Genomic DNA, 47,591 nt, shown 5'->3' with positions numbered 1-47,591 from the left:
CCTGTCAAAGCGCGATGATCCTAAAAAAGCCTGTAACCACCGATGTAAATCTGGCCATGCCTGCGCATCAAACCATTCAATATCAGCAATACGAAATTGCCTCAAAAAGGGCAGACTTGCAAAATCAAGCAATCCCATTTTGGCACCCGACAAAGCAGGTTGCCTAGACAAAATCTTATCAAGCTCGGTAATAAACACAATGCCCGCATCACGATGCGTCAGGGCCGCATCAACGTCATAACGGCTGGCATATTTGTAGCGGTCAAGATCGGTCTTGAACGAGCCATCCAGCCGATCAAAAAATTGTAAAACATAAGCAGGGTTTTCATGCCAGACATTCAACCAGCCATCAGGATCATTACGCCCTAATGCCCAAAACATGATCTCACGGCTTTCTTCCAGGACCTTGCCATCATCACATTGCAAAACAGGCACTGTCGCCTTTGGTGAGACCGAAATAAACACATCTGGCTTATCACGTAACAGAATTTCACGAAGCTCGACTTGTTGTTGGCTAGAAACGATGGCCAACCGTGCACGCATAGCATAGGGGCAACGCCTAAAACTCCAAAGAATAGGCATCATCATTTCCTTTGCTCTATTCCAATTATGCACTGCGCAAGTGCGAAACAATTTCAAAATTTGCCCCTTGCACTTCAAAGGCTTTGGCAAACCCTAACACAAGAACACCCGAAAATGGCTCAAGTCTTAGCATATGAAAATCGGCAAAGTCACGGATCAAGCCCATAGTCGAACCAAAAGCAGCTTCAAACTTATCGCAAAGCAAAGGAAAACTGGCATCATCGCGCGCAATTTCAACAATATGCGCCGTAAATTTCAATCGGTGCCTTGCCCATATATTTTGGGCGTCAGACTCGTCTTGACATAACATGAACTGCGCTTTTTTTGTTTCAAGCAATACACGAGTATGTTTTGATAAATGACTAGAATATATATATAAATAATTATAATGCCTGATAAAAGGTGCTGTGCCAATTTCAGGTATCTTATCCGCCAGAGAGGTTGTTACAATCAGACTCTTACAGTTCAACAAACGATCTCGATCACGCTTGATTCCAGCATGATCTAATGCGGGCATTTCATTTTTGTCCATTATCACCTCATTCGCATTGCAAAAATTTTACCTTGCCGCAAAAGACAGACGCACCTTACCATCTCCCTAGCTGGATTTCCACGTGCACTTATATAATTGAGGGCAACCTTTGAGGCATTATCAATGACTGAAATGACCAACATGTCCACCATGTCCAACAAGACCGTCCATGTTGATGTGGAAATATACGCAGACATTGTCTGTCCTTGGTGTTTTATTGGCAAACGTCGCCTTGATGCTGCCTTTGCAAGACGACCTCATATTACCCCACACTATATTTGGCGTTGTTTTTTACTTAATCCAAACATGCCTACCGACGGTATGAACCGTCAGGCCTATTTACATGCCAAATTTGGGGACTCAGCGCAGGCGGTCTATGGTCGCATCGCCGAAGCTGGACTTGATACAGGCATCAATTTTAATTTTGATGTCATTAGCAAAACCCCCAACAGCCGAAATGCGCATAAATTACTGCTGGCAGCTGGGTCAAATAGCCAAGCTCTCAGTGAAAGACTATATTCTGCCTATTTCATTGAGGGGCTGGATATTGGCGATAGTGATGTTCTAGATCGAATCGCCATTGATACAGGGATGACCGACCTGATTAAAACACGGCATGACGTTAGCTATGACCAACAGCTTGAAAATGATCTTTCAAAGGCTCGTCGGCTAAATATGGATGGCGTTCCTTATTTTATTTTTGGCGGCGCATATGCCATTGCTGGCGCACATGAAGCCGATCACTTACTGCCTGCCATTGACGCAACCGCCAGCTAATGATGCTTGTTAATCATTTATAGAAGGGCAACCAACTCCTGCACAATCCCTTTGCATACTGGTGCACGTCCAGAAGCTTGCGGCAAGGTCTGTTTGATAATCAATTTATGATTCCCGCGAAGCTGCACTCTTCCCTGCTGGGCTGCGATCCAGCCAACAAGCTGTTCAGGATTGGCAAATATGTTATCCCGAAATCCAATAGAAAGCCCTTTTGGCCCTGCATCAATTTTTTCGACATTCGACAATTTACATAATTGTTTGAGTTCGATCACTGCAAATAGATTACGTACAGAATCTGGCATGGCGCCAAACCGATCGACAAGTTCCGCCAGAATCGCATCAATATCTGACATATCGTTCAGTCCGGCAATTCGCCTATATAGCGATAATCGCACAGTCAAATCAGGCACATAGGCCTCGGGTATTCGCACTTCCAGACCAAGGTTAATCTGCGGCGTCCATTCGATCACCGTATTTTCACCCTCTTGGTCATCACCTGCTTTGGCCGCATCGACCGCTTGGCGCAACATTTCCTGATATAATTCCACACCGACTTCGCGCACATGCCCTGATTGCTCGTCACCTAGCAGATTGCCTGCACCGCGAATATCCATATCATAAGATGCCAGCGTAAATCCGGCACCTAGGGTATCAAGTGTCTGCATAACTTCCAGCCGACGCCGCGCTTGTGGCGTCAGAATACGGTTTGGATCCGAAGTCAAATAAGCATAGGCACGTTGCCGCCCTCGCCCAACGCGTCCACGTAGCTGGTAAAGCTGTGAAAGACCAAACATATCAGCACGATGAATAATCATTGTATTTGCCGATGGAATGTCGATGCCAGACTCAACGATATTGGTCGATAGCAGAATATCAGCTTCACCATCAGCGAATTTTGTCATCACATCATCTAACTCAGCCGCTGGCATTCGGCCATGCGCCGACAAAATGCGCGCATCAGGCACTAGTTTGCGAACGCGGTCATAAACCCGTTGCAGATCATCAATTCGCGGACATACGACAAATATTTGACCGCCTCGGAATGTTTCACGAAGAATCGCCTCACGCAGAACAACACCGTCCCATGGTCCGACAAAGGTTCGCACAGCCAACCTATCGACTGGCGGTGTTGCGATTAACGACATTTCACGAACGCCAGAAAGTGCCATCTGCAAGGTACGCGGGATAGGCGTTGCTGATAAAGTCAGCACATGAATGTCACCTCGCATTTCCTTGAGACGCTCTTTCTGGCCAACACCAAAATGCTGTTCTTCATCAACAATCAGCAATCCAAGATTGTTGAATGACAATGATTTAGCCAGCAAAGCATGTGTACCGATAACAACCTGCACATCGCCAGACGCAAGATCCTCTTTAATCTGCTTGGCATCACTTGGGGACGTCATGCGTGATAACACGCCAAGCTTAAGCGGGAATCCGGCAAATCGTTCGGCAAATTGTTTACCATGCTGACGCGCCAACAAGGTTGTTGGTGCCACCAACGCAACTTGATACCCTGCCATTGCCACAATAAATGCCGCCCGTAATGCAACTTCTGTTTTACCAAAACCAACATCACCACAGATCAGCCGATCACTCGCCTTGCCTGATGCAAGATCATCAACCACATCTTGAATGGCATTAAGCTGGTCATCCGTTTCGACAAAGCTAAAACGGTCACAAAATTCGGCAAATAGCCCGTCAGTCGCAACCAGTGGTTCCGCATTAGCAGTATGACGTTGCGCTGCAATCTTAATCAACTGCTCTGCCATAATTCGCACGCGTCCCTTGATACGTGCAACGCGCGCCTGCCATGCAACACCACCAAGCTTGTCTAGCTGTGAGTCACCGCCCCCACTGCCATAACGTGAAAGTAATTCAATATTCTCAACCGGAAGATAAAGCTTATCTCCACCATTATAAACAAGATGCAGGCAATCATGATCGCCGCCAGCACTATTGATGGTAACTAAGCCGTCATAGCGGCCTATGCCATGTTCGGCATGCACAACCAGATCACCTGTTTCAAGCGCACTGACCTCACGCAAGAAGTCATCCCCCTTGCCACGCTTTGATTGTGGCCGTGACAAACGTTGGCCAAATATATCTGCCTCAGCGATAACCAGAATATTGTCACTTTGAAAACCAGCATCAAGAGACCAGATGATAATATGAATACCACCTACCTTTGCACTGTCTAACCTGTTAATTCGTGCAACGCACCCTGCCCCCATCTGCTCGCTAATCAATTCATCTAGACGGACAGCCGCGCCTTCACTGGCCGCAGCTATAACAATCGGACGTCGCTGACCAGCCTGCTCAGCACGCATGGCTTCTACGGCCTCTACCACTGCGCTCTGGCCGCTGGCCAGTGCTGAGGGGAAGGTTAACCCTGGACGCCCACCAGCATCCACATGCTTGCCGCCGCCATCAGGCGCAGCAAAGCGTTGCAAACTACATACACGCTGTTCTGCTGAAAGACGTTCCAATTCATCCGCACCCAGATAAAGAGCCTTATTATCAAGCGGCCGATAGGGACTGCTTCCGTCATCGCCATTATCAGCACGCGCCTCATAAAAATCTGCAATCTGCTCAAAACGTGCCGCGCTTGCTGCTTGTGCTTCATGATCAAGAATGATCGGCCAGTCTGGGCAATAATCGGTCAGCCGAGACATTTCCGGATGGAACAAAGGCAACCAATGTTCGATACCCGGATGCATGCGTTCTGCCGAGACTGACTCATACAATGCATCGCGGCTTGCCGTGGCACCAAATTGAGCCAGATAGCTGGTACGAAACCGCTCAACAGTTTGACTGTCCAGTCGAAATTCAGCCACAGGATGTAAAGTCAAACTTTCTACTTTATCAATGCTACGCTGGCTCGACGCATCAAAGCTTCGCATTGTCTCAATCTCATCACCAAAGAAATCAAGGCGAATGGGATTAGAATGGCCTGGTGGAAACACATCAACAATACCACCACGAACGGCAAACTCGCCTGTTTCCCGCACCGTGTCAGTCCGGAGATACGCATTATTGACCAGAAACGTCGCCAGCACCGAAGGCTCAATTGTTTGTCCAACAGTTATGTGAAGCGAACTTTCTGCAAAATAGCTTTGCGGTGGCACCCTTTGAAGAAAGGCATTTACCGTTGTCAGCACAATGGTATTTTCGGTTAATTCTGCCTGTGAAGACGCCAACCTTGCCAAAGCTTCAATCCGTTGCCCTACCAGCGCGCCTTGGGGGGATAACCGGTCATAGGGAAGACAATCCCACGCCGGAAACACCAAAATATTTAATGATGGTGCCAAACGAACCAAGGCATCGCGCATCAAAGCCAGTCTTGCATCATCACGTGCCACATATAAAATGCGGCCATTGGCTTCGGCAAGCGTGGCCACTGCCAACATATGCGCACCGTCAGGACAGCCCCATAAAGAGCTATCTAAATCTATCTTATTTAGAAAATTCATTTACTTACTATGCTTTTTTAAACTTTTTAATAAGCTGGAAAACGCGCGTATCATATTGTGGTGGGACAGGTTCCTTTCCCATCACCCATGCGTAGATAATTGGATCCCCGACATCAAGCAAAGCTTCAAAATCATCAAGTTCATCATCGTTTAAATCTGGCAAATACGCCTTGGCAAAATGCCCCAGCAACAGATCTGTCTCTTTCATACCAGTATAGCTGGCCTGATAAATCAGACGACGAGCGCGATTGGAAAGCATTTCTGATGACATCTTAAACTCACTCACTTGTTCCGGACGGAATCATTTAGTACACGCACATGCCATAGCATGAAACACGCATGCACTGCAAAGCCTTGCACAGTTTTTCGAGATGGCGTCAGGCCCACATTTATAGATGTATATATGGATGGCATATCTTTTGAAACAAGGCGACGAATGCGCTAAGCTAATGTCACCGGACAAAGAAAACGTTCCGGACTAGCAAGGAAAATAATGGTGCATCCAAAGCGACCACAAGAACTGTTTCAGCTTTTCGCAGCAACCACGTCTTTGCCAGGCGTTGGCGCCAAACTTGCCTCAATTCTGGAAAAGCGGATCGGTAGCTATGTGATCGATGTCTTGCGGCATCTGCCTATTGGCGTTATCGACCGTCGCCAGAAACCACCTCTTGACGCTGTTATTGATGGCGCAATAGCCACCTTTGATATTGTCGTCGTCAAGCATGACAAGCCCCCACGTGGCGTTCGTCGGCCATGGCGCGTTTTTTGCCAGAATGACAGCGGATCAATAGAACTGGTTTTTTTTCATGCGCGTGATGATTACGTCCAGCGGCTTTTACCAGTTGGCGAGCGTCGTATTATCAGCGGGCGCACCGAAATTTTCAATAACCGTGTACAAATGGCACACCCTGATTACGTGGTAAAACCAGATGATGTGGCAAGTATGCCCGAGATTGAGCCTGTCTATCCCCTCACTGCTGGCCTGACACCCAAAGTTCTACGCCGTGCCATAACTGCGGCACTGGCAACCTTGCCGGCTCTGCCTGAATGGATCCCATCTTCAATCATGGCCAGTCAGAACTGGCCCGATTTTGTCACCGCCATGCGCAGTGTTCATGCACCGCAAAGCGAGGCTGATCTTCTACCAACCAGCCCAGCCCGTTCACGACTGGCATTTGACGAGTTGTTGGCCAATCAAATCGCACTCACCATGGTTCGTCAACAAGCTGCTGATACGGTGCCGGGACGTATATTCACGGGAACAGGTAAGCTATCCACGGCACTTATCGATAGCTTGCCCTTTAGCATGACCAATGCCCAGATTAATGCGATTACCGAAATCAAATCTGATCAGGAAACCGATAAACGCATGTTACGGATGCTACAAGGCGATGTTGGCTCTGGTAAAACACTCGTTGCGTTGGCGGCAATGTTGCATGTCGTTGAAAGTGGTGCACAAGCGGCCTTGCTGGTACCTACCGAAGTGTTGGCACGCCAGCATCATCAAAGCCTGAACAAGATGCTTGAGCCCATTGGCAAAAGCGCTAGCCTATTGCTGGGACAGGGGCGAGCCGGAACCGGACGCAAAGATACGCTTACTGGCCTTGCTGATGGCACAATTGATATTGTTGTTGGTACACATGCGCTTTTGTCCGAAAATGTTGCTTTTGCCGATCTTGGTCTTGCTGTTGTTGATGAACAGCATCGCTTTGGTGTTCGCCAGCGCCTTATTCTGGGGCAAAAGGGGCATGGTGTAGATGTGCTTGTCATGACAGCCACCCCGATACCACGTAGCCTGGCCATGACCGCCTATGGTGATCTTGAACAATCTAGGCTTGATGAAAAGCCAGCTGGCCGACTGCCAATTGACACGCGGGTTGTGCCAAATGACCGACTTGGTCAGGTCATTGACGGTATCCAGCGCGCCCTTGATGCTGGCAAACGCGCTTATTGGATATGCCCACTTGTCGAAGAATCTGACAAGCTTGACATCGCCGCCGCCGAAGAACGCTTTGCCAGTCTCGTTCGCGCTTTACCCACACATCAGGTCGCGCTTGCACATGGTAAAATGAAAGCTCCTGAACGTGACAAATCCATGCAGGCATTTCGTGATGGAAACGCCCAGCTTTTGGTCGCGACAACTGTTGTCGAAGTCGGTGTTGATGTTCCCGAAGCTAGTATAATGATTATTGAGCATGCCGAACGTTTTGGCCTTGCCCAATTACACCAGTTACGTGGCCGTGTTGGACGGGGTACTGACAAATCAAGCTGTATTTTGCTCTATGCCTCCCCTATCAGCGACACGTCCCGAACAAGACTAACGGTCATGCGCGACACAGAAGATGGGTTCGTCATTGCTGAAGAGGATTTAAAATTGCGCGGTCCTGGGGAATTTCTGGGGCAACGCCAATCTGGTGTGCCCGAATTCATTCTTGCGGATCTAGGCGCGCATGGCGACCTGCTTTCCCTTGCCCGCGCCGAAGCACGGCGAATGGCCCCGGATAGCACAGCTTTTGCTCACAGCGATATGTTACTAAGCCTGTTTGAACGCGATAGCGCTGTGCGCTATCTTGCTGCGGGCTAAAACCAAAAGACTAAACCCAAGGCAAAACCTAGCCATTATTAAACACAGTGTTTTTGGCTAGTTTTTAACGTTTTTTGCTAGCCACCTTTTGAGCAGATGCCTTTTTGGTGACTGTTTTCTTCTTCGCAACTGCCTTTGTTGACGCAGTTTTCGTCACGCGTGCTTTTTTGGGTGCAGCTTTTTTGGAGATTTTCTTGCCACCACTGCGATCAGGCGGCGTCACAATACCACCAGACACGACCATCTTGACCGCTTCTTCGACTTCCATTTCAAGGAATTCAATTTCCTTTTTCGGGCAAAACAACAAAAATCCAGATGTTGGGTTAGGCGTTGTCGGGATAAAGACATTAACCATATCATGGTCAATCAGCCTATCGACCTCACCCTTTGTATTGCCCGTGACAAAACCAATGACCCATAACCCCTTGCGCGGATATTCAACCAGCACAACTTCGCGAAAGGCATCTGATTGTGCTGACACCACGGTTTCCAGAATTTGCTTTATCGCCCCATAGATTGAACGCACAACCGGCATACGATTCAGCAATGACTCACCAAAATTAATAAGCCAACGCCCTATAAATCCAGCGGCAAGCGCACCAATGATTGTGATTAGCGCGAAACCAATCAGTAATCCAATGCCCGGAATTTCACTATAAGCAGTCTCAGCAAAATGCGGCAGTAAATTAGCCACTTGGCCATCAATGATCTCAATCGCCGACCAAGTTATGTAAATTGTTAACAAAACCGGCGCTGTAACAACCAGCCCGGTGAAAAACCATGATCTAATGCGTCCCATTTTAATCTCCTACATGATCCATATAAACAGTTACAACGCTTGCTCACACAGTAATATACTTAATAAACATCTACCTATTTGTGCATCATCGTATTACATAAAAGTAATAGCTAGACATAGAAATATTATAAATTTCTGACAATAGGTTATTCAGCTTGGTCTGACTGATAACGACTGTTACGATGCCATCATGTCTAAAGCAAGTACCGAATTTGATCATCTCGTCGAAATCATGGCACGTCTGCGCAATCCTCAAAACGGTTGTCCTTGGGATGTGAAACAGACTTTCGAAACTATCGCACCTTATACAATCGAAGAAGCCTATGAAGTAGCAGATGCAATTCATAACGGCACGCGTGAGGATATTCGCGACGAATTGGGCGATTTATTACTGCAAGTTGTTTTTCACGCCCGCATAGCCGAAGAAGAAGGCAGTTTTAATGTTGCTGATGTTGCCCGCGGTGTCAGCAACAAAATGATTAACCGTCACCCGCATGTCTTTGCTGATGACGCACATTCTGATGCCTCTTCACAACAACCTCTAGACGCCGACGGACAGAAAATTAACTGGGAGGATATCAAGGCTGAGGAGCGCGCCCAAAAAGGAAAAATAGGCGTGCTTGACGATGTAGCTGTCGGGCTTCCACCTATGTTGCGTGCGCTCAAACTGCAAAAGCGCGCCGCCCGTGTCGGTTATGACTGGGAACATATCAATGATGTATTCGCCAAAATGGATGAAGAAACCGCTGAATTAAAAGCAGAGTTGGCCGCCGAAGCACCCGATATAGACGCGATCAAAGATGAGATTGGCGATATTCTATTTGTTGCAGTAAATTTAGCACGCAAAGCAGGCATTGATCCCGAGACGGCTTTGATGGGATGCAACCAAAAGTTTGAGCGTCGGTTTAGATATATCGAACAAAAAGTTGAAAATACTAATAAAAATATAAATGATGTATCTTTGGATGAAATGGAGTCTTTCTGGCAGGATGCCAAAAAACTGGAGAGTGGTTAAAGATGACAATCACACATCTTATTGCCTTTAATATTACTCTTTTAGCTGCGTTGGCCAGTCCTGGGCCAGCTTTTCTTGTTGCCGTTCGCACCGCATTGAACACAAATATGTTTACTGGTATTGCGCTTGGGATGGGGCTTGGACTTGCGGCATCCATGTGGACATTACTGGCGTTACTGGGGCTGGAAAGTATTTTCTTTTTAGTACCTTGGGGATATACCGTGGCGAAAATATGGGGTGCTTTGTATCTGTTCTTCATCGCGTGGGTAACGTGGAAAAACGCTTCAATGCCTATCAAAGACATGTCCAAAGCACATATCAACGCCTTTCGTCATGGGGTTCTAATCAATCTATCAAATCCGAAATCAGTTCTATTTGCTGCTGCTATTCTGGTTGTGATTTTTCCACCTGACATGACCACCAAAGAGATAGCACTGGTAATTACAAATCATTTCGCTGTTGAGGTCATATTCTACGCAGCCCTCGCCTATATAATGAGTTCCACTGCCGCTCGTAAAATATATTTACAAGCAAAAACATACCTGGATAGAAGTGTCAGCGTGATACTTGTATCACTTGGCCTCAGCTTGATATTTCAGAAAGACGACTAGTCGAGTGATGACATGTTAGCGGCAATGTCTAAGCATCTATTCACCACGCCATATTTCACGATTAAGCTGATCCCAAACAGCTTTAGACGAGGCCACCATAAAAGCTTCGTTATAGGCAGCGTTAAAGGGACGCCCATCAACTGACATACCTGCAAACGCACCTGCTTCACGGCACAAAAGATCAACTGGTGCATGATCCCAAGGTGTACAGTTCCCATGCATGATAAAATGTATTTCACCTGTGGCGAGCTTCATCGCCAATACCCCCGCACAGCGCAAATTAATTCGGTTCTCTATACGTTTGACACGCTCAATAAATTCACCCCGAAATGGCGGTTTGAGAAATTTAGTACTACCTTCACCCACCAGTTGCTCAAGTTGTGGCGATGTATTACAGACAAAAATCTGGGTTAAATTATCACCCTTGATCTGAAAGGCGCCAGCCCCAGCCTTGGCGTAGTAAAGCGTCTCTTCCAATGGATGCCAAAGCCATGCGCGCTTGGGAACACCATCTTCCAGCAACGCCACCATCATGCAGAAATGATTTTTGCCATGAACAAAATTATGCGTGCCGTCAACTGGGTCAACTGTCCAGGCTAGTCCGGTTCCTGCTTGATCACGCAGACTAGGGTTTTTGGCAACGGCTTCTTCGCCAACACAGGCACCCTTTTGTAAAGCAAGCAAACGTGGGGTAAGCCATTCTTCGGCCTCACGGTCTGCAACAGTAACCAGATCATCCGGACCAGACTTGGTATCAATCTGTCCATCCACCAAATTACGGTAACGTGGAAGCACAAGTTCGACGGTAGCCTGATGCATAAGTATGGCAACCTGCTGGGCAAAAGTATCAAAAGCGGTCATTAAAAATGCTCTTTACGGGTTGGTAATTACCAAAGATTTGGTTCAGTCTTGATCGGCAACATCGTCATCAATATCGTCAAATCCATGAAGCTGGATAGGCATAGACGGCATGATCGTTGAAATGGCATGCTTATAAACCAACTGAACATGTTGATCACGTTTGAGCAGAATTGAAAAATTATCAAACCATGTGATTATACCCTGCAATTTAACACCGCTAACCAGAAAAACGGTTACCGGGGAATGTGATTTGCGGATACTGTTGAGAAATACTTCCTGAAGATTTCGGCTCTTATCTGCGGCCATTTTTATCCTCCCTCTTTTTCTCCAACCTACCCTCTTAAACATGACTTCACAATGCCAAGCTTAACGATAACTGACAATTATGTATAATTTTTGGATGTGTTTATTGACCTAGAAGAAATCGAGTCGCACCGAAAGCATCTTTTCGACTTGCACGATTTTGCCTCGCTCGGCAAAAATAACAACCGTATCACCAGCCTCGATCACACTATCGCCACGGGCAGAAATGACTTTGTCATTCCTTACGATACCCCCAATCGAAATTCCTTTGGGTATCTTGGCTGTGCGCAAGGGTTTGCCAACCAACAGAGATGACGGCAACGCTTCTGCTTCAAGGACTTCGCCAAGGTCTTCAATAATCGGATGTACATCACGTATCCGGCCACGCCGGACATGCTCAAGAATCGACGAAACAGTGATTTGTGATGGATTGATTACCGCATCAACACCCAAAGTGCCAACCAACGGAATAAAGCCGGGCATATTCACCAATGCAACCGCATGTTTGGCGCCCGTACGCTTTGCAAGTAACGCTGACAGAATATTCACTTCATCGTCCTCGGTCACCGAAACAAAGGTCTCGGTTGTGTGGACACCAGCTTCCTTTAGGATTGATTCATCAAGCGCATCTCCATGAATGATGCCAGTGCCTTGGAGTTCTTCGGCAAGCTCACGCGCCCGATTATTATCCATTTCGATCAGTTGTACCTGAGTATTCGAAAAATTGTTTTCAATCTCGCGCGCCAACATAAGGCCAATATTACCGCCACCAGCAATCACAACAGACCGCGCTTCGGGTTCTTCATGACCAAAGGCAGCCATAGCACGATCAAGATGAGTGCTGTCACAAACGAAATATATCCGATCCCCAGCATGCATTTGCTCGACGCCGCGACGAGGCAGGATAACGGCATTATCACGAATAATGCACAGAACTGTCATGGCTAGGTCAGGAAACAGATTAGTCAGATGCCGCAAGGGCGTGTCACGCACAGGGCTATCATCGGTACATAGGACCCCAACCAGATTCATCTTGCCATCACAAAGGTTTTTGATGTCAAACGCACCAGGTACACGCAGCTGGTTACTTACTGACGCAGACACCTCTGCCTCAGGTGAAATAATATGATCAATCGGCAAATGAGCTGGACTATACAGATCAGCATAATTTTCATCGAGGTAAGAGCTACCCCTTATACGAGCGATTTTTACAGGCGTATCGAAGATAGTGTGTGCCACCTGACACGCAACCATATTCACTTCATCAGACTCAGTCACCGCAATCAACAATTCGGCATCGCGCATACCAGCTTCATTCAACCTATCCGGATGCGACGCTACACCAATCACACCAGTCACATCATGTTGGTCAGTGATACGTTGGATATTTTCGGCTGAAGCATCAATAACAGTAACATCATTCTGCTCTTCAGACAGATGCCCCGCAATCGCGCTTCCAACAAGCCCTGCACCACAAATCACAATTTTCATGAAGGTGCTCCCTTTTCACTATCTTTGGCGCGCGATGTGACTGCTGTTTCGGCCGCATCCATATTATCTATGTTCAGCGCTTTCAACTTTCGATGCAACGCAGACCGCTCCATACCAACAAAATTCGCCATACGCGATATATTACCATCAAACCGGCGCAATTGCGTAGCCAGATAAACCCGTTCGAAATCTTCCCGCGCATTTCGCAAAGGCAGTGAAAACATTTCATCAAGGCCCGATCTCGAACTGCCACGGGGTATATTCTGAATATCCGCAGGAAGCAAGCTTAGCCCTACTGGGTCACGACGGTCAGGCGGCGCTAAAATCAGCATACTTTCGATAGTGTTATGAATTTGCCGGACATTACCTGGCCATTCATAACCTTGCATAGCTGCTAAAACTTCATCAGACAATTTGATCGGGGGTACACCAAGCCGATCAGCTATTTTTTTGACAAAATGCTTGGCCATAAGGGGAATATCCTCACGCCGTTCTGCCAGCGGCGCTACATTTAACGATACAACGCCCAGCCGATAATAAAGGTCTTCGCGCAAACGTCCTGCTTGAATTTCCGCTACCAGATCACGGCTAGATGCCGAAATAACCCTTACATCGACGACGACCTCGGCATTACCGCCTATGCGCCGGAACCTTTGTTCGGTGACGGCACGAACAATTTTACCTTGTGTTTCCAACGGCAAATCGCAGATTTCATCGAAATAGAGCGTTCCTTCATGTGCTTGCTCGAACAGCCCGACTATGCGCCGGCTTGTTTGCATGCTTTCCGAACCAAACAATTCGGCATCAACCCGTTCAGGGGCCAATCGTGCGCAATTTGCGACAACAAATCGACCTTCACGGCGTTGCGATTGATCATGTATGACGCGAGCGGCAAGTTCCTTACCACTGCCCCCGGGGCCATTAATTATGACACGGCTTGCTGTAGGTGCAATTTTGCTGATTGCCTGACGTGTTACGCGCATCGCCTGTGAATTACCTATAAGTTCAGGCGCCATATCTTCACTGATACGGGTACGTAATTCGGCGTTTTCCTGTGTCAAGCGGGTGGTTTCAAGCGCGCGTTCAACCATCAGAACAAGGCGGTTTTCCTTAAATGGTTTTTCGATAAAGTCATAGGCACCTTGGCGGATCGCCTGCACCGCCGTTTCAATCGTGCCATGCCCTGAAATCATCAATACGGGCAAGTCGGGATAAACTCCCTTTGTCCATTCCAATAATTGGAGACCGTCCATATCCGAATCACGCATCCAGATATCAAGAATTGCTAACACCGGTGGCCGACTTAGCAAAATATTACGCGCTTCATCTGCATTCGCAGCTGTTTTCGTCTGATACCCTTCATCTTCCAGCGTCATACTCACAAGCGAGCGGATGTCGCGTTCATCATCAACGATTAGAATTTCACCAGCCATCTCTAACGTCCCAGATTTTTGCCGCTACTTTGGGCGTCGTTATCACTTGGAAAGGTCAGCACAACAATAGCACCGCCCTGAATATCATTTTTCAATGTCAGCGATCCGTTATGATCTTGAACAATTTTTGAAACAATCGCGAGTCCAAGTCCGGTGCCTTTTTCACGCGTTGTCACATAAGGCTCCAGCAAATCGTCCAAATTCATATCGGGAAAGCCAGGTCCGTTATCTTTGATCATAACATTGATCTCGCCATCACTATAAGCCAGCGATATATGTATCTCTGGTGTGGCAACATTATGTTCGTTCAGGCTGTCTTTGGCATTTTGCAACAAATTCGTGATTGCCTGTCTCAATAATCCAGCATCACCCAAAATTGTGAATGATACCGTCTCATCACGTTCATAATTATACGAAACCTCATCGCTGGCAAAAAGGTCTATCTGCCCTTCCACCAATTCGTCCAGCTTAACCGTTTCCATAGTTGGTTGTGGCATACGGGCAAATGATGAAAATTCGTCAACCATGCGGCCTATATCATCAACTTGGCGTGAAATGATTGTCACATATTCCTCAAAACGATCAGCTTCGACAGCATCCTTGGGTTTGAATTTTCGAAGCAATCTGTCAGATGCAAGCTGAATAGGCGTTAATGGATTCTTGATTTCATGCGCAATACGCCGGGCAATATCAGCCCAAGCGGCTTTTCGCTGAGCTGTTAATAGATCAGTTACATCGTCAAAGGTCACAACATAACCAATAATACGATCATCAACCCGTTCACTTGCGATCCTAGTGCGCAAGGTCAAACGGCTTTTTGCACGTTCTAGAACCACCTGCTCTTCTATGAAACGGCGTCTTTTTTGTCCAACAATCGATAAAAGGTGCGTAAATTCAGGCACCAAACTTTCCAGCTTTTTACCTATCATTTCGACATCGGTCAGTCCAAGAAGCTTGCGCGCCGCAGCATTAGGCAGGTTAATGCGCCCATCTTTATCAAGGCCGATCACACCTGATGATACGCCGCCCAGAACAGCTTCGGTAAATTCACGTCGGCGGTCAATTTGCATATTGGCCTGAACAAGTTGCTGTCGGCTTCGTGCCAACTCGTCCAGCATATTGTTAAAAGACAGACCAAGTCGTGAAATTTCATCAATTCCGGCTCCACTTGGAACACGCTCGCGCAAATCCCCGCCTCGAACCTTATCAGCAACATTGATTACCGCCGAAAGCGGCCCAATGATTGCGGTTGCCAGGTTTAATCCAACCCACAGCGCTGAAATCAACAGCAACAACACCACGACACCAAACAAAACCGCAAAACTAAGTTGCAAATCAAATTGCTGAATGCCTAGCCGCTGATAATCTGATGCTGCCAGTCTTGTTCGGTCAACGGCCGCCAGAACATTCTGGTCAATGAAACGTCCAACCAGCAAATACGCATCAATATAACTATTCAACTTGACCACAGCGCGGATTTTATTTGTATCGTCAGCGCGCAGGACGACAACTTCACCATCGCGGGCTTTCTCAACCCAATCATCATCAAGATTTGTGAACGTAACCGCAAAGGCAAAGCGTGATTTTGCTATGACCTCACCAGTACCATCAATAATGATAGCTTCCGACAAATTGCGCAACGCTGTCTGATTACTCAGATATTGACCCATAATGTCTCTATTACCGCCAAGCTTGAGCGCTTCACGATTAACATCATTCGCCATCGTCAGCACATCACCAGTCACCGATTGGGCATGCTCTTGAAAATAAGAGTCCGCAACCTTGACCGACTCGTTGATGGCAACGGAAATCCTGTCAGCAAACCATCCACGTAATGAATAATCGACAACAAACAGCGAGAACAATGCAATAATCAGAACTGGCAATGTCGTGATGCCGCCAAATAGCACCGCAAGACGCCAATGCAACTGATGCCCTGCCACCTGTTGGCGGCGTTCGGCCCATAGTTGCATAACATGACGAACGACAAAATAACCAAGCACCAGCAAAGCAACAACATCAATGGCTAGCAGCAACTTCAGCGCGCGTGGCCCCTCAGAAAGATAATCAACACGCGAGAGCGTAAAGGCTGTTGCCGCGCCCATGCATACGGTGAACAGAATTGATATATAGGCAAGACGGTCCTCACTGAACAGTCGCCGACTTATCTGTGATTGTTTATCAGCACTCATCACGTGATCCTGCAACACAGCACTTGGATAAACGTCCATTTGGATATTTGAAAATAGCCTAGCACGTCATCGTCCCGCCGTAATACCAAGTTCTTTGATTTTTTTGCGAAGCGTATTTCGGTTCATACCCAGAATGTCAGCCGCCTTGACCTGATTGCCCCGTGTAATTTCTAACGTTGCCGTAATAAGAGGCAATTCAACTTCGCGCATAATGCGTCCATGCAACCCGGGAGCAGGTAATCCCCCTTTCAAAGCATCAAAATAGCGCCTTATATGCGCATCAACTGACTGCGATATATTATCGCTTTCATTTTGGTCTTCTTCAGCTTTATCCTGTTGCGATAATTCCGTGGCCACGGCGTCAACATCAATGACATCCTCATTGTGAAGCACAAGAAGCCTGTGCACCATATTTTCTAATTCGCGCACATTTCCAGGCCAGTACCATGTTTTTAGCAATCTCTTCGCATCCGTTGAAAACACCTTGCTCGGCAACCCATTTTCCGCAGACTTGGCCAAGAAATGATTAACAAGCGGCGTTATATCTTCTAGGCGGTCACGTAAAGGCGGTAACCGCAAAGGCACAACATTCAAACGGTAGAAAAGATCCTCACGGAACAACCCTTGATCCATTAGATGCTGCAAATTCTTATTGGTCGCTGCAATAATCCGCACGTTTGATTTTACCGGTATCGTCGATCCAGACGGCACATAGGTGCCATCTTGCAAAACCCGCAACAGGCGCGTTTGTGTCTCTAGCGGCATATCACCCACTTCATCAAGAAACAAAGTACCACCATCAGCCTGTTCAAAACGACCTGGGTTGATCATGCTGACAATGGCCGATTTGTTTTCAACACCGAACAATTCGGCATCAACCTTATCATGTGGGATTGTGGCCAGATTCACAGTGACAAAAGGATGTTGGCGCCGATCACCAAGGTCATGAACAGCTTTGGCGACAAGCTCCTTACCAGTGCCACTCTCTCCGGTAATCAGAACTGTCAGATCCGTGCTGACAACACGCGCAACCGCCTTGAAAATATCCTGCATCGACCGTGAACGACCAACAAGCGGGCCTCCGTCTTCAAGCTGCGGTAACATGTCTCTTGTTGGGGCATCCGAAGACCCAGAAATAACCAAAAATGCCCGTGCGACAACATCAACTAGATTTCGTAACTCAAAGGGTTTTGGCAAATATTCAAAAACACCAATCTGCTGAGCTTTAACCGCCGTAAGCAAAGTTGACCGCGCGCTCATGACAATCACTGGTAAATCTGGCCGTTTTTCTTTTATGCGAGGCAACAAATCCAATGCATCGCCATCTGGCAAAGCAACATCGGTTATCAGAATGTCTCCTTTGCCAGCTTCAATTAATTTCCATAGTCCAGACGCATTGCCACTGGAATGCACCGTATAGCCTTGACGTGCCAGTGCTTGCTGAACAACTAGCCGAACTGACTTATCATCCTCAGCTACCAGAATATGTTTCTGCTTCGCATCCATTATAAGGCCGTTTCTTCATTCTTGGGTGCACGCTTAGTCTGTTGCGCCGTGGTTGCAGGGAAATTCAGACGGAACACAGTTTCTCCGGTTACGGTTTCAACTTCCATCAATCCTCCATGATCCGCAATAACGCTTGCCACCATCGCCAGACCAAGGCCGCTTCCCCCTACGCGCCCCGAAACAAAAGGATCAAATAAATGATCACGAATATCTTCGGGTATGCCTCTACCATTATCAATCACCTCGACTTGTATCGGCACATGCAATTGTTCCGCTATCGACGTTATCGAAAGACGACGCCCAGGCGCATATGATGTTTTGATAATTAATTCACCATTTTTATCAGTGGCTTCAGATGCATTCTTAATTATATTAATAAATGCTTGAATCAATAAATCGCGATGCCCTTCAACAAAGGGCAAAGATGGATCATAAGCCCGTTTAATGCTAAGATGCGCACCATATGAAGCGGCCGCCAGTTCCAGACAATGATCAAGCACTTCATGAATATTAACCGTCGTCATGACCACACTTGCCCCGCCAGCAAACCCTTCCATTCGATCCAGCAAGGCTGTAACGCGATCGGTTTCCTCGACAATCATTCGTGTCAGGTTAGTTTCATTGGCTTCGAGATCGGCTTCCAGTAACTGTGCTGCCCCTTTGATACCGGCCAAGGGATTTTTGACTTCATGCGCTAGCATCGCCGCCATTGACGTCACTGATCGGGCAGCGCCACGAAACAATGATTGACCGCGTAACCGTTCAGCTAACGCACGTTCCTGCATTGTAACCAGCAAAGACCCTTTTCCATCAAAAGGCGTGATTTGAACATTGACCAACTTATAGCCTACCCTTGGCCCTGCCAGTTCAAGCCCTTGGTCGGCAACTGAACGGTTCTGATTTCGGGCTCGTATTAACATGGAAAACAGAGGGGAGTCAGCGGCAATAAAGCTCTGCAATGCTTGGGCAAACACTATTGACTGGCTGGACTGAAAAAACATTTCAGCCGCATGGTTTAAAAACTGAAACTGATTTTCACTATCTAGAACAAACACCGGATTGGGCAAACTTGCCAGAATTTGGCTTGCCGCTAAGTTATCCGGCAAATGCCTAAAAATATTTTTGATCCCGACATCATCATCGCTTTTCAGATTACTGACCTTATCTGACATATGTTTAAGCCGCCTCTTGTTCGATAAGAGCGCCAAAAAATTCATCAACCGCAGCAAAAACCACTGCGCTATCAGTCGTGTTGTTGGCTATATCACGTAATTCTGCTGATCCAGGTAATCCATGCGCATACCAAGCTATATGTTTACGGGCAAGGCGCATCGCGGCTGAACCATAATGCGAAATCATGTCGTCAAGATGCGCCAACATGAACTGGTGCCGTTTGGCTATGCTGGGATCTGGACGAATATTTTTCTTGTTCAATAAATCACCTGCCTGCGCTAAAAACCACGGCCTACCTTGCGCGCCTCGTCCAATCATTACGCCTGCGGCATTGCTGTGATGCATTGCCATACGCACATCACCAAGCGTGCGAATATCACCGTTAGCTATGACCGGAATTGACACCGCTGCAACAACATCGCCTATTTTCTTCCAGTCGGCATTACCTGTGTACATCTGACAGCGCGTGCGCCCATGGACGGCAACCATGCGGATCCCCACATCTTCAGCTATCTTTGCCAGTCGCGGTGCGTTAAGTGAGTTATCATCCCAACCCAACCGCATTTTCAGTGTCACCGGAACATCAACCGCCTTCACTACCGCGTCAAGGATTGCTGCCGCATGATGCTCATCACGCATCAATGCTGAACCGGACTGTTTTCCTGTTACCTTTTTGGCTGGGCATCCCATATTAATATCAATGACATTTGCCCCAAGGTCAGCACTGATTTTGGCAGCATCAGCCATAACAGACGGCTCCCAACCAGCTAATTGGATTGAAAGCGGGGCTTCGGTAGCAACTTCGGTTTTTAATTTACGCATTTCGGTTTTGACTTCGGCCAGCATTGCCGCGCTGGCAATCATTTCAGTGACAACAAGACCTCCACCAGCACGGCGCACCGCACGGCGAAATGGCCAATCAGTCACGCCTGACATGGGTGCCAGAACGACAGCATGCGGCAAATCTATATCACATAGCTGAACAGCCAATTACGTCTCCATCGGCACCATTGCCAAAGCAATCTGCCTTAATTTTAAGCATATTGAAAAAGTCGCCTAAAAAATAAGCATCGCCAGATCATGTTTATCTTGATCCTAGCGGTAAAGCAAGCAATCGCATGTCATCAGCTCCCATATCAGCATGTCCTTTGATAAATCAGAAAAAGGCATGGACAAGCAGGGTAGCTTTGATGATAAAAGCCTTGTTATGTCTGAGTATGCGCACAAATCAAATTCCCCAGTTGTTGCCGCCATTATTGTGGCGGCTGGCACCGGACAGCGTATGGCCAACAATAAAGCAACACATGGGAATCATATTCCTAAACAATTTCGTCAATTGGGTGATAAGCCAGTGATCTGCTGGTCACTTGATGCATTCGCCAAGCACCCAAATGTAAACGCTATCATCCTTGTTGTTGGCAAGGGACAGGAAGACCAAGCACAAGCCATCACAAACCAGCATCTTGGCAGTGATGCAAAAATAGTCACCATTGTCACTGGCGGCGCAAGCCGTATGCACTCTGTAGGCAACGGCTTAGCCGCGCTTTTAGCTACTGATTTTGAAGGATTTGTTGCGATACATGACGCCGCACGCCCTCTATTACAGCAAAAAATACTCAATGCGCTAATAGATCAGCTTGCCATGACGCCTGCCCATCAACTGGCTGGTGTTATACCTGTTCTGCCTATTTCTGATAGCATGAAACAGGTCAAAGATGATCTTATTACCAATGTCATTGATCGCGACAAGGTTAGCGCCGCGCAAACGCCACAATTATTCCACTTTCAGGCCATTGCACCACTTTATGTCAATCCAGCACATGAAACCGCCACCGATGACGCAAGCATTGCAATGGCTGCTGGGTTGAATGTAGCAACCATCAGCGGCGCACGATCACTTATGAAGTTGACCTATGAGGAAGATTTCACAATTCTGGAGTCCCTCTCCCGCCTTGATGGAAACGGACAGAATACTGGATCGATGATGGATATTCGACTTGGCAACGGCTTTGATGTGCATAGGTTCGGCGACATGCCTGGCCCCATTACCCTATGCGGCATTTCGGTAGAAAGCGAATATGGTCTCACCGCGCATTCAGATGGTGATGTTGGTCTTCATGCTTTGTGCGATGCGCTATTCGGGGCTTTGGCCGATGGTGATATTGGATCACATTTCCCGCCAAGTGATGACAAATGGAAAGATGCTGATAGCGCAACGTTTTTAAGCTATGCAGTTGATCGATGCCACAAAGCTGGCGCGTCAATCATGCATCTTGATCTGACATTGATATGTGAATATCCGAAAATCACCCCTCATCGTGATGCTATGCGCGTTCGTATAGCCGAAATCACTGGTCTTGAAATAGGACGTATTGCCGTCAAAGCGACAACATCCGAAGGCTTGGGCTTTACAGGACGTCGTGAAGGTATAGCCGCCCAAGCAACCGCCAGCATCTGCTATAACGTTGCTGTTTCATCATGAGCAGGAACAACCTTTGGCATCAATTAGCCACGTTAGGCCCAATTGGGCATCTTCGCCCAGCGCCCGGAACATGGGGATCGCTTGCGGGCGTCATTAGCGGTGTCGCTTTCATGCAGATATCTGCTTATCTACTTGAGTTTGCACTGCTGATTATCATTTTCGTTGGGATTAAAGCCGCCAATATCTATTGTCGAGATACCGGAAAAAAAGATGCTCCCGAAGTCATCATAGACGAGGTAGCCGGACAATGGATACCACTTCTTGTAATCCCGACTGATCTTAACTGGCCTGCATATTGCGCATGGATAGCCATAGCCTTTGTTCTGTTCAGGTTTTTCGATATTACCAAGCTTGGCCCTATAGGTATGGCCGAAAAGATCGCTGGTGGCACAGGTGTAATGGCGGATGACCTTGTGGCTGGCGTTTTTGCAGGGGCAATAATCCTAGCGATCTATCATCTCTTGCAGGGGGCAGGACTATGAGCGCCAACGCAACCGATATTAAAGCGCATGCCAGCGCCATCATTAAGACGGCAAAAGTGAAAGAAGTTATGATTTCACTTGCCGAGTCCTGTACTGGTGGAATGGTTGCCGCCAGCCTGACCGATATTGCTGGCTCGTCAGCCGTTTTTGATCGAGGCTTTGTAACCTACAGCAATGATGCCAAAATCGATATGCTTGACGTTTCACGTGAAACACTTGAAATGCATGGTGCTGTATCATCCGAAACAGCCATCGAAATGGTAAATGGTGTTCTAAGCCATGCGCCAAAATCCATCATTGCTATATCCATTACGGGCATAGCTGGCCCAGGCGGTGGCAGTGTTGATAAACCAGTCGGGCTTGTCTATTTTGGCGTTCAAACACGCGACAAGCCAGCACAATCATTGAAACATCTGTTTAACGGAGATCGTGACAGCATCCGAAAAGACGCCTTACAATACGCTTTAGAAACGATTCTTAAATTACTGAATAATATATAAATCTATATAATTTTCTTATTATAAAGTTCGTCAGCACGCGTTTCAAATGCACGCACCATACGGCGCACAGCCTCAGTAAATAATGTTTCGATAACCGATTGCAAAAGGCGGGAATTAAATTCGAACTCAACATAAAAGTCGATTTCGCATCCGTCTTCATGCAGTAGGAACCGCCAATTATTTGTAAGATGTTTGAATGGCCCTTCGGCATAGCGGACATTGATTTCAAACTTATTAGAATCAAATTCCACAAAGGATGTGAAGGTCTCGCGGAACATATTAAAGCCAATGATCAGATCGGCCGTGAGCTCACTTTCATTTTGTGATTTCACACGCGCGGCGAGACACCATGGCAGGAATTGAGGATATTTCTGCACATCAAGAACCAACGCATAAAGCTGTTCAGGGGTGTGTGGCACCACCCGTTTTTCAGCATGAACAGTCATTAGGCTGAGGCAAGCGAGGCGTTTCGGGCGCTTTGCAAGGCTGCAAAATCTGCATCGGCGTGATAGGACGAACGGGTAAGTGGTGTGGATGACATAAGAAGAAACCCTTTTGCTTTACCCTGCTTTGCATAGCGCGCAAATGTCTCTGGCTCAACAAACCGATCAAGCTGGGCATGTTTTGGTGTTGGCTGTAGGTATTGACCTATAGTCATAAAGTCAACATCGGCACTTCGCAGATCATCCATAATCTGCCCAACTTCTTCGTCTGTTTCGCCAAGCCCAACCATGATGCCTGACTTGGTGAAGATTGTCCCGTCTATTTGCTTTACCTTTTGCAGTGTAGAAAGCGAATGAAAATATCGCGCACCAGGACGTATCGTTGGATACAGCCGGGGAACTGTTTCCATATTATGATTGAAAACATCAGGACGGGCTTCGGCAACAATTTCTAATGCCCCATCCTTACGCAGAAAATCAGGCGTCAGAACTTCAATCGTTGTGCCAGGTGACGCAGTGCGGATCGCCGTTATGGTCTGTGCAAAATGCGTAGCCCCGCCATCGTCAAGATCATCACGGTCAACCGAGGTAATCACCACATGCTGCAAACCTAGCTTGGCGACAGCCGCAGCCACGTTCTCGGGTTCATGCGGATCCAGCAAATCAGGTCGCCCCGTGGCGACATTGCAAAAAGCACACGCGCGTGTACATACCGAACCCAAAATCATCATTGTTGCATGCTTTTGCGCCCAGCATTCACCTATATTTGGACAGGCAGCCTCTTCGCATACAGTCACCAAATTCAAATCACGCATCAAAGCGCGTGTTTCCTGATATTCAGCTGAAACAGGTGCTTTTACACGCAACCATTCGGGACGCCGCGGTTGAGGGCGATCTTCGTTGCGGCGCTTTTCTGGATGCCGTGCAGCACCTTTCGTGTGATTGACTTGAGGCATAAGACCTACCTTACATGCATATTTTAATAGTGGCCAATGTGATAACTTCTACCCTACATGTGGATAGCGCGGCCATAAGCGTCAAGGACTGACTCATGCATCGCTTCAGAAAGCGTTGGATGTGGGAAGATCGTTTGCATCAATTCCGCCTCGGTGGCTTCTAATGTACGCGCGATTGCATAGCCCTGAATCAGTTCGGTCACTTCGGGGCCAACCATATGTGCACCCAGCAACTCACCTGTCTTATTGTCAAAGATTGTCTTGATAAGCCCCTGATCATCACCCATCGCAATTGCCTTGCCGTTGCCAACAAACGGAAAGCGTCCAACCTTGATTTTATGGCCAGCCTCTTTGGCCGCCGCTTCGGTCATGCCAACTGACGCCACCTGTGGGCGGCAATAGGTACAGCCTGGCACTGCCCCTGCGCCAATCGCATGCACATCTTTTTCACCAGCGATCTTTTCAACGCAGATAATCCCTTCATGACTGGCCTTATGCGCCAGCCAAGGTGGGCCCGTCACATCACCAATCGCATAGACACCGTCCTCGCCAGTTTCCGCCCATTGATTCGTCGTAATATGACCACGATCAACTTTGACTTTGGTGTTGTCCAGACCCAAATTTTCGGTATTACCGATAATACCAACCGCCAGAATGGCACGATCAGCTGTCACGGCATCTTGCGCGCCATCAAATGTGGCGGTAACACGTTTACCATCACTTTCTAACGACGCCATCTTGACGCCCGTTATCACCTTCATGCCACGTTTGACAAAGGCCTTTTGCACAATCGCCGAAATTTCTGGATCTTCAACCGGCAGGATGCGATCCATTGCCTCGACCAAGGTCACCGCAACGCCCATATCATGATAGAAAGACGCAAATTCAGAACCAATCGCGCCCGAACCAATGATGATGAGCGATTTTGGCATCGTCTCAGGCACCATCGCCTCTTTATAGGTCAGAATGGTTGTGCCATCGGGCGTAATATCCGGCAATGACCGCGCCCGTGCCCCAGTGGCGATAATCACATGTTTGGCTTCAAGTGATGTGCCATCTGCCAAGGTAACTGCTCGCATTGCGCCCTTTTTAACGCCAATCTTGGCTTCGTCTTTAAACACTGTGACCTTATTCTTCTTAAGAAGATGCGACACCCCCATCGACAGGCGGTCAGCCACCTTGCGTGAACGTTTAACCACTTTTGGCAGATCGATACTGACTTCACCCGATATGGTGATGCCAAATTCTTTCATCTCATCGATCGAATGGCGTAATTCAGCCGCCCGCAACAATGCCTTGGTCGGAATACAGCCCCAATTCAGACAGACACCACCAAGATGCTCACGCTCAACGACAGCTGCTTTCATGCCAAGTTGAGACGCGCGGATCGCCGCAACATAACCACCTGGCCCACCACCAATTACTATAATATCAAACGTCTTATTGTCAGATTTTATTTCAGCCATATTAATACCTTAAATCATACGTTTAGTGATAGACATTACAGCAACATCGTAACTGGGTTTTCGATAAAGCCTTTAAAGGCCTGAAGCCATGTAGCACCAACCGCACCATCAACCGCACGGTGATCGCATGACAAGGTCACACTCATCATCGTCGCCACGCTCAAATTCCCATCAATCACAACCGGGCGTTGCTCGCCTGCTCCAACTGCTAGGATCGCACCTTGTGGCGGATTAATCACCGCTGCAAATTCACGCACCCCAAACATGCCAAGATTGGAAATGGTAAAGCTACCACCGGTAAATTCTTCGGCCGCCAGCTTGCCATCGCGTGCCCGCGTTGCCAGATCACGGCTAATTGTCGATAGTTCAGACAGGCCTTTGCTTTCGGCTGCCCAAATCACCGGCGTGACCAATCCGCCATCAACCGCCACCGCCATACAAATATCGGCATTTTGGAACATGCGTGTGTTGTCGCCTTCCCATGACGCATTCGCCGCTGGCACCTTGATTAAGGCCATTGCCGCCGCACGGATCACCATGTCATTGACCGAAATCTTTATACCCTCATCGGCCATTTCGTTCATGGTTTTGCGTGATTCCAGCAACGTATCGATATTACAATCAACTGTGAGATAGAAATGCGGGGCTGTCTGTTTGGATTCCTGCAAGCGTGATGCGATAATCTTGCGCATTTGATTGTTAGGCAGCAATGTACTGACACCTTGTTCGTCAACGCCTTTGGTCACCATTGGTGATGCTGTTACCCCCGTCATTGATACCGAAGCAGACGCCCCCTCGACATCACGTCGTAAAATACGGCCATGCGGACCACTGCCCGTCAAACTACCAAGATCAACACCTTTATCCGCCGCTATGCGCCGTGCCAACGGACTGGCAAAAATACGTGCATCAGAAGATTGAGTTGGGGTAGCTTGTGTCGGCTTTGAAACAGATACGGGGGTTGGGGTTGGGGTCGGTGCTTCTGCGGCAGGTGCATCTTGAACCGCTACTTTGTCTTCATCCACAACAGAGGCAGGCGCGGCAGGTTGCGGCGTTGCCGATGCAAAAGCGGCAACATCTTCACCATCTTCGGCAAGCCTTGCGATGACAGTCCCTACAGGTACATTTTCAGTCCCATCAGCCACAGCGATTTGCGCCATTTTACCATCATCAACCGCTTCAACTTCCATTGTCGCCTTATCGGTTTCAATTTCGGCAATCACATCTCCCGAACGCACATCATCACCAACAGCCACCATCCATTTTGATAATGTGCCAACTTCCATTGTTGGTGACAGAGCTGGCATTTTGATTTCAACAGCCATGATTAAGCTCCTTTGAAGCCTTCGCATGTGGCAACAGCCGTCGCAACGACGTCATCCACCTGCGGAAGGGCAAGTTTTTCAAGGTTAGCAGCATATGGCATCGGTACATCCTTACCCGTCACACGGGCAATCGGGGCATCAAGCCAGTCAAAGGCCTGTTCCATGACCTGCATAGCCAGTTCCGAGCCGATACCAGCAAACGGAAATCCCTCTTCACAGGTCACAAGCCGCGATGTTTTCTTGACTGAAGTAACGATCGTATCGATATCCAGCGGACGGATTGTCCGCAGGTCAACAACCTCGGCACTGATGCCCATCTCAGCCAGCGTATCAGCCGCCTGTAAAGCGCGTCCGACCATGATCGAAAAGGCAACCAAGGTAACATCACTGCCTTCGCGAACAATTTTTGCCTTACCAATTGGCACCGTCCAATCATCATCGTCCGGCACCTCAAATGACTGGCCATACATGACCTCATTTTCAAGAAAAATCACTGGGTTTGGATCGCGGATAGCAGATTTAAGCAACCCTTTAGCATCAGCCGCAGACCAAGGTGACACCACCTTTAATCCCGGACAATGGGCATACCAGCTTGCGTAACATTGTGAATGCTGGGCGGCAACGCGACTGGCGGCACCGTTTGGTCCCCGAAACACGATTGGACATCCCATCTGACCACCCGACATATATAATGTTTTGGCTGCAGAATTGATAATCTGGTCAATTGCCTGCATGGCGAAATTGAAAGTCATGAATTCGATGACCGGACGCAATTCACCAAAAGCAGCGCCAACACCAAGACCAGCAAAGCCCTGTTCGGTGATCGGCGTATCAATTACCCTACGGGCACCAAATTCATCAAGAAGACCCTGAGTTACTTTATAGGCACCCTGATATTCGGCAACTTCTTCACCCATGACAAATACATTGGCGTCACGGCGCATTTCCTCGGCCATAGCATCGCGAAGGGATTCACGCACGGTGATCGACGTTGATGCACCTGTCCATTCGGTTTCGGCCATAATCGTGGGAGCAGCAGGTGCGATTGATGATACAGAAGCAGTCTCGGCTGTGGCCGCATCAGATGGCGCGCTGGCTGAGGGCGTTTCAGCCGATGTTGATCTGTTTGTTGGCGTAGCATCAGCCGCATCACCATCTTCAAGCAAAATAGCGATAGGCGCATTCACAGCTACATTTTCAGTACCCGCGGCAACCAGTATCTTGCCAAGTTTTCCATCATCTACTGCTTCGACTTCCATCGTCGCTTTATCTGTTTCAATCTCGGCAATCACGTCGCCAGAGCGCACATCAGCACCTTCATCAACAAGCCATTTGGCCAATGTTCCCGATTCCATTGTCGGCGACAAAGCAGGCATTTTAATTTCAATAGCCATGATTACGCCTCCGCCGCGTCAGTGTTTTCGGATGGTAATGGTAACAATATGTCGGTGAATAACTCGGACGAGTCAGGTTCAGGACTTGTCTGTGCAAATTCAGTTGCCTCAGTCACAATGGCCTTTACCTCTGCATCAATGGACTTCAAGTCTTCATCCTTTATATCCTGATTCTGCAAAATTTCGCGAAGCTGATCGATCGGATCATGTTGCTTACGCATGGTATCGACCTCTTCCCTAGTCCGGTATTTTGCCGGATCAGACATCGAATGACCTCGATAACGATAGGTTTTCATTTCAAGAATATATGGACCTTTGCCTGAGCGGCAATGTTCAAGCGCATCAAGTGCTGCTACGCGGACAGCAAGCACATCCATGCCATCAACCTGCTTGCCTGGAATACCATAGGCCATGCCTCGATCAGCCAATGACCGCCCAGCCGCCGCACGGGTAACTGCTGTACCCATTCCATATTGGTTGTTTTCAATTATGAATAAACATGGCAGATCCCATAAAGCAGCCATGTTGAAACTTTCATAAACCTGTCCCTGATTGACAGCGCCATCTCCCAGATAGGTCATACAGACATTTTTTTGGCTTTTATATTTGTGCGAAAAAGCAAGACCAACGCCAATCGGCACCTGCGCACCGACAATACCGTGACCACCAAAAAAATTCTTTTCGCGGCTGAACATGTGCATCGAGCCACCTTTACCGCGAGAATATCCACCCTCTCGACCTGTCAATTCAGCCATAACGCCGCCAGCTTCCATTCCGCAAGCAAGCATGTGACCATGGTCACGATATGACGTCACCACTGTGTCACCTTCAACCGAAGCAGATTGTAAACCAACAACAACAGCTTCCTGACCAATATAAAGGTGACAGAAACCACCTATCTGGCCCATGCCATACATTTGGCCGGCTTTTTCCTCAAAGCGCCTAATCAGCAGCATATCGCGAAACATCTTCACAAGTTCGTCCTTAGCTGGCATGTCGTTAACACCAGTTCCAACTGACTTGGGAGGCCTTCCCGGGCCTTTCTTGCGTTTGCTTTCGGTCTTCGTCGCCATTTTTAGCTCCATCCTGTTGGTCGCAGTTACCCCGCTACCGCCATGCACGTGACAAATCCGTCACGCAATTGCAATATGCACTAAGATTTAGCTAAAATAGATTTTTTGCAACTATTTTATTTCATTGATTTTATTGTATTTTATTTAAATAAACCAATATTTGGTTAATTACATAAATCTTGATTACGACTTAAAATTTCAATTCAGACATATCAATTGAAACAATTACATCATTCGGTGAGTATAAACCAAGTTCAGCGCGTGCCGTTTCTGCCAGCATGTCAGCGTCTATAGCATCATTTTGCATTAGCGATATCCGATGGTGCAGATGTGATTGATGCTTTTCAAGTAAAGCAAGCTGCTCTTCGGCAATCAAAATTTTACGCTCAAGCTCTGGCTGGGCTAAAATCCCCCTATCGCCTGCAATCGTATGAAAAACAAAAAAAGACGCCATCGTACCTAATAGAAAAAGACTACCCACAAAGGTAAGTGACTTTTTCATAATATACATGGCCAACTCCTGTTTGATTAATCCCAGCAGGGAGATAAACCCCTTGAATGGGAACCATTGAATCAGAGCTGATTCACGACGTCAAGAAAAATGCGAATCGCTGAAAACTATGATGTTTTCAGCAATACACGAGAGTCGAATATGATGGTTATATAAAAGAAGTCGCCGCTAAAAGCCTAACCACGCAGGATTGAAGTACCCGCATATAGCGCTGTACGATCAAGTTCTTCTTCAATCCGCAAAAGCTGATTGTACTTTGCCAAACGATCTGACCGCGACAATGAGCCTGTTTTAATTTGGCCAGCATTAGTGGCCACGGCCAAATCAGCTATAAAGCTATCTTCGGTTTCACCTGAACGATGCGAAATAACAACACCAAAACCAGCTTTTTGTGCCATCTCAATGGCCTGCATTGTTTCTGATAAAGTGCCAATTTGATTGACCTTAATCAGAATGGCGTTAGCTGATGCGTCATTGATACCGCGAGACAGACGTTCAGGGTTAGTCACAAACAGGTCATCACCAACAATCTGCACACTATTTCCGATCTTCGCCGTCAATGCAGCAAAACCATCCCAATCATCTTCATCAAGTGGATCTTCAATTGATTTTATTGGATATTTTCCTGTCAGGTCAGCCCACATGCTGTTCATATCGTCACTGCTAAGTGAGCGCCCCTCACCTTGCAGATGATATTCACCATCTTTGTAAAATTCGCTTGCGGCGGCATCAACGGCAATCATCACATCGTCACCTGGTTTATAGCCAGCTGCTTCGATTGATTTGGTAATATAACCAAGAGCTTCATCGGTTGAATTGATCGCCGGGGCAAAACCGCCTTCATCACCAACTGCTGTTGATAAACCATTTTCAGACAATAGCTTTTTAAGAGCATGGAAGATTTCAGCGCCCATACGCAGGCCATCATTGAAATGCGAGGCGCCAACGGGCATGACCATGAATTCCTGCGCATCAAGGGCGTTATCAGCATGCGCACCCCCATTGATGATATTCATCATCGGCACTGGCAGTAAATGCGCATTCACCCCACCAAGATAACGCCATAGCGGCATTTCAGCAGAATCAGCTGCTGCCCGGGAAATCGCCAATGAAACACCCAGAATGGCATTAGCTCCAAGACGCCCCTTATTCGCCGTACCATCGAGTTCGATCATATCCTGGTCATTACCCGCCTGATCAAAAGCATCGGCCCCAGCAAGTGCATCAAAAATTTCAAAATTAACCGCATCAACTGCCTTTAGAACACCCTTGCCGTAATAGCGTTCAGTATCGCCATCACGCATTTCGACTGCTTCATAAGCACCTGTTGAAGCACCTGATGGGACTGCGGCACGACCAGCACTTCCATCTTCAAGAAACACATCAACCTCGACGGTTGGATTTCCTCGTGAGTCAAGAATTTCACGAGCTTGAATATCGACTATACTGGACATGATTTTACTTTCTGATGAATCTGAAGGTTTGAGTTATAGGGTTTGTCTTAATCATTTAGCCACGCCGCGCTACATCGATCCGCATCAAAGCGGCAAGAACGTCCGGCATCGCGTCAATTGGAAGCATATTTGGACCATCTGATGGCGCATTGTCAGGATCTTGATGGCTTTCCATAAACAAGCCATTGACACCAACAGCAACAGCAGCACGTGCCAGCACGGGAACATATTCGCGCTGACCGCCAGAACTTCCTCCCTTGCCCCCTGGTTGCTGTACCGAATGCGTTGCATCAAAAATAATGGGATGACCTAGTGATGCCATTTCGGGCAAACCGCGCATATCAGATACCAATGTATTATAGCCAAACGAAGTGCCACGCTCAGTCAACATAACGCGATCATTACCCGCACCTGTTACTTTTGCAGCTACATGTTTCATATCCCACGGCGCAAGAAACTGACCTTTTTTGATGTTCACAACGGCACCTGTTTTGGCAGCAGCCAATAATAAGTCAGTCTGCCGACATAAAAAGGCTGGAATTTGAATTACATCCAGCACCTCTGCTACTGTTGCACATTGATCTGGCAGATGCACATCGCTTAACACTGGACAGCCAAAAGCATCCTTTACCTTAGCCATGATGGCCAGCCCTTCATCCATACCGATGCCACGTGCCGCACCAGCTGATGTGCGGTTCGCCTTGTCATATGATGACTTATAAACAAACCCCATACCAGCATCCGTTGCCACCTTTGATAGTTTTTCAGCACAGAAAAGGGCGTGATCCAAACTTTCGATCTGGCACGGGCCAGCAATGAGCAAAAGTGGATGATTATCACCACAAGTCATATTGCCAATAGATATGCTCATAAGGACCTCCTATACGAGGCGGGATTTTTCCATCGATGCCGCCACAAACCCAGTAAATAATGGATGCGGATCAAATGGTTTTGATTTCAGTTCCGGATGAAATTGTACCGCCACAAAGAATGGATGATCTGGCCGCTCGACAATTTCCGGCAAACTGCCATCAGGAGAAAGACCAGACATAATCATACCAGACTCAGCCAACGCCTCTTTAAAGGCAATATTGACTTCGTATCGATGCCGGTGCCGTTCATTAATAAGTTGCTCACCATATAGCTGACTTGCAAGCGATCCCTCAGTCAGATGGCACTCATAGGCTCCAAGCCGCATTGTGCCACCCAAATCATCTTCGGCACTTCGCTGTTCTTTTGCGTTGCCAGATGTCCATTCGGTCATCAAACCAACAAGCGGAATTTCGGTTTCGCCAAATTCACTTGAGCCAGCACCCGTCATACCGCCAAGATTTCGCGCAGTTTCAAGAACTGCCATCTGCATACCAAAACAAATCCCGAAATACGGTATATTATTCTCTCGTGCAAATTGAATTGCGTTTATTTTTCCTGAAGACCCTCGTTCGCCAAAGCCACCAGGCACAAGAATACCGCTAACATGATGAAGCGATTCAACTGCCGCACCTTCATGCTCAAATAATTCAGAATCAATCCATTCAATATTAACTTTAACCCCGTTGGCAATGCCACCATGCGTCAAAGCTTCACCAAGCGATTTATACGAATCCTGCAGTGACGTATATTTGCCTACAATGGCAATATTTACCTCGCCTTCAGGATTAGCTACCGTATGACATATTTTGTGCCATCGCTCCAATGGCGGCACAACATCAACAAGTCCAAAATGTCGCATGACTTCACGATCAAGACCCTCGTCATGATAGGCAAGCGGCACCTGATAGATATTGCTGACATCACGCGCCAGAATGACTGAAGATTCGCGGATATTACAAAACAAACCAATTTTACCACGTTGCTCGGCTGGCAAATCATGTTCTGTCCGACACAAAAGAATGTCAGGCTGGATTCCAACTGATTGCAATTCCTTGACCGAATGCTGTGTTGGCTTTGTTTTCAACTCGCCAGCCGCCGCTATGTAGGGAAGCAAGGTTACATGCAGATAACATGTTTGCTCGCGACCTAATTGGTTGCCTAGCTGTCTGATAGCTTCAAGAAAAGGCAGCGATTCGATATCACCAACAGTGCCACCGATTTCGCAGAGGATAAAGTCTTCATCATCTATATTGGACAACACAAAGTTTTTGATGGCGTCAGTCACATGCGGAATAACCTGAATGGTTGCCCCCAGATAATCGCCACGACGTTCTTTTGCCAATACATCGGAATAGATTCGACCAGCCGTAACATTATCGCTTTGTTTTGCATGAACGCCCGTAAAGCGTTCGTAATGTCCCAGATCAAGATCCGTTTCGGCACCATCGTCAGTCACAAAAACTTCGCCATGCTGTGTTGGCGACATCGTTCCGGGATCGACATTGAGATAAGGGTCAAGTTTACGAAGGCGGACTTTATATCCGCGGGCTTGCAACAAAGCAGCAAGTGCGGCCGCGCCAAGTCCCTTTCCAAGGGACGAAACCACACCGCCTGTAATGAAAATAAAACGTGGCATGGACAAATTTAATACCCGATAGAACGACACTTGGTAAGTGCCAAAATCACCCTTAGGCAGAATAAAATATAATTGTTAGGTTTGACATTGGGATTCGCAAACATCATCACGATGACATAACGCCAGAATTTAATAATGTATTATTTGTCAGTTGGCACAGCTGGGCCGCTAACAGGTGCAGGTGTACTGTTAATTACATCGTCAACAATCGAAACTGTCTCTTTGCCAGCACCAGCCATAATGGCCAAAATGATAGAAGTTGTGAAGAACCCGGCAGCCAAAACAGTTGTTACCCGCGTCATCAGGTTAGCTGTACCCCGTGCCGTCATGAAACCACCACCCGAGCCACCGCCACCTATGCCAAGACCGCCGCCTTCGCTTCTTTGCAATAGGACGGCCCCGACAAGACCAAGAGCGATTAGAATATGTATGGTCAAAACCAAGGTTTGCATCTTAAATTTCCTGCATTAACGCTTATGTCGGGCGGTTATAGGGCGAAAACACGATTATTTCAACTAAATACTAGATATAACTATGCAACCTGTGATGCTGCTTCGCAAATTGCCTCAAAACCATCGGCATTAAGGCTGGCTCCACCGACAAGTGCCCCGTCAACCGCATCCAAAGATAGGATTTCAGCCGCATTATCAGGCTTTACTGAACCACCGTACAACACCGGAATATGATCAATCCCGCTATTTGGAAATGATGTGGCAAGCCAACTCGCTATTTTTGTATGCATAGCCACGATATCTTCAGATGACGGCACTAGGCCAGTGCCAATCGCCCATACTGGCTCATAGGCAACGATAAGTCTGGTCGGATCCATATCTTTGGGGATGGAACCCTCTAATTGTTCAAGAACTACATTCTCAGCATTGCCAGCTTCGCGATCAATGCGGGTTTCGCCAACACAGATCATGACCTCCAGACCATTGGCGAGTCCCGCATTAACTTTGGCCATAACAAGCGTATCATCTTCGCCATGATCACTTCGACGTTCAGAATGTCCAAGCAAAACCATTTTCGCACCGCTATCACGCAACATAAGGGCTGAAACATCACCTGTATGCGCACCTGACTCAGTAGCGTGACAATCTTGTCCACCCAAAACAATATCGCTCTGCGCCAATCTGATTGACATGGGGATAATATATGGATGAGGCGCAAATAATACGCGCCTCACACCCTCAAAGGCGATACTAGCAAGACGGCTGGCCAATGTACCAGCCGTTTCGAGGTCAGGATTCATCTTCCAGTTTGCTGCAATAATCATCGATTCAATCTCACCTTTTCTCAAATTCTAGCTTTATACAAATATATAATACCAATAATTTGCATCAAAATGCTCAGAAAATATTAAAGAAAACTAAAGACGGTTTTGAAATTGTCCTGTTTTTGTGCTGTTTTGTTCAAATCAAGTTGCCGATAGGCACGTCAACAAGTATTAATGACATAACTATAACAATAATGCGTTCATGCGGGACGCGGCTTGCTACAAAGCTGGACGCATCCCCACACCAACTTAAAGATAGAGATCAATATGCTTCAGGCCATGCGCAGCGGCGCTAAATCCCCCATAATGAAAGCCTTCCTTGTGTTTCTGGCAGGTGGTTTCGCACTTTGGGGTGTGGGTGATATAACAACTGGCCTTATTGGCGGGAGCGACAAAGCTGTTTCAGCAAGTGACGAAAGTCTTTCACCGCGCGAAGTTGCGCTGGAATTTGAGCGTGCACGCCGTAATTACCTTCCTAATTCATCAACTGGTGAAGCGCTTCAAACTGGACTATTGACCGAAATTGTTGGCTCGCTGTCCCGCGCGGTAATCTTTAATGCCGAAAATAATACGCTGGGGTTAACTGTTACCCGGTCAATGCAACGCGACGCTGTTGCCAATGAAGCTAATTTTCAGGATGACATGGGGACATTTTCCGAAGGGCGCTTTATGCAAACGCTTGCCAGCGCCGGAATCAGTGAGGCCGAATATCTGGGACGCGTTGACAGTTCGCTCAAACGTGACCAGTTAACCAGAGCGCTTGCATCAGGTGTGGCATCAAACAAATCTGCCGATAATTTACTAACCAAATATGAACTTCAACAACGTGTGGTAAAGATGCAAAGCTTTGCTGTTGATGCTGACAGTATCAACGCGCCATCAGATGCTGATCTCGATGCATATTTTTCTGAAAACAAATCCAGTTATGATGCGCCTATGGTTCGTTCGGCACGTGTTGGTTATATTTCAGCGCCGCTCATCGAAGCCGATGTCAAAATCTCTGAAAACATGGTTGAAGACGCATTTGGCACTCGTATTGATGAATTTTCCACACCCGAAACACGCGTCGTTCGCCAAATGGTATTCGATAACACAGAAAAAGCTGATGAAGCACGTGCGCGTCTTGATAAAGGTGACGACTTTAACACTGTGGCGGCTGATATGCTGAATTGGACCGAAAATGACGTCATGCTGGGCACCGTGACCCGTGATGGTCTTGATGGTGCCATCGCCGATGCTGTGTTTGATGCCGACGTTAACATTGCTACTGGGCCAGTGGAATCATTGTTTGGCCATCACGTTTTAATTGTCGATGAAATTACAGAAGGTGGAAACGCCACGCTCGACGATGTACGTGATGAAATCACCCGTACATTGCGAAGTGAAGAAGCCATTGATCTGCTTTATGAACGGGCCAATTTACTTGAAGATGACATTGCCTCTGGTGCCAGCCTTGATGAGGCTATTGGCAAAGCAGGTGGCAAGATCATAACAATCAACGATATTGACCGTAATGGTTTTGATATAGATGGAAAACCGATGGATGATGATTCTGACGTTGCTCAAGATAGTGCCATCATCGAAGCTATCTGGATAAATGACATTGGTTCATTAAGTGTTCTTCAAGAAGCCAGTGAAGATATGTTCTTCATTGTAGATGTAACCGCAGAAACCGATGCTCGTCCTCGCATGCTGGACGAAGTCAAAGACCGCGCAATCAAGGACTTGATGTTTGTGCAGGCTATCAAGGCCGCACGTGCATCAGCAGAAGCCGCAATTGCCAACCCCATCAGCTTTGATAGCATTGAGCCAAGCGCAAAATTCCGCCGTAACGGCATGGGACTCGATCATGAAGCTGCAAGGCTAATTGCCAATACCGCTTTTGGTCAGGAAAATGGCGCATCGGGTGTTGTTGAAACGGGCACCGAAGCCATCGCTGTGATGACAAGCGATATCATTGAAGCAGAGCAAACTGAAGTCGATGAAACCAATAAGATGGTTGCAGATATAATGAAAAATGCCATCACCGAGGACGTCATCAGCTTTATGGCGATCAATCTGTCACAAAAGCATGATCTGCAAATCAATATTGAGCCAGTTAGGCAATTACTGGTGGGAAGCCAGCAGTAATGTCGGGCATATCCGACAGCTTTGACACTTTTGTTGCCAATTTTGATGCCAATAAACCGTATCTACTTCACCGCGTATTTGTTGCCGATATCCAGACACCGGTATCGGCTTTTCTGAAGCTGGGCAATGGAAAAGAAAACTGCTTTTTATTTGAGTCAGTCGAAGGTGGCGAAGTTAGAGGACGGTTTTCTTTTATCGGAATTAACCCTGATCTGATTTGGCGTTGTCGCGGGAATGTGGCCGAATGCAACCGTGATCCTGCCAATAGCGATCATTTTACCTCAGACAGCGCACCACCACTTGTGTCTTTGCGTAAACTGCTAGCCGAATCCGAAATGGAAAATACCGGTGACTTACCGCCCATGTCAGCAGGCCTTTTTGGTTATTTTGGCTATGATATGATCCGGCATATTGAAACCATTCCTGACCAGAATGATCCCGCTTTTGATGTATATGATTCCTTGCTGTTGCGTCCTTCAATTGTTGCCATTTTTGACCGATTAAAGGACACAATCACATTAGTCACACAGGTACGCCCCTCCGAATGGAAAGACGCGCAGACCGCATGGGATGTAGCTCAGAACCGTTTGCAAGATGCCGTAAAAGCACTTGATGCGCCTATCCCACAAACTGAGGAAGGTGACGCCAACGCTGCCCTGCCCGCACCCGAAACAAATATGGTAAAATCAGCCTTCCTCGAAATGGTGCGCAAAGCCAAAGAGCATATCCGCGCAGGTGACATTTTCCAGGTTGTTTTATCCCAACGCTTTACAATCCCGTTTCATTTGCCCGCGATCAATCTTTATAGATCATTACGCCGGTTGAACCCATCGCCATTCCTGTTCTTTTTTGATTTTGGCAATCTTTCCATTGTTGGCTCAAGTCCTGAAATTCTGGTACGGCTTCGCGATAAAGAAGTCACTATTCGTCCAATTGCAGGCACGCGTAAACGCGGTAAGACACAAGAAGAAGACGAAGCCAATGCCGCCAGTTTAATGGCCGATATTAAAGAGCGTGCAGAGCATTTGATGCTTCTTGACCTTGGCCGTAATGATGTTGGCCGCGTTTCAAAACCCGGATCAGTCCGGGTGAAATCAAATTATGATGTCGAATATTATTCGCATGTCATGCATATCGCATCACAAGTCGAAGGCACAATTCGTGATGATCTGGATGCCCTAGACGCCATGATTGCTGGCTTTCCCGCAGGTACTGTATCGGGCGCACCTAAAATTCGGGCGATGGAAATCATTGATGATATGGAGCCTGACCGGCGTGGTATCTATGCAGGCGCGATTGGCTATATTTCGGTAGCAGGCGAAATGGACACTTGCATCGCGCTACGTACCGCCGTTATCAAAGATCAGAAAATGCATGTTCAGGCGGGGGCAGGCATTGTTTATGACAGTGATCCTGAAGCCGAATATGAAGAAACGCAAAACAAAGCACGTGCGGTAATCCGTGCAGCTGGTGAAGCGTTACGTTTCGAATCATAGACCATAATGATCAGGCTCTTCATTTAATTAAAATAAACTAATATTCAATACAAAATAAAGGTTAACACCTTCAAAGTAGGTTGTTTTGGTGCCTATGGCATCTACCATGCAATGGAAACATACCTGTGCGACGTTTTATCCTGATTTGTCATGTCGTTATTCTAGCCTTAATGCCGTTACGTATGGCACAAGCTGAATTGCGTCTTGAAACATGGCAATCATATGGTGCCATGGCTGAACAAGGCGGCGTATGCGCGGCTTTTGCCCGTCTGATGGAATTACAGTCCATGATTGATGTGAAAAGGGGCAAATTGTGGCATGAGCGGCGAAAGTTTGCTGGCACGCTAATTCGACAGGCCAGCATCCTCGAAGAGTTACCTCCAGCCGGACAGGACGATATTGATAAATTAATAAACAGCTACGCAAGCTGGTTGATTTCGAACCTCAGCGCTCAAGACTCCAAACAAAGCTTGGATAATGAAGCCCATACTGCCGCAACCAGAATGATAAATGATGTCTGTTCGAGTCTTTATGCGCGTGCAGATGCCGCCATCATGCAGAACCATCCTCAACTTGCCACTTGCCCAACTATAAGAACCCCCGATCCACTTATCTGTGCACCAGAAATGTTAACAGAAACTACGAACATTAGTGCCATTGATCTGACGCCTGACGCACAAGAACTTCAACGCGCGCGCGACGAAGTGGCTATGCTGACATCGCAGAACAAATCACTAAGAGAAAAATTACGTAAATTACGCGCATCCAGATTGGAAACTGAAATGATGGCAACATCGTCAGTTAACGACATTTCCATAAGCAACAATCATGAAAAAACATCGAAGGAATATAAAAATATTGTAGCATCCGAGCCTAGAACAAAAAACAATTCCCAATCTGACATCAAGATTGTCACTGACAATGATGTGCTGACATCTATGGCAGGTAAAAACAAACACACAACACCTATTGTTGGTATCATGTCTTCAGATGAACAAGAACAGACGGACGAAGTCATACCCACCGATAATGCTATCGGCGCATCGGTTTATGATGACGCAATACCTAATCGGAATATTTCAAATTTATTTGTCGCACAGCTTGGGTCCTACGCGTCATCCCAGCAAGCTAATGACGGTATCCACTATTTAAAAACTATTTTTAAAGATACTTTCAAAGTGCTGGAACTTTCAGTTGTCACCAAAACCTCACGTTCGGGTCAACGCGTCTATGACCTTGTTACACAAGAAAGTGAACGAGCCGAGATAGAAAACATCTGCAATTCTTTGTGGGAACAACGCTTTGGCTGCTTTGTGACTGCCGTTAACTGAATGACAAGATTGCATTCTTCAAGAGTTTAAACGAACCAAAAGATACCTTTGATCACTTGGTTTCATTTAATTTGCAATGAATGGGAATTTAGATATTCTGTTTAGCCTTGTTCAGTTTTTGAGGAACTAACTCGCTTATGTCAGCCGTTCCTGCATCGGATCATTATGTCACCTCTGCAAATTTGCCAGCTGCCTTTTTCAAGGTGGCGCGCCAATCGCCAGACAAACCGCTCTTATTTCACAAAGCCAAAGGGATATGGCATGGACAAAGCTGGGCCGAAATTTCGGAACAGGTTTGCAAGCTTGCGACTACATTAGTCAAACAAGGTGTAAAACCAGGTGACCGTGTTGTTGTTTCAGCTGAAAATCGGCCTGAATGGGCTGTTGCTGATATTGCCATAATGTCGATTGGGGCGATTGTCGTCCCTGCATACACAACCAATACCGAAGAAGACCATCATTACATTATTGACCATTCATCATCACATATTGCAATTACCTCATCTGGCAACCTAGCCCTACGTGTAGGTATGGCGGCGACACGTACATCAAATTTTCATACATTGATCGTAATGGATAAGTCCACAAGCCTGCCAGATATGGGTGATGCCGATGTTCTATATTGGCAAGACATCATGGCTGATTCAGCACCACTGGATGATATCGAAAGCCGCATCAACGCGCTTGGTAGTGATGACGTATGCTGTTTTATCTATACGTCGGGAACCGGCGGTCGTCCAAAGGGAGTGATGCTGACACATCGTTCGATTCAGGCCAATATTGACGCCGCGATTGAACTACTTGCCGAAGGCAAAGTTGCTGAAAACCAACGCTTCCTATCACTTTTACCTTTGTCTCATTCATATGAGCATACCGCTGGCATGCACTTACCATTTCAGACTAATTCTGAAGTCTGGTACTGCGAAAGTACTGATCAAATCGCTGCCAATCTTGTTGAAGTGTCACCAACCTTAATGACAGCAGTACCACGACTTTATGAGGTGCTGTATGAACGAATTACCCGTGGTGTCAGAATCAAAGGGGGCATTTCGGCTAAATTGTTTGATATGGCTGTCAAGCTGGGACGCAAACAGCTTGAAGGACGGCTATTGATGCCGCATGAGTTTTTACTTAACCGGATACTGGACAGGCTGGTCAGGCAAAAAGTACATGCACGTCTTGGTGGCAATCTCAAATATTTTGTATCTGGAGGTGCCGCACTCAACCCTGAAATTGGATCTTTTTTCATGGCACTTGGGGTCAAATTACTTCAGGGATACGGACAGACCGAAGCTTCGCCCCTTATATCGGCTAATCGCCCACAGAATATCAAAATAGAAACTGTTGGACCTGCTGTTAGTGGGGTAACGGTGAAACTTGCTAATGATGGCGAAATTCTGGTGGCTGGTGATTTGCTCATGAAAGGCTATTGGCGTGACGATGCCAGCACTGCTGCCGCTATTCGTAATGGTTGGCTTCATACTGGTGATCTTGGTTCAATTGACAAAGATGGCATGATCACGATTACAGGGCGTAAGAAAGATATTATCGTCAATTCTGGTGGTGAGAATATCGCGCCTGGCCGCGTCGAAGCTCTGCTGACGATTGAACCTGAAATCGAGCAGACCATGGTTGATGGTGACCGCCGTCCATGGTTATCCGCAGTGATTGTTCCATCACAAGACACTTATGATATGGCAGAAAACCCTGAGCATTTGAAAACACTTATTGCTGACGCTGTTGAACGCGCCAATAGTCGCCTGTCACAAATTGAACGTGTCCGGCGGTTTATTATTGCTGATGAAAGCTTTACTACCGAAAATGGATTAATGACCGCCACTTTGAAAGTACGCCGCCATATGGTGCGTGATATTTATGATGATCGGCTTGATGCGTTATATGGCAAAAGATAGCAAAATCTCTAGGATATTGACGCTATACCTTATTCGCGGCAACGTTTAGAAAATGAAAATAAAACTTCTTGAACATCCAACAGGTGACCGCCCTCTTACCGCCATGGCACTTGTTTTAAGCGGTGTATTGATTTTGGCTTTGCAAGATACGCTAGTCAAATATATGTCAGCAGAAACATCATTCTGGCAATTTCAAACGTTGCGCGCCTTTGGCAACGGGTTTTTACTGCTTTGCCTATGCGCGCTTGGAAGCGGCTTTGCCCTGTTAACCCCTCTCAACCCTCGTATAGTATTCATACGCGCAGCTGTCATGACGATGTGTATGTTTTGTTTTTTTGCTGGGGCGCCCTTTCTTTCAGTCGCGCAGATGGCGTCAGGGCTTTATACATACCCATTATTCGTAACTTTGCTTGCCGCGCCAATTCTTGGAGAACGTGTTGGCTTTTGGCGCATTATTGCATTGATCCTTGGAGGCTGCGGTGCCCTGACGATTTTGCGACCATGGACAAATGACTTTACATTGGTGCAGTTATTGCCAATCTGTGCAGGCTTTCTCTATGCTGTAAATATTCTGATATTGCGGCGCTATTGTCGGGGGGAAAGCCCTGTTGCGCTTACATTTGCAGTCGCAATAATGTTCATCCTGTCAGGTGGAATGGGCAGTCTGTTATTGACAATATTTGCACCTGACCCAGCAATTCAAGTTGCTATGCCATTTGTCGCTATTGGTTGGCCTGTCTTGACACTTACCGTGTTCCTGTTCGCTGCTATTTCATCGGTCATGAATCTATCCGGCAATATATTTCTTAACAGGGCTTACCAGACTGCCGAAAGTAGCCGACTAGCACCACTGGATTTTTCTTATCTGTTATTTGCTGTTCTATGGGGCAAGATACTGTTTGGTACATGGCCAACCTTATACACTGTCGTCGGCATGTGTCTGATAGCATCAGCCGGCATATTGACTGCCTGGCGAGAGCATATAAATGCAAAATTGCGGAAGCAAAACTAAGAATCGGTTTAGTGGTAAATCGATTAGCTAGACGCCTAACCGATAGGTAGAGGGATAACACCTACCATCGAGGTAATGGTGATAAAGGCAGCCGCAAGCGCCAACCGGGCAAAAAACCGATTGTTTGAACGCCATAAAAAGAACGACGAAATAAATGTGCCGGGAATAATGCTGAAAACGCCCAGAGCTAAACCAGCTGTTGTCATGCCCTCACCGCTTGAAAGAATTGATAAATACCAATGGCCATTTGGCACCGCACCCATAGGTGAATTCATCCAGATATTGGTCACTGACTCGCCACTTAACACAGCGTTCAACATATAGGCTGGTGGTAAAGCGCTATGCGGTTCGATAAAGGTTTTGATGGTACCAAACAGAACCACAATGGCTGAACTGATGGTCGTCCAGTAAATGATCTCGCCATATACGATGCCCGATAACGGAATCAGCGTTCTTTTAAATTTAGCCATTCTAGTCGTTTCCTATCAGAATATAGGTATATCTATACTTAATAACGTCTCTAGTCCACGAACCATTAATTTAACACTGGTCAGTAACAAGAGGATGATAAGTAAATTACGTACAAAGCCGGCTTTTATCGATACCAGAATATGGGCACCAATGATGCCCCCAATAACCTGTCCTAGCATCCATGGTGCCGCCACCAAACCGATAAGTGCACCCGCGTTAATATAGGGCCAGATTGCAGCCGCATTCCCCATGGCAAGCAACACACCACTTGACGCAGCGGACACTTTCAAAGGAACAGCCATAACAAGATTTAAAACCGGAACAACAGCCCAACCGCCTCCAAGGCCGAAGAACCCACCGGTAAATCCTACAACAAAAAATAAAACGCCACCAAGTTTAACATTGACGGCGCGATAGCGAACATAGGTGTTTAAGGATTCTTCCCAATAGGTATTGCGAAGTTTCAGATCATTGCCAAACGTGTCAAATTTATCTGTCTGCGGATATTCGTTATTTGATCCGCTGAAGATAAACAGCAATGCAATCATCACAAGCGTCACACCCAGCAAAAGCCGAACAATCGCATCGCCTGTCTCACCAAGATAGCGCGCCAGAATGATCGCAGCAAAGGCGCCGCCTAATCCTCCAATAATGATTGGTAGCGCGCCAAAGAATACAATTTTGACATCGGCAAGGCCTTTACGCATGAAGGGACCTGTAGATACCAACCCGCTAAACATTGCCACGACAAGACCAGTCGATCGGATGACCAATGTATCGATTGAGGTAAAGGCAAGCATGATCGGCGTAAAGATAACACCGCCGCCTACACCAGCAATAACAGCAATAATAGCTATGGCCATACTAATCACGAAAGACAACACGATCATATCGACACTTGATAGTGACGACCCAATCGGTGTGTTTCCAACCACAGCAGCATACTCGACATATGCATATGCGATGATCGTCAGCAATAAGAGCAATGAAAGCTCTGGAATTTTTGTTAATATACGGGGCACCACTTTCCTCCTTAGCGGCGACCATAACCGGTGGGTTGCTTTTGCAATCTTGAATCCGGCTATGACATTTATAATTAATAGCCCTTTATTTGAGTTCGCATAATAGGACTTATCTATCTTGACACAGCTATACCCTATTAATGGGGTGTAACCACTATGAGACGATTAAGTCGGAATGTGCGGGGGGATAAATATATGACCAGCTTACCGTTGGGCGCAAGAGACAATAGCACAAAAATTTCAGTATGTTATGTGTGTGAAATATTTTGCGTGTGCAATATTATTGCATTTAAAGATTTTTTATAATAAAAGCGTCTGACAATTAAATTTTGGAGCTAGTTTATGAAGAACCATCTGGTCATTTTACTCACCGCTTTCCCACTTATATCAACTCAGGCGACAGAAATGGTGCAATTGGATGCCCATGAACATGGCGTGGGTGAAATGAATATTGCGATTGATAATAATCAGCTTACGATTGAGCTTCACACCCCAGGAGCTGATATTGTTGGCTTTGAATATGCCGCCACAAGAAAAATAGACCTTGAAGCAATTGAAACAGCACTTGGCATACTTTCAAAACCTCTTATGTTATTTTCGGTACCTGATAAAGCTGAATGCGTTGTTAAAGACGCAGTGGCAAAACTGGAAAGCGAAGCTAACCATGACGATGACCACGATGATCATGACGATGATCATGATGAGGATCACGACGACCATGACGATCATGATGATCATGATGAGGGTCACGACGACCATGACGGGGGTGAGCATACGGAATTTCACGCCGAATATTTGCTTGAATGCGCATCAATGAAGGCAATGACAACAATCACCTTTTCCTATTTTGATGCCTTTGCAAGCGCGGTTGAGCTTGACGTGAAAATGATATCTCCAAAAGGTGCCTATGCCTTTGAGGTTTCCCGCTCATCAAACGTTATTGATCTGACTGACAAGCTATAGTTACAACCATGCCCCCTTTTCTTTATATGCAAGATGTAGCATTTCAATGGAATGATGACACACAATTCAGACTGCAAATTGCAGACTTTGCCGTCGAACAGGGGGAAACGGTTTTAATTCTGGGTGATAGTGGCGCAGGAAAATCAACGCTTTTGTCGCTGATCTGCGGCGTTGTCGCCCCTAATTCCGGGGTAATAAGTATAGCCGGAGTGGATGTAGCAAAACTAAATGACGCCCAACGTGACAGTTTCAGAGCCGAACATATCGGTGTTATTTTTCAGCAGTTCAATTTACTGCCATTCGGCACTGTTCTTGATAATGTCCGCCTACCCCTTAAATTTTCGGCTAAACGGAAACAACGCGCCCAAACATCACCCGATGATGCAACCCAGCTATGTCAGGCTCTTGGGCTTCCTCTTGATATCCTTAAACAACGCGCATCAAAGCTAAGCGTTGGCCAGCAACAGCGTGTTGCCGTAGCACGCGCTCTGATTGGTCAACCTCCTCTGGTGATCGCAGATGAGCCAACGTCCGCTTTGGACAGTTCCAATCAATCTGCATTTCTGAAACTTCTTTTCAATCAAATCAAAAACTGTCAAACAACATTAATCATGGTCAGTCACGATACCCAGTTGGCACGTTATTTCGACCGCACAGTAAAGCTTGACGACGTAGCACACAGAGCTGGAGTTATATCTTGATTTGGCGGTTAACAATCGGTTCGTTAGCGGCACGCGCTCTTACTGTTTTCATGACAATAATTGCTATTGCATTATCGGTAGCTCTATTTCTTACCGTTGACAAAATACGCACCGGAGCCAAAGCCAGCTTTACTGACACTATTTCTGGCACAGACCTTATAGTGGGCGCCCGATCTGGCTCGGTTCAATTACTGCTTTATTCAGTTTTTCGTATTGGTAACGCCACCAACAATGTGAGCTGGGACAGTTACAGTAAAATTGCAAGTCGTCCTGAAATTGACTGGATTGTTCCAATCTCTCTTGGTGACAGCCATCGCCAGTTTCGCGTGATGGGCACGACCACGGATTTCTTTGAATATTATAAATACAGGCAAAGCAAATCTTTGGAATTCACCAATGGCGCTGTTATGGCAGACCTATATGATACCGTAATTGGAGCTGATGTCGCCAGCTCATTGGGCTATTCGATCGGTGATCCAATTATAGTATCCCATGGGATTGCGTCATTTAGCGATCATGACGACCAACCGTTTCGGGTGCATGGGATTCTGGCGAAAACAGGAACACCTGTTGACCGGACTGTAATTTTGAGCCTTGAAGCCATAGAAGCCATTCACGTTGACTGGCAAAGTGGCGGCAAAACAAGCAACCATACAACGCCTGCTGAACAGATTCGCCAGATGGAACTTCGGCCAAAATCGATAACAGCTGCCTTGTTGGGCGTAAAAAGCAAATTACAAATATTTTCGCTTCAACGCGCCATCAATCAATATAATGACGAACCATTATTGGCTATCCTTCCCGGGCTAGCGCTACAAGAACTCTGGAGCATAATAGGCATTGCCGAAATGGCTTTAGTCTGGGTGTCTTGGATGGTGATATTGACAGCACTAATTGGCATGTCCGCTACCATTTGTTCAAGCTTGAATGAACGACGACGTGAAATGGCTATCTTTCGTTCGGTTGGCGCGCGACCACGCTTTATCTTGTTTCTATTCATGACAGAGTCAATGTTTATGGCGGTTTCAGGAATTCTGATTGGGGTGGCCATTGTATATAGCGGCCTTTTTGTTGCACAGCCGATACTGGACAATATGTTTGGCATTTGGGTTCCAATCACCATGATTTCAAAAGCTGAGCTATTCGCACTTTTTGGCGTGTTGGGTGCTGCCGCGTTGGTTAGTCTGCTTCCTGCCTTAATGGCATACCGTCTTTCGCTTGCCGATGGCATGGTTGTAAAAACATAGATGCCAATATGAAAATCTATTTAGGGCATAACTTTCAAAATGTTGGAGATACCGTTACCTAATGCAATATCATAAAAGTATATCACCAATAATGTCCGGAGC

Annotated in this window: 42 protein-coding genes; 15 read left to right on the top strand and 27 right to left on the bottom strand. The window is 46.9% G+C overall.

The features are described from left to right. A partial coding sequence (locus ABNT28_RS01700) for a glutathione S-transferase N-terminal domain-containing protein (protein ID WP_348720911.1) occupies positions 1-582 on the bottom strand: 582 nt, incomplete at its 3' end. A 25-nt stretch (positions 583-607) separates the two neighbouring features. Beyond that, positions 608-1,114 carry a HugZ family protein gene (locus ABNT28_RS01695; RefSeq protein ID WP_332924788.1) on the bottom strand — a complete coding sequence of 169 codons (507 nt, stop codon included), beginning with the start codon at positions 1,112-1,114 and terminating at the stop codon, positions 608-610. Positions 1,115-1,237: 123 nt separating this feature from the next. Here ABNT28_RS01695 and ABNT28_RS01690 point away from each other — a divergent pair, with 123 nt between their 5' ends. Next, complete coding sequence (locus ABNT28_RS01690; RefSeq protein ID WP_332924789.1) at positions 1,238-1,891, top strand: DsbA family oxidoreductase; 654 nt, start codon at positions 1,238-1,240, stop codon at positions 1,889-1,891. Positions 1,892-1,908: 17 nt separating this feature from the next. On the opposite strand, the gene mfd is transcribed toward ABNT28_RS01690, so the two are convergent. Beyond that, positions 1,909-5,364: a transcription-repair coupling factor gene (gene mfd / locus ABNT28_RS01685; RefSeq protein WP_348720910.1), complete on the bottom strand. Its 3,456-nt coding sequence runs from the start codon at positions 5,362-5,364 to the stop codon at positions 1,909-1,911. 7 nt (positions 5,365-5,371) lie between these two features. After that, the gene (locus tag ABNT28_RS01680) at positions 5,372-5,635 is read right to left on the bottom strand and encodes a succinate dehydrogenase assembly factor 2 (RefSeq protein WP_332924791.1); all 264 of its coding nucleotides are present in this window, start codon (positions 5,633-5,635) and stop codon (positions 5,372-5,374) included. Positions 5,636-5,857: 222 nt separating this feature from the next. Here ABNT28_RS01680 and recG point away from each other — a divergent pair, with 222 nt between their 5' ends. Further along, positions 5,858-7,948: an ATP-dependent DNA helicase RecG gene (gene recG, locus ABNT28_RS01675; RefSeq protein ID WP_348720909.1), complete on the top strand. Its 2,091-nt coding sequence runs from the start codon at positions 5,858-5,860 to the stop codon at positions 7,946-7,948. A gap of 64 nt (positions 7,949-8,012) precedes the next feature. On the opposite strand, the gene ABNT28_RS01670 is transcribed toward recG, so the two are convergent. After that, entirely contained in the window at positions 8,013-8,747 is a 735-nt protein-coding gene (locus ABNT28_RS01670) for a DUF502 domain-containing protein (protein WP_332924793.1), read from the bottom strand. 190 nt (positions 8,748-8,937) lie between these two features. Between ABNT28_RS01670 and mazG the strand changes: the two genes are divergently transcribed. Continuing rightward, positions 8,938-9,762: a nucleoside triphosphate pyrophosphohydrolase gene (gene mazG, locus ABNT28_RS01665; protein WP_332924794.1), complete on the top strand. Its 825-nt coding sequence runs from the start codon at positions 8,938-8,940 to the stop codon at positions 9,760-9,762. Positions 9,763-9,764: 2 nt separating this feature from the next. After that, the gene (locus tag ABNT28_RS01660) at positions 9,765-10,373 is read left to right on the top strand and encodes a LysE family transporter (RefSeq protein WP_348720908.1); all 609 of its coding nucleotides are present in this window, start codon (positions 9,765-9,767) and stop codon (positions 10,371-10,373) included. Positions 10,374-10,409: 36 nt separating this feature from the next. Here ABNT28_RS01660 and ABNT28_RS01655 read toward each other — a convergent pair whose 3' ends face one another. From ABNT28_RS01655 to dusB, 8 genes are all read right to left on the bottom strand, one after another. Further along, positions 10,410-11,234: an inositol monophosphatase gene (locus tag ABNT28_RS01655; RefSeq protein ID WP_332924796.1), complete on the bottom strand. Its 825-nt coding sequence runs from the start codon at positions 11,232-11,234 to the stop codon at positions 10,410-10,412. A gap of 42 nt (positions 11,235-11,276) precedes the next feature. After that, a complete protein-coding gene (hfq, locus tag ABNT28_RS01650) occupies positions 11,277-11,540 on the bottom strand; it encodes an RNA chaperone Hfq (protein ID WP_332924797.1) in 264 nt (87 codons plus the stop codon). Between the two features lie 108 nt (positions 11,541-11,648). Continuing rightward, the gene (gene trkA / locus ABNT28_RS01645) at positions 11,649-13,028 is read right to left on the bottom strand and encodes a Trk system potassium transporter TrkA (RefSeq protein ID WP_332924798.1); all 1,380 of its coding nucleotides are present in this window, start codon (positions 13,026-13,028) and stop codon (positions 11,649-11,651) included. Next, the gene (locus ABNT28_RS01640) at positions 13,025-14,461 is read right to left on the bottom strand and encodes a sigma-54 dependent transcriptional regulator (RefSeq protein WP_348720907.1); all 1,437 of its coding nucleotides are present in this window, start codon (positions 14,459-14,461) and stop codon (positions 13,025-13,027) included. Before ABNT28_RS01640 ends, trkA begins: the two co-directional genes overlap by 4 nt. Positions 14,462-14,463: 2 nt before the next feature. Continuing rightward, entirely contained in the window at positions 14,464-16,653 is a 2,190-nt protein-coding gene (locus ABNT28_RS01635; RefSeq protein ID WP_348720906.1) for a PAS domain-containing sensor histidine kinase, read from the bottom strand. Positions 16,654-16,719: 66 nt separating this feature from the next. Further along, positions 16,720-18,159 (bottom strand): nitrogen regulation protein NR(I), encoded by a 1,440-nt coding sequence (ntrC, locus tag ABNT28_RS01630; RefSeq protein WP_332924801.1) that lies wholly within the window; start codon positions 18,157-18,159, stop codon positions 16,720-16,722. Next, entirely contained in the window at positions 18,159-19,331 is a 1,173-nt protein-coding gene (locus ABNT28_RS01625) for an ATP-binding protein (RefSeq protein WP_348720905.1), read from the bottom strand. Before ABNT28_RS01625 ends, ntrC begins: the two co-directional genes overlap by 1 nt. Before the next feature lie 4 nt (positions 19,332-19,335). After that, a complete protein-coding gene (dusB, locus tag ABNT28_RS01620) occupies positions 19,336-20,322 on the bottom strand; it encodes a tRNA dihydrouridine synthase DusB (RefSeq protein ID WP_332925064.1) in 987 nt (328 codons plus the stop codon). A 151-nt stretch (positions 20,323-20,473) separates the two neighbouring features. On the opposite strand from dusB, the gene ispF reads away from it, so the two are divergent. From ispF to ABNT28_RS01605, 3 genes are read left to right on the top strand one after another with little or no spacing between them, the layout of a single operon-like run. Then, positions 20,474-21,814, top strand: coding sequence for a 2-C-methyl-D-erythritol 2,4-cyclodiphosphate synthase (gene ispF, locus ABNT28_RS01615; protein WP_348720904.1), 1,341 nt, complete (start codon positions 20,474-20,476; stop codon positions 21,812-21,814). Continuing rightward, positions 21,811-22,296 (top strand): phosphatidylglycerophosphatase A, encoded by a 486-nt coding sequence (locus ABNT28_RS01610; RefSeq protein ID WP_332924426.1) that lies wholly within the window; start codon positions 21,811-21,813, stop codon positions 22,294-22,296. The genes ispF and ABNT28_RS01610 overlap by 4 nt, the downstream gene beginning before the upstream one ends. Then, entirely contained in the window at positions 22,293-22,796 is a 504-nt protein-coding gene (locus ABNT28_RS01605) for a CinA family protein (protein ID WP_332924425.1), read from the top strand. Before ABNT28_RS01610 ends, ABNT28_RS01605 begins: the two co-directional genes overlap by 4 nt. A gap of 2 nt (positions 22,797-22,798) precedes the next feature. Here ABNT28_RS01605 and ABNT28_RS01600 read toward each other — a convergent pair whose 3' ends face one another. The 12 genes from ABNT28_RS01600 to tpiA all read right to left on the bottom strand — a co-directional run bounded on the left by ABNT28_RS01600 (position 22,799) and on the right by tpiA (position 35,203). After that, complete coding sequence (locus tag ABNT28_RS01600; RefSeq protein ID WP_332924424.1) at positions 22,799-23,242, bottom strand: type II toxin-antitoxin system RatA family toxin; 444 nt, start codon at positions 23,240-23,242, stop codon at positions 22,799-22,801. After that, on the bottom strand, positions 23,242-24,195 hold the full coding sequence (gene lipA, locus ABNT28_RS01595; RefSeq protein WP_332924423.1) for a lipoyl synthase: 954 nt from the start codon (positions 24,193-24,195) through the stop codon (positions 23,242-23,244). The genes ABNT28_RS01600 and lipA overlap by 1 nt, the downstream gene beginning before the upstream one ends. A gap of 53 nt (positions 24,196-24,248) precedes the next feature. Beyond that, complete coding sequence (lpdA, locus tag ABNT28_RS01590) at positions 24,249-25,661, bottom strand: dihydrolipoyl dehydrogenase (protein WP_332924422.1); 1,413 nt, start codon at positions 25,659-25,661, stop codon at positions 24,249-24,251. Between the two features lie 35 nt (positions 25,662-25,696). After that, the gene (locus ABNT28_RS01585) at positions 25,697-26,986 is read right to left on the bottom strand and encodes a pyruvate dehydrogenase complex dihydrolipoamide acetyltransferase (RefSeq protein ID WP_332924421.1); all 1,290 of its coding nucleotides are present in this window, start codon (positions 26,984-26,986) and stop codon (positions 25,697-25,699) included. Positions 26,987-26,988: 2 nt separating this feature from the next. Further along, positions 26,989-28,380, bottom strand: a complete 1,392-nt coding sequence (locus ABNT28_RS01580; RefSeq protein WP_332924420.1) for a pyruvate dehydrogenase complex E1 component subunit beta — start codon at positions 28,378-28,380, stop codon at positions 26,989-26,991. A 2-nt stretch (positions 28,381-28,382) separates the two neighbouring features. After that, on the bottom strand, positions 28,383-29,453 hold the full coding sequence (pdhA, locus tag ABNT28_RS01575) for a pyruvate dehydrogenase (acetyl-transferring) E1 component subunit alpha (RefSeq protein ID WP_332924419.1): 1,071 nt from the start codon (positions 29,451-29,453) through the stop codon (positions 28,383-28,385). Positions 29,454-29,643: 190 nt separating this feature from the next. Further along, positions 29,644-29,964 carry a septum formation initiator family protein gene (locus ABNT28_RS01570; protein ID WP_332924418.1) on the bottom strand — a complete coding sequence of 107 codons (321 nt, stop codon included), beginning with the start codon at positions 29,962-29,964 and terminating at the stop codon, positions 29,644-29,646. Between the two features lie 176 nt (positions 29,965-30,140). Continuing rightward, on the bottom strand, positions 30,141-31,418 hold the full coding sequence (gene eno, locus ABNT28_RS01565) for a phosphopyruvate hydratase (protein ID WP_332924417.1): 1,278 nt from the start codon (positions 31,416-31,418) through the stop codon (positions 30,141-30,143). A 55-nt stretch (positions 31,419-31,473) separates the two neighbouring features. After that, positions 31,474-32,289: a 3-deoxy-8-phosphooctulonate synthase gene (gene kdsA / locus ABNT28_RS01560; RefSeq protein ID WP_348720903.1), complete on the bottom strand. Its 816-nt coding sequence runs from the start codon at positions 32,287-32,289 to the stop codon at positions 31,474-31,476. 9 nt (positions 32,290-32,298) lie between these two features. Further along, complete coding sequence (locus ABNT28_RS01555) at positions 32,299-33,927, bottom strand: CTP synthase (RefSeq protein WP_348720902.1); 1,629 nt, start codon at positions 33,925-33,927, stop codon at positions 32,299-32,301. A 140-nt stretch (positions 33,928-34,067) separates the two neighbouring features. After that, complete coding sequence (secG, locus tag ABNT28_RS01550; RefSeq protein WP_332924414.1) at positions 34,068-34,379, bottom strand: preprotein translocase subunit SecG; 312 nt, start codon at positions 34,377-34,379, stop codon at positions 34,068-34,070. 80 nt (positions 34,380-34,459) lie between these two features. After that, a complete protein-coding gene (gene tpiA / locus ABNT28_RS01545; RefSeq protein ID WP_332924413.1) occupies positions 34,460-35,203 on the bottom strand; it encodes a triose-phosphate isomerase in 744 nt (247 codons plus the stop codon). A gap of 267 nt (positions 35,204-35,470) precedes the next feature. Between tpiA and ABNT28_RS01540 the strand changes: the two genes are divergently transcribed. The 5 genes from ABNT28_RS01540 to ABNT28_RS01520 all read left to right on the top strand — a co-directional run bounded on the left by ABNT28_RS01540 (position 35,471) and on the right by ABNT28_RS01520 (position 43,085). Next, entirely contained in the window at positions 35,471-37,333 is a 1,863-nt protein-coding gene (locus ABNT28_RS01540; protein WP_348720901.1) for a SurA N-terminal domain-containing protein, read from the top strand. Then, positions 37,333-38,829, top strand: a complete 1,497-nt coding sequence (gene trpE, locus ABNT28_RS01535) for an anthranilate synthase component I (RefSeq protein ID WP_348720900.1) — start codon at positions 37,333-37,335, stop codon at positions 38,827-38,829. The genes ABNT28_RS01540 and trpE overlap by 1 nt, the downstream gene beginning before the upstream one ends. Before the next feature lie 125 nt (positions 38,830-38,954). Next, positions 38,955-40,160 carry a hypothetical protein gene (locus ABNT28_RS01530; protein WP_332925197.1) on the top strand — a complete coding sequence of 402 codons (1,206 nt, stop codon included), beginning with the start codon at positions 38,955-38,957 and terminating at the stop codon, positions 40,158-40,160. Between the two features lie 137 nt (positions 40,161-40,297). Next, entirely contained in the window at positions 40,298-42,073 is a 1,776-nt protein-coding gene (locus tag ABNT28_RS01525; protein WP_348720899.1) for a long-chain fatty acid--CoA ligase, read from the top strand. A gap of 52 nt (positions 42,074-42,125) precedes the next feature. After that, positions 42,126-43,085: a DMT family transporter gene (locus tag ABNT28_RS01520; RefSeq protein WP_332925199.1), complete on the top strand. Its 960-nt coding sequence runs from the start codon at positions 42,126-42,128 to the stop codon at positions 43,083-43,085. Positions 43,086-43,120: 35 nt separating this feature from the next. On the opposite strand, the gene ABNT28_RS01515 is transcribed toward ABNT28_RS01520, so the two are convergent. Continuing rightward, positions 43,121-43,555 carry a hypothetical protein gene (locus tag ABNT28_RS01515; RefSeq protein ID WP_332925200.1) on the bottom strand — a complete coding sequence of 145 codons (435 nt, stop codon included), beginning with the start codon at positions 43,553-43,555 and terminating at the stop codon, positions 43,121-43,123. A 15-nt stretch (positions 43,556-43,570) separates the two neighbouring features. Continuing rightward, positions 43,571-44,578 (bottom strand): sulfite exporter TauE/SafE family protein, encoded by a 1,008-nt coding sequence (locus tag ABNT28_RS01510; RefSeq protein ID WP_332925201.1) that lies wholly within the window; start codon positions 44,576-44,578, stop codon positions 43,571-43,573. Between the two features lie 342 nt (positions 44,579-44,920). Here ABNT28_RS01510 and ABNT28_RS01505 point away from each other — a divergent pair, with 342 nt between their 5' ends. Genes ABNT28_RS01505 through ABNT28_RS01495 form a run of 3 tightly spaced genes read left to right on the top strand, consistent with a single transcriptional unit; the run spans position 44,921 to position 47,489 of the window. After that, on the top strand, positions 44,921-45,541 hold the full coding sequence (locus ABNT28_RS01505) for a DUF2796 domain-containing protein (protein WP_332925202.1): 621 nt from the start codon (positions 44,921-44,923) through the stop codon (positions 45,539-45,541). 8 nt (positions 45,542-45,549) lie between these two features. Continuing rightward, positions 45,550-46,242, top strand: a complete 693-nt coding sequence (locus tag ABNT28_RS01500; protein WP_332925203.1) for an ABC transporter ATP-binding protein — start codon at positions 45,550-45,552, stop codon at positions 46,240-46,242. Further along, positions 46,239-47,489: an ABC transporter permease gene (locus ABNT28_RS01495; RefSeq protein ID WP_348720897.1), complete on the top strand. Its 1,251-nt coding sequence runs from the start codon at positions 46,239-46,241 to the stop codon at positions 47,487-47,489. The genes ABNT28_RS01500 and ABNT28_RS01495 overlap by 4 nt, the downstream gene beginning before the upstream one ends. Positions 47,490-47,591 lie beyond the last annotated feature (102 nt).

The sequence above is a fragment of the uncultured Candidatus Puniceispirillum sp. genome, from assembly GCF_963979125.1.
Classification (GTDB): domain Bacteria; phylum Pseudomonadota; class Alphaproteobacteria; order Puniceispirillales; family Puniceispirillaceae; genus Puniceispirillum.
Note: the sequence above shows the minus strand (reverse complement) of the source record. Positions and strands in the feature narration are given on the sequence as shown.

Coding starts and splice junctions, on each gene's coding strand:
- pdhA (WP_332924419.1), bottom strand. CDS start 29,453: ATGGCGACGAAGACCGAAAGCAAACGCAAGAAAGGCCCGGGAAGGCCT.
- trpE (WP_348720900.1), top strand. CDS start 37,333: ATGTCGGGCATATCCGACAGCTTTGACACTTTTGTTGCCAATTTTGAT.
- ABNT28_RS01570 (WP_332924418.1), bottom strand. CDS start 29,964: ATGTATATTATGAAAAAGTCACTTACCTTTGTGGGTAGTCTTTTTCTA.
- ABNT28_RS01680 (WP_332924791.1), bottom strand. CDS start 5,635: ATGTCATCAGAAATGCTTTCCAATCGCGCTCGTCGTCTGATTTATCAG.
- ABNT28_RS01555 (WP_348720902.1), bottom strand. CDS start 33,927: ATGCCACGTTTTATTTTCATTACAGGCGGTGTGGTTTCGTCCCTTGGA.
- ABNT28_RS01515 (WP_332925200.1), bottom strand. CDS start 43,555: ATGGCTAAATTTAAAAGAACGCTGATTCCGTTATCGGGCATCGTATAT.
- lpdA (WP_332924422.1), bottom strand. CDS start 25,661: ATGGCTGAAATAAAATCTGACAATAAGACGTTTGATATTATAGTAATT.
- ABNT28_RS01580 (WP_332924420.1), bottom strand. CDS start 28,380: ATGGCTATTGAAATTAAAATGCCTGCTTTGTCGCCGACAATGGAATCG.
- ABNT28_RS01610 (WP_332924426.1), top strand. CDS start 21,811: ATGAGCAGGAACAACCTTTGGCATCAATTAGCCACGTTAGGCCCAATT.
- ABNT28_RS01540 (WP_348720901.1), top strand. CDS start 35,471: ATGCTTCAGGCCATGCGCAGCGGCGCTAAATCCCCCATAATGAAAGCC.
- recG (WP_348720909.1), top strand. CDS start 5,858: ATGGTGCATCCAAAGCGACCACAAGAACTGTTTCAGCTTTTCGCAGCA.
- ABNT28_RS01695 (WP_332924788.1), bottom strand. CDS start 1,114: ATGGACAAAAATGAAATGCCCGCATTAGATCATGCTGGAATCAAGCGT.
- ABNT28_RS01670 (WP_332924793.1), bottom strand. CDS start 8,747: ATGGGACGCATTAGATCATGGTTTTTCACCGGGCTGGTTGTTACAGCG.
- ABNT28_RS01520 (WP_332925199.1), top strand. CDS start 42,126: ATGAAAATAAAACTTCTTGAACATCCAACAGGTGACCGCCCTCTTACC.
- ntrC (WP_332924801.1), bottom strand. CDS start 18,159: ATGGATGCGAAGCAGAAACATATTCTGGTAGCTGAGGATGATAAGTCA.
- mfd (WP_348720910.1), bottom strand. CDS start 5,364: ATGAATTTTCTAAATAAGATAGATTTAGATAGCTCTTTATGGGGCTGT.
- ABNT28_RS01640 (WP_348720907.1), bottom strand. CDS start 14,461: ATGGCTGGTGAAATTCTAATCGTTGATGATGAACGCGACATCCGCTCG.
- ABNT28_RS01605 (WP_332924425.1), top strand. CDS start 22,293: ATGAGCGCCAACGCAACCGATATTAAAGCGCATGCCAGCGCCATCATT.
- kdsA (WP_348720903.1), bottom strand. CDS start 32,289: ATGAGCATATCTATTGGCAATATGACTTGTGGTGATAATCATCCACTT.
- tpiA (WP_332924413.1), bottom strand. CDS start 35,203: ATGATTATTGCAGCAAACTGGAAGATGAATCCTGACCTCGAAACGGCT.
- lipA (WP_332924423.1), bottom strand. CDS start 24,195: ATGCCTCAAGTCAATCACACGAAAGGTGCTGCACGGCATCCAGAAAAG.
- secG (WP_332924414.1), bottom strand. CDS start 34,379: ATGCAAACCTTGGTTTTGACCATACATATTCTAATCGCTCTTGGTCTT.
- eno (WP_332924417.1), bottom strand. CDS start 31,418: ATGTCCAGTATAGTCGATATTCAAGCTCGTGAAATTCTTGACTCACGA.
- ABNT28_RS01655 (WP_332924796.1), bottom strand. CDS start 11,234: ATGACCGCTTTTGATACTTTTGCCCAGCAGGTTGCCATACTTATGCAT.
- ABNT28_RS01585 (WP_332924421.1), bottom strand. CDS start 26,986: ATGGCTGTTGAAATCAAAATGCCAGCTCTGTCACCAACAATGGAAGTT.
- ABNT28_RS01505 (WP_332925202.1), top strand. CDS start 44,921: ATGAAGAACCATCTGGTCATTTTACTCACCGCTTTCCCACTTATATCA.
- ABNT28_RS01635 (WP_348720906.1), bottom strand. CDS start 16,653: ATGAGTGCTGATAAACAATCACAGATAAGTCGGCGACTGTTCAGTGAG.
- mazG (WP_332924794.1), top strand. CDS start 8,938: ATGTCTAAAGCAAGTACCGAATTTGATCATCTCGTCGAAATCATGGCA.
- ABNT28_RS01525 (WP_348720899.1), top strand. CDS start 40,298: ATGTCAGCCGTTCCTGCATCGGATCATTATGTCACCTCTGCAAATTTG.
- hfq (WP_332924797.1), bottom strand. CDS start 11,540: ATGGCCGCAGATAAGAGCCGAAATCTTCAGGAAGTATTTCTCAACAGT.
- ABNT28_RS01500 (WP_332925203.1), top strand. CDS start 45,550: ATGCCCCCTTTTCTTTATATGCAAGATGTAGCATTTCAATGGAATGAT.
- ABNT28_RS01660 (WP_348720908.1), top strand. CDS start 9,765: ATGACAATCACACATCTTATTGCCTTTAATATTACTCTTTTAGCTGCG.
- trkA (WP_332924798.1), bottom strand. CDS start 13,028: ATGAAAATTGTGATTTGTGGTGCAGGGCTTGTTGGAAGCGCGATTGCG.
- ABNT28_RS01690 (WP_332924789.1), top strand. CDS start 1,238: ATGACTGAAATGACCAACATGTCCACCATGTCCAACAAGACCGTCCAT.
- ABNT28_RS01625 (WP_348720905.1), bottom strand. CDS start 19,331: ATGTCAGATAAGGTCAGTAATCTGAAAAGCGATGATGATGTCGGGATC.
- ispF (WP_348720904.1), top strand. CDS start 20,474: ATGTCCTTTGATAAATCAGAAAAAGGCATGGACAAGCAGGGTAGCTTT.
- ABNT28_RS01600 (WP_332924424.1), bottom strand. CDS start 23,242: ATGACTGTTCATGCTGAAAAACGGGTGGTGCCACACACCCCTGAACAG.